The sequence below is a fragment of the Yinghuangia seranimata genome (assembly GCF_029953285.1).
Taxonomy (GTDB): domain Bacteria; phylum Actinomycetota; class Actinomycetes; order Streptomycetales; family Streptomycetaceae; genus Yinghuangia; species Yinghuangia seranimata.
Genome location: NZ_JASAOI010000035.1, coordinates 1 through 56909, shown reverse-complemented (window position 1 = coordinate 56909; position 56909 = coordinate 1). Strand labels below are relative to the sequence as shown.

The 56909-nt window shown below is 72.2% G+C and carries 51 protein-coding genes; 18 read left to right on the top strand and 33 right to left on the bottom strand.

Annotated features, from left to right (window positions below):
• Nucleotides 1-1297 (bottom strand): hypothetical protein (locus QI554_RS22735; protein WP_281472036.1); only part of this gene is annotated, 1297 nt, incomplete at its 3' end.
• 427 nt (nt 1298-1724) lie between these two features.
• On the bottom strand, nt 1725-2546 hold the full coding sequence (locus QI554_RS22730; RefSeq protein ID WP_281472035.1) for a hypothetical protein: 822 nt from the start codon (nt 2544-2546) through the stop codon (nt 1725-1727).
• A 503-nt stretch (nt 2547-3049) separates the two neighbouring features.
• Here QI554_RS22730 and QI554_RS22725 point away from each other — a divergent pair.
• The 3 genes from QI554_RS22725 (at nt 3050) to QI554_RS22715 (ending at nt 8390) form a co-directional block, all read left to right on the top strand.
• The gene (locus QI554_RS22725; RefSeq protein ID WP_281472034.1) at nt 3050-4264 is read left to right on the top strand and encodes a hypothetical protein; all 1215 of its coding nucleotides are present in this window, start codon (nt 3050-3052) and stop codon (nt 4262-4264) included.
• A gap of 318 nt (nt 4265-4582) precedes the next feature.
• Entirely contained in the window at nt 4583-6892 is a 2310-nt protein-coding gene (locus tag QI554_RS22720; RefSeq protein ID WP_281472033.1) for a WxL domain-containing protein, read from the top strand.
• 355 nt (nt 6893-7247) lie between these two features.
• Entirely contained in the window at nt 7248-8390 is a 1143-nt protein-coding gene (locus QI554_RS22715) for a hypothetical protein (protein ID WP_281472032.1), read from the top strand.
• A gap of 78 nt (nt 8391-8468) precedes the next feature.
• Here the strand turns inward: QI554_RS22715 and QI554_RS22710 are convergent, their stop codons facing one another.
• On the bottom strand, nt 8469-8981 hold the full coding sequence (locus QI554_RS22710) for an ATP-binding protein (protein ID WP_281472031.1): 513 nt from the start codon (nt 8979-8981) through the stop codon (nt 8469-8471).
• 379 nt (nt 8982-9360) lie between these two features.
• On the opposite strand from QI554_RS22710, the gene QI554_RS22705 reads away from it, so the two are divergent.
• On the top strand, nt 9361-9780 hold the full coding sequence (locus tag QI554_RS22705) for an ATP-binding protein (RefSeq protein WP_281472030.1): 420 nt from the start codon (nt 9361-9363) through the stop codon (nt 9778-9780).
• Nucleotides 9781-9846: 66 nt separating this feature from the next.
• On the opposite strand, the gene QI554_RS22700 is transcribed toward QI554_RS22705, so the two are convergent.
• Entirely contained in the window at nt 9847-10815 is a 969-nt protein-coding gene (locus QI554_RS22700; protein ID WP_281472029.1) for an HpcH/HpaI aldolase/citrate lyase family protein, read from the bottom strand.
• A gap of 106 nt (nt 10816-10921) precedes the next feature.
• Here QI554_RS22700 and QI554_RS22695 point away from each other — a divergent pair, with 106 nt between their 5' ends.
• A complete protein-coding gene (locus QI554_RS22695) occupies nt 10922-11482 on the top strand; it encodes a hypothetical protein (RefSeq protein ID WP_281472028.1) in 561 nt (186 codons plus the stop codon).
• Between the two features lie 11 nt (nt 11483-11493).
• On the opposite strand, the gene QI554_RS22690 is transcribed toward QI554_RS22695, so the two are convergent.
• Together QI554_RS22690 and QI554_RS22685 are read right to left on the bottom strand one after the other, a co-directional pair.
• Nucleotides 11494-12420, bottom strand: coding sequence for a hypothetical protein (locus QI554_RS22690; RefSeq protein WP_281472027.1), 927 nt, complete (start codon nt 12418-12420; stop codon nt 11494-11496).
• 88 nt (nt 12421-12508) lie between these two features.
• The gene (locus QI554_RS22685) at nt 12509-13357 is read right to left on the bottom strand and encodes a hypothetical protein (RefSeq protein ID WP_281472026.1); all 849 of its coding nucleotides are present in this window, start codon (nt 13355-13357) and stop codon (nt 12509-12511) included.
• Nucleotides 13358-13536: 179 nt separating this feature from the next.
• On the opposite strand from QI554_RS22685, the gene QI554_RS22680 reads away from it, so the two are divergent.
• From QI554_RS22680 to QI554_RS22670, 3 genes are read left to right on the top strand one after another with little or no spacing between them, the layout of a single operon-like run.
• Nucleotides 13537-14841, top strand: coding sequence for a magnesium transporter MgtE N-terminal domain-containing protein (locus tag QI554_RS22680; protein WP_281472025.1), 1305 nt, complete (start codon nt 13537-13539; stop codon nt 14839-14841).
• Complete coding sequence (locus QI554_RS22675) at nt 14831-15421, top strand: DUF1003 domain-containing protein (protein WP_281472024.1); 591 nt, start codon at nt 14831-14833, stop codon at nt 15419-15421. The genes QI554_RS22680 and QI554_RS22675 overlap by 11 nt, the downstream gene beginning before the upstream one ends.
• Nucleotides 15422-15452: 31 nt before the next feature.
• The gene (locus QI554_RS22670) at nt 15453-16622 is read left to right on the top strand and encodes an Mrp/NBP35 family ATP-binding protein (protein ID WP_281472023.1); all 1170 of its coding nucleotides are present in this window, start codon (nt 15453-15455) and stop codon (nt 16620-16622) included.
• A 122-nt stretch (nt 16623-16744) separates the two neighbouring features.
• Here the strand turns inward: QI554_RS22670 and QI554_RS22665 are convergent, their stop codons facing one another.
• The 5 genes from QI554_RS22665 to sigE all read right to left on the bottom strand — a co-directional run bounded on the left by QI554_RS22665 (nt 16745) and on the right by sigE (nt 21337).
• Complete coding sequence (locus tag QI554_RS22665; RefSeq protein ID WP_281472022.1) at nt 16745-17398, bottom strand: hypothetical protein; 654 nt, start codon at nt 17396-17398, stop codon at nt 16745-16747.
• 158 nt (nt 17399-17556) lie between these two features.
• On the bottom strand, nt 17557-17943 hold the full coding sequence (locus QI554_RS22660) for a sec-independent translocase (protein ID WP_425528033.1): 387 nt from the start codon (nt 17941-17943) through the stop codon (nt 17557-17559).
• Nucleotides 17944-18183: 240 nt separating this feature from the next.
• Nucleotides 18184-19323: a S1C family serine protease gene (locus tag QI554_RS22655; protein ID WP_281472020.1), complete on the bottom strand. Its 1140-nt coding sequence runs from the start codon at nt 19321-19323 to the stop codon at nt 18184-18186.
• A 658-nt stretch (nt 19324-19981) separates the two neighbouring features.
• Nucleotides 19982-20635 (bottom strand): anti-sigma factor family protein, encoded by a 654-nt coding sequence (locus QI554_RS22650; protein WP_281472019.1) that lies wholly within the window; start codon nt 20633-20635, stop codon nt 19982-19984.
• A 72-nt stretch (nt 20636-20707) separates the two neighbouring features.
• Complete coding sequence (sigE, locus tag QI554_RS22645) at nt 20708-21337, bottom strand: RNA polymerase sigma factor SigE (RefSeq protein WP_425528032.1); 630 nt, start codon at nt 21335-21337, stop codon at nt 20708-20710.
• Between the two features lie 412 nt (nt 21338-21749).
• Here sigE and QI554_RS22640 point away from each other — a divergent pair, with 412 nt between their 5' ends.
• The gene (locus QI554_RS22640) at nt 21750-22430 is read left to right on the top strand and encodes an O-methyltransferase (protein ID WP_281472041.1); all 681 of its coding nucleotides are present in this window, start codon (nt 21750-21752) and stop codon (nt 22428-22430) included.
• A 195-nt stretch (nt 22431-22625) separates the two neighbouring features.
• Here QI554_RS22640 and QI554_RS22635 read toward each other — a convergent pair whose 3' ends face one another.
• Nucleotides 22626-22802 carry a DUF3117 domain-containing protein gene (locus QI554_RS22635; RefSeq protein WP_235057699.1) on the bottom strand — a complete coding sequence of 59 codons (177 nt, stop codon included), beginning with the start codon at nt 22800-22802 and terminating at the stop codon, nt 22626-22628.
• Between the two features lie 329 nt (nt 22803-23131).
• Here QI554_RS22635 and QI554_RS22630 point away from each other — a divergent pair, with 329 nt between their 5' ends.
• The gene (locus tag QI554_RS22630; RefSeq protein ID WP_281472017.1) at nt 23132-23920 is read left to right on the top strand and encodes an enoyl-CoA hydratase-related protein; all 789 of its coding nucleotides are present in this window, start codon (nt 23132-23134) and stop codon (nt 23918-23920) included.
• 224 nt (nt 23921-24144) lie between these two features.
• On the opposite strand, the gene QI554_RS22625 is transcribed toward QI554_RS22630, so the two are convergent.
• Nucleotides 24145-24759 carry a DNA-3-methyladenine glycosylase I gene (locus QI554_RS22625; RefSeq protein ID WP_425528031.1) on the bottom strand — a complete coding sequence of 205 codons (615 nt, stop codon included), beginning with the start codon at nt 24757-24759 and terminating at the stop codon, nt 24145-24147.
• The gene (locus QI554_RS22620; protein WP_281472016.1) at nt 24756-25211 is read right to left on the bottom strand and encodes a DivIVA domain-containing protein; all 456 of its coding nucleotides are present in this window, start codon (nt 25209-25211) and stop codon (nt 24756-24758) included. Before QI554_RS22620 ends, QI554_RS22625 begins: the two co-directional genes overlap by 4 nt.
• 174 nt (nt 25212-25385) lie before the next feature.
• Between QI554_RS22620 and folP the strand changes: the two genes are divergently transcribed.
• Complete coding sequence (folP, locus tag QI554_RS22615) at nt 25386-26246, top strand: dihydropteroate synthase (RefSeq protein ID WP_281472039.1); 861 nt, start codon at nt 25386-25388, stop codon at nt 26244-26246.
• Nucleotides 26247-26483: 237 nt separating this feature from the next.
• Here folP and QI554_RS22610 read toward each other — a convergent pair whose 3' ends face one another.
• The 3 genes from QI554_RS22610 to dapE form a co-directional block, all read right to left on the bottom strand.
• Nucleotides 26484-27935: an alkaline phosphatase PhoX gene (locus QI554_RS22610; RefSeq protein WP_281472015.1), complete on the bottom strand. Its 1452-nt coding sequence runs from the start codon at nt 27933-27935 to the stop codon at nt 26484-26486.
• A gap of 209 nt (nt 27936-28144) precedes the next feature.
• Entirely contained in the window at nt 28145-28915 is a 771-nt protein-coding gene (locus tag QI554_RS22605) for an LOG family protein (RefSeq protein WP_281472014.1), read from the bottom strand.
• A gap of 119 nt (nt 28916-29034) precedes the next feature.
• Entirely contained in the window at nt 29035-30111 is a 1077-nt protein-coding gene (dapE, locus tag QI554_RS22600) for a succinyl-diaminopimelate desuccinylase (protein WP_281472013.1), read from the bottom strand.
• Nucleotides 30112-30135: 24 nt separating this feature from the next.
• Here dapE and QI554_RS22595 point away from each other — a divergent pair, with 24 nt between their 5' ends.
• Both QI554_RS22595 and QI554_RS22590 read left to right on the top strand, forming a co-directional pair.
• Nucleotides 30136-31062 (top strand): VldE C-terminal domain-containing protein, encoded by a 927-nt coding sequence (locus QI554_RS22595; RefSeq protein ID WP_281472012.1) that lies wholly within the window; start codon nt 30136-30138, stop codon nt 31060-31062.
• Between the two features lie 197 nt (nt 31063-31259).
• Nucleotides 31260-31649: an ATP-binding protein gene (locus QI554_RS22590; protein WP_281472011.1), complete on the top strand. Its 390-nt coding sequence runs from the start codon at nt 31260-31262 to the stop codon at nt 31647-31649.
• A 128-nt stretch (nt 31650-31777) separates the two neighbouring features.
• Here QI554_RS22590 and dapC read toward each other — a convergent pair whose 3' ends face one another.
• Together dapC and fdxA are read right to left on the bottom strand one after the other, a co-directional pair.
• The gene (gene dapC / locus QI554_RS22585) at nt 31778-32857 is read right to left on the bottom strand and encodes a succinyldiaminopimelate transaminase (protein ID WP_281472038.1); all 1080 of its coding nucleotides are present in this window, start codon (nt 32855-32857) and stop codon (nt 31778-31780) included.
• An 80-nt stretch (nt 32858-32937) separates the two neighbouring features.
• On the bottom strand, nt 32938-33264 hold the full coding sequence (gene fdxA / locus QI554_RS22580) for a ferredoxin (protein ID WP_281472010.1): 327 nt from the start codon (nt 33262-33264) through the stop codon (nt 32938-32940).
• Between the two features lie 168 nt (nt 33265-33432).
• Between fdxA and QI554_RS22575 the strand changes: the two genes are divergently transcribed.
• Together QI554_RS22575 and QI554_RS22570 are read left to right on the top strand one after the other, a co-directional pair.
• Nucleotides 33433-34416 carry a GNAT family N-acetyltransferase gene (locus tag QI554_RS22575; protein ID WP_425528030.1) on the top strand — a complete coding sequence of 328 codons (984 nt, stop codon included), beginning with the start codon at nt 33433-33435 and terminating at the stop codon, nt 34414-34416.
• A gap of 754 nt (nt 34417-35170) precedes the next feature.
• Nucleotides 35171-36034, top strand: coding sequence for a transglutaminase-like domain-containing protein (locus tag QI554_RS22570; RefSeq protein WP_281472009.1), 864 nt, complete (start codon nt 35171-35173; stop codon nt 36032-36034).
• 28 nt (nt 36035-36062) lie between these two features.
• Here the strand turns inward: QI554_RS22570 and QI554_RS22565 are convergent, their stop codons facing one another.
• Entirely contained in the window at nt 36063-37712 is a 1650-nt protein-coding gene (locus QI554_RS22565) for a glycoside hydrolase family 18 protein (RefSeq protein ID WP_281472008.1), read from the bottom strand.
• Nucleotides 37713-37956: 244 nt separating this feature from the next.
• Between QI554_RS22565 and QI554_RS22560 the strand changes: the two genes are divergently transcribed.
• Both QI554_RS22560 and QI554_RS22555 read left to right on the top strand, forming a co-directional pair.
• Nucleotides 37957-38721, top strand: coding sequence for a class I SAM-dependent methyltransferase (locus QI554_RS22560; RefSeq protein ID WP_281472007.1), 765 nt, complete (start codon nt 37957-37959; stop codon nt 38719-38721).
• A 27-nt stretch (nt 38722-38748) separates the two neighbouring features.
• Complete coding sequence (locus QI554_RS22555) at nt 38749-39444, top strand: hypothetical protein (protein WP_281472006.1); 696 nt, start codon at nt 38749-38751, stop codon at nt 39442-39444.
• On the opposite strand, the gene QI554_RS22550 is transcribed toward QI554_RS22555, so the two are convergent.
• The 5 genes from QI554_RS22550 to QI554_RS22530 all read right to left on the bottom strand — a co-directional run bounded on the left by QI554_RS22550 (nt 39441) and on the right by QI554_RS22530 (nt 44729).
• Nucleotides 39441-42089 (bottom strand): VanW family protein, encoded by a 2649-nt coding sequence (locus QI554_RS22550; RefSeq protein ID WP_281472005.1) that lies wholly within the window; start codon nt 42087-42089, stop codon nt 39441-39443. The genes QI554_RS22555 and QI554_RS22550 overlap by 4 nt on opposite strands.
• Before the next feature lie 285 nt (nt 42090-42374).
• A complete protein-coding gene (locus QI554_RS22545; protein ID WP_281472004.1) occupies nt 42375-42770 on the bottom strand; it encodes a DUF6113 family protein in 396 nt (131 codons plus the stop codon).
• Nucleotides 42771-42799: 29 nt separating this feature from the next.
• Nucleotides 42800-43690, bottom strand: a complete 891-nt coding sequence (mshB, locus tag QI554_RS22540) for an N-acetyl-1-D-myo-inositol-2-amino-2-deoxy-alpha-D-glucopyranoside deacetylase (RefSeq protein WP_281472003.1) — start codon at nt 43688-43690, stop codon at nt 42800-42802.
• 88 nt (nt 43691-43778) lie between these two features.
• Nucleotides 43779-44405 (bottom strand): class I SAM-dependent methyltransferase, encoded by a 627-nt coding sequence (locus QI554_RS22535; protein ID WP_281472002.1) that lies wholly within the window; start codon nt 44403-44405, stop codon nt 43779-43781.
• A 129-nt stretch (nt 44406-44534) separates the two neighbouring features.
• Nucleotides 44535-44729, bottom strand: coding sequence for a DUF2304 domain-containing protein (locus QI554_RS22530; protein ID WP_281472001.1), 195 nt, complete (start codon nt 44727-44729; stop codon nt 44535-44537).
• A 200-nt stretch (nt 44730-44929) separates the two neighbouring features.
• On the opposite strand from QI554_RS22530, the gene QI554_RS22525 reads away from it, so the two are divergent.
• Nucleotides 44930-47065: a S9 family peptidase gene (locus QI554_RS22525; protein WP_281472000.1), complete on the top strand. Its 2136-nt coding sequence runs from the start codon at nt 44930-44932 to the stop codon at nt 47063-47065.
• Between the two features lie 144 nt (nt 47066-47209).
• Here QI554_RS22525 and QI554_RS22520 read toward each other — a convergent pair whose 3' ends face one another.
• From QI554_RS22520 to QI554_RS22485, 8 genes are all read right to left on the bottom strand, one after another.
• Complete coding sequence (locus QI554_RS22520) at nt 47210-48238, bottom strand: ABC transporter ATP-binding protein (RefSeq protein WP_281471999.1); 1029 nt, start codon at nt 48236-48238, stop codon at nt 47210-47212.
• The gene (locus QI554_RS22515; RefSeq protein ID WP_281471998.1) at nt 48222-49259 is read right to left on the bottom strand and encodes an ABC transporter ATP-binding protein; all 1038 of its coding nucleotides are present in this window, start codon (nt 49257-49259) and stop codon (nt 48222-48224) included. Before QI554_RS22515 ends, QI554_RS22520 begins: the two co-directional genes overlap by 17 nt.
• 19 nt (nt 49260-49278) lie before the next feature.
• A complete protein-coding gene (locus tag QI554_RS22510) occupies nt 49279-50280 on the bottom strand; it encodes an ABC transporter permease (protein WP_281471997.1) in 1002 nt (333 codons plus the stop codon).
• Complete coding sequence (locus QI554_RS22505; protein ID WP_281471996.1) at nt 50273-51202, bottom strand: ABC transporter permease; 930 nt, start codon at nt 51200-51202, stop codon at nt 50273-50275. Before QI554_RS22505 ends, QI554_RS22510 begins: the two co-directional genes overlap by 8 nt.
• Nucleotides 51203-51339: 137 nt before the next feature.
• Nucleotides 51340-53004 carry a peptide ABC transporter substrate-binding protein gene (locus tag QI554_RS22500; RefSeq protein WP_281471995.1) on the bottom strand — a complete coding sequence of 555 codons (1665 nt, stop codon included), beginning with the start codon at nt 53002-53004 and terminating at the stop codon, nt 51340-51342.
• A 477-nt stretch (nt 53005-53481) separates the two neighbouring features.
• Nucleotides 53482-54537 (bottom strand): ABC transporter ATP-binding protein, encoded by a 1056-nt coding sequence (locus tag QI554_RS22495; RefSeq protein WP_281471994.1) that lies wholly within the window; start codon nt 54535-54537, stop codon nt 53482-53484.
• Between the two features lie 162 nt (nt 54538-54699).
• The gene (locus QI554_RS22490; RefSeq protein ID WP_281471993.1) at nt 54700-55800 is read right to left on the bottom strand and encodes an ABC transporter ATP-binding protein; all 1101 of its coding nucleotides are present in this window, start codon (nt 55798-55800) and stop codon (nt 54700-54702) included.
• A 12-nt stretch (nt 55801-55812) separates the two neighbouring features.
• A complete protein-coding gene (locus QI554_RS22485; RefSeq protein WP_281471992.1) occupies nt 55813-56796 on the bottom strand; it encodes an ABC transporter permease in 984 nt (327 codons plus the stop codon).
• Nucleotides 56797-56909: the final 113 nt, after the last annotated feature.

The following is a 56909-nucleotide window of genomic DNA, read 5'->3' as shown; positions in this document are numbered from 1 at the left end:
AACCCAGGGTGCTGCCGCGGAAGTCGACGACGGCAACCTGGTTCAGCTTGCCGTTCATCGTCTGCGCGGTGCCGTTCAGGGTGATCTCGGAGAGGGTGATCCCCGGGGTCGTCTGGGTCATGTTCAGGACACCGGGCTTGATGTCACCGCTGGCGTTCTGGTTCAGCGTGACCTCGTTGTCCTTGATGAACAGGAAGGACTTGAGGACGACCTTGGTCTGGTCGGCGACCTCGGCCATCGCGATCCCGGTGGTGTTCGGGTCGTTGACCGTGATGGTGCCGCTGAACGAGCCGTTCGCGTCCGTCTGGACGATGGTCGGCGCGTCCGTCGACTGGCCGGCGCCCGCGACACCCGCGATCGCGACCGACGCGTTCGGGGCGAAGTTGGAGCCGGTGGCGGTCACCACGGTGCCGGCCTTGCCGCTGGCCGGCGAGATGTTGCCGGTCCGCGGCGGGATGCCCGCGACGGTGTACGCCGCAGAGGCCGACTGGCCGCTGTTCGACACCTTGACCTGGTGGGCGCCCGGCGTGGCCGAGGCCGCGAGGGTCGCCGTGCCGGTCAGCACACCGGAGCCGTCCGCCGCGACGGTGTTGGCCGAGAAGCCCGCCACGTCACAGGCGTTGCCGCCCGCGTCGCAGAGCTCGACCTTGTACGGGCCGGGCTCGGTCCACTTGGTGCCGTTCAGGTCGATCGCCTGGCCCGGCTGCTTGCCGGGAGGCGTCGCCGTGAGGGTCGGCTGCGGGACGGGGGCCTTGACCGTGAACGACGCCACGACGCCGCCACCCGCGTACGTGCACTCGGCGACCTGCTTGCCGAAGCCCGGGATATCGGTGCTGTTGGTCGATCCGGTGGGCGTGAAGTTGATGGCGCCCAGGCTCGCGCCCGCCGGAATCGTGAAGGTCGTGGTGAACGGCGCCGGGTCGATCGGCACGTCCTTCGGGATCGGCAACGTCACCTCGGGACCGGCCAGGTCCACGGTGCCGGTGGCCGCACCCGACATGGCAAGGTGCAGAGTGCTCTGCGCCTTGGCCGAGTCGAAGGCGAACGGGCTGGTGATCGGCGGCGGGCCGAGGTCCACGTTCGCGGTCACGACCGTGCCGGTCGGACCGGTGACCGGGGTCAGGTCGACCTTGATGTCCTGCGGTCCCACCTTGGTGCCGACGACCGGCACGACGCAGGTGGCGGTCGGCGTGACCGTCCCCGCGCTCGCAGCCGGCGCCACGGCCACCAGGCCCGCGGTGCCCGCGACCACCACGGCGCCAAGGCCCGCGGCGATCTTCTTACGGGATACGAACATTTGAGGTGCTACTCCCTTCCAGGGGCTGCTGCCGCCGCCGGGGGGCGGGGCAGTCGAACACCACACCGGAGTTGAGCCGGAGAGCGCACTACCATGGCCTTAGGCGCTCCGGTGCCGTCCTGGGACGGTCGCCTCGTATTTCCGTCGCACACGGCCGAGGCGGCCGTCTCGCGGTCTTCACGCCCCCGGGTTGGTAGAGGTGCGCGAGACCGACGTGCGGGTGGAACCTGTTTCAAAAACCAGGCGTGCCATTGATGCCTTTACGCGCCTCAGATGTCAAGGCTTTAGCTGCCTCGCGTTAACAGTTGCGTAATACACCATCTGGCCCGACAAGTCCGATCTTGGAATACCGGTTCCGACAAGCGCGCACGGTGCCGCCGAGCCCGCCCCTCGGGGGCTCGGCGGCACTGATATGCGCGTTTGAAAATCAGGCGGTGTTACGGGAGTTGCGCACCCTGCGGGTCGCGACGAGGACGGCGCCGATACCGAGCAGGCCGACGGTGCCGCCGACCAGGCCCATGGAGAGCGCGTCGTCGAGCGGGCCGGTCTTGGGCAGGCTGCCGGACGTGGTGCCCGACGTGCTGGTGCCGGACGTCGTCGTGCCGGACGTCGTCGTGCCGCTCGTCGTGCCGGACGTCGTCGTGCCGCTCGTCGTGCCGGACGTCGTGCCGGACGTCGTCGTGCCGCTCGTGGTGCCGGACGTCGTCGTGCCGGAGGTTCCGCCACCGGTGACCGTGATGCTCGCGACCACGCCGTTGCCGGCCGTGATGACGCACGGGGTGTCGCCGTACGAGGTCTTGGTGACCATCTTGTCGATCGTCAGGTCGATCTTGCCGGAGGCGCCTGCCGGAATGGTGAGGTCGCCCTCCCACGGCGCGAGCTTCTGCGGCGTGTCCTTCTTGACCTCGATCTCCTGCTCGGGACCGGTCACCGTGGCGGTGCCGCCCGTCGACAGCTTGAAGGTCGCCGAAGGCGTCACCTTGGTCTTGCCGACGTCCAGCGGCGACTTGATAGGCGCCTCGCCGGTGGTCATCTTCACCTTGACCTTGGCGCCCGCGGCGGCGCTGGCCGGGTTGACGTCCACCTGGATGGACTGCGGGCCGTGCTGCTCGCCGACGACCGGGACCGTGCAGCTGACGGTCGGGTTGATCGTGCCTGCGGACGCCTGCGGCGCAAAGGCCAGCACCGCGCCGGTCGCGAGCGCCGCGGCGCCTATACCGCCGGAAAGGGACTTGAGAGCCCTGGCCATGGAGTGGTTCTCCCTTCGGGGACTTGCCTGTCGTATCGACGGCCGAGAACGGACTCGACGGCCCGTACGAACGCACAGGCCCTGGGCACGCTGACCTGGGCTTCAGTCGCTCGAAGACCCCGTCTGCACCGCACCCCGAGAGACATCAAGACTGTGCCAGTCATTGATGGCATGTCAGATCCTGGGGTGACGGTACGACAAGAGGCATCAGCGAACAACAGTCATCGACAGAAAAAACGCCGGTGTCGGGAAACGGTTCGGCATCGCCCGCAAGCAGGGAAATCGCCGTATCGACAAGACGCTTGACATGGAATCGGCCAACTGGAGCGGATCGACACGTGTCACCAAATCCGCGCCCGCCGCGGCCACCGCCGGTTGTGGCGCGACACCTTGACACGCCGTCAGTCAAGCCGGGTGAATTGCTGTTCAACCGGCGGTCAGTAGTGCGGCCGGTCGGGGGGCAAGGCGAACGGCACGGCACCGCGGAAAGGAAGCGCTGCACCATGGAACGACGGCGCACCGGGCTCCTCACGGCCCTCGGAATCCTCGCGGCCGTCGCGGGGGCCGGGATCGCGGCACCGGAGCCGGCCCGCGCCGCGGCCGTCACCGACACGGTCCGCTGCGTCACGTGGCCCGCGCACGGCGGCGACTTCGACTGGCAGCCGCAGATCGAGCTGAGCGTCGCGCCGCAGAAGGCGGCGTACGCGATCGGTGACGAGGTCACCGTGACGTGGCACTGGAAGACCCCGCCGCGCAACCCCTCTTCATGGCTCGTGGTCGCCGCGGACACCGCGACGCCGAGCGGCGTGGTAAAGACGACCGGCGCGCAGACCGGCGACATCGCGATGACCGGTCCGCGCAAGAACCCGACGTCGTGGGGCGGTCAGCCGCTGGCGGCGTCCGACATGACCGGGAAGTTCAAGGTGACCGCGGCCGGTCGCATCGACCTCTCCCCCGGCGTCTACGCCTTCACCACATGGCAGGCCGTCGGTCCGTCGACGTGCACGCCCACGGGAACACCCGCCGTGGCCACCAGCATCCAGTCCGGCACCACGCCGACCCCCGGCGGCGGCGGTACGCCCACGCCCGGCGGCACCGGCAGCCCGACCCCCGGAGGCACCGCGTCCCCCGGCGGCACGCCCGCGCCGGGCACGCCCGGGGCCACCGCAACGCCGGGCGCGACGCCGTCGGGCGCCGCCCCGAGCACGTCGGTCTCCCCGGGCGGCACGGGACCGGGCGCGGGTGCGGGCGCCGGCGTTCCCGGCGGCGACGCGGCACCCGCCGCGCAGCAAGGCCCGCCGCCCGGTTCGCTGTTCATCCAGCCCCGCACGTCGGCCGACACCTCGGCGCCGGCGGACGGCACGGGCCCGCTGACCGGCAGCCTCGCCCCGTTCTCCGTGGTCGACCAGCGCGGCAGCACGCTCGGCTGGTCGCTCACCGGCCAGGTCGGCACCGTCACCGGCCCGAACGGCAGCGCGCTGCCCGGCGACCGCATCACACTGATGCCACGCTGCGGCGCGACCGCGAAGTCGCCGAGTGCCGTGCAGAGCGGCAGCGTCGGCCCTGCCGCGCTCGACCCGGGCCTGCTGTGCCAGCAGGGCGCGAGCACCGGCGCGGTGACCGGCGGCGAGTTCCAGGTGGACGTGGGCCTGGTGCTCGACGCGCCGCGCCAGGGCGTCGAACCGTACGCCGTGACCGTCACGTTGAGCCTGACCTGAGCCGGACCTGAGCCAAGCCTGAGCGGGGTCCGGAGGGTAAAGGACGGTTGGAACGTCCGTGCCGCCCTTGACTTCCGGGCCCCGGCACCGCTGAATTAGCGGAGCTCATTTCTGTAACACGTTTCACTGCGGGTGCGGATCCGGTGTGTGGGGCACCGGACCACTCGGCCGCGGCCTTCCCCTGACACCGCGTCGCCCGTGCCGCCCGCAGCCTTCTTCCGCACACCCCGGGACGGGCCGTCTTCCTGTCCCGAGGAGGGAACTCTCTCGATGCGCAAACCCGCGAGGACCCTGGCATCGGTCCTGGGGACCGCTGTCATGACCGTCGGGGCCGTCGTCGCGCTGGGGTCACCTGCCGCGCATGCCGCGACCGTCGCGTACAACGTGCACTGCACGCCGCCGAGCGTCGGCGGCGGCCCGTTCGACTTCAACGCCCAGGTCGACCTGAGCGTCAGCCCGGTCAAGCCGAAGTACGCGGTCGGCGACCAGGTCACCGTCACCTGGACGTGGAAGGCCGCCGCGAACAACCCGTCCGGTGTGACCGTCAACGCCGACTCCGTCCAGCCGTTCGGCACCGTCAACGTCTCCGGCGCGCAGGGCGGCACGGTCGCGGTGTCCGGACCGCAGAAGAACGCGTCGACGCCGAGCGGCCAGCCGCTGTGGCTGTCGAACATGACCGGCACGTTCACCGTCAGCAAGCCCGGCACCATCAGCCTGTCGCCGGGCAGCTACAAGAACGTCGCGCACCAGGTGGGTACGTGGGAGACCCCCTGCAACGCGACCGGCACCCCCGGGGTGTCCACCACGCTCGACGTCGACGGCTCCATCCAGCCCGCGACGCTCGGCGTGAGCCGCTCCGCGATCCGCCCGGGCAGCGCGCCCGTGCTGCTCACCGGGGCGAACTGGCCTGCCGGCGGCGCCGCGCCGCTCGTCGAGCTGTGCGCGGCGGACGGCACCGCGTGCGGCACCTCGAAGGTGGCCGCGAGCGGTGTGGCGGTCGACGCCAACGGCAACCTGACCGGCCGTGCCGGGGTGCTCAACACCACCGGTGAGGGCGACTACAAGCTGCGCGTCACCTCCGGCGCGACGTCGGTGTCCGTCCCGCTGAAGGTGCGCAACGACGCACCCGCGTGGGCCGAGCCGGTCGCGTACTCGGTCAACTGCAAGCAGGTGACGAACAACGCGAACTACGGCTGGACGCCGAAGGTCGTGCTGGAGCTGAGCCCGGAGAAGCCGTACTACAGCATCGGCGACCAGGTCACCGTCACGTGGCGGTGGAAGGACTACCCGCGCAATCCGCAGATGCCGGGCGTCATCCTGCTCGCCGACACCGTCACGCCGTCCGGCGTGGTGACCCTGACCGGCGCGCAGACCGGCACGGTCGTCGTCAACGGTCCGAAGAAGAACCCGGGCGCGGGCGCGCCGCCGGCCGTCGTCCAGGCGTCCGACATGACCGGCACCTTCCCGGTCACCGCGAACGGCCCGATCAGCGTGAGCCCGGGCGACTACTCGCTCAAGCTCATCGCACAGACCTCGACGTGCACCGCGTCCGGCACGCCGGGCGTCTCGTCGACCGCGCAGGTCGGCATCCCGGCGCCGCCCGCGCCGACGCTGACCGCCACCCCGGCGGCCGTGAAGGCGGGCGACGCGGTGACCGCCGGCGGCATCAACTGGCCCGTGGGCGCGGACACTCCGCGTCCCGCGCTGTGCGCCGCCGACGGTTCGGCGTGCGACGAGGCGGCGTTCTCCGCCAACACCCTGACGGTGGCCGCGGACGGCAAGCTGTCGGGCACCGCGACGCTCAAGCCCACGGCGCCGCAGGGCGCACGGCTGTTCAAGGTGTCCGTCGGCACGGCGTCGGCGACCGCGCCGCTCGAGGTACAGCCGCCCGCCGCGAACAACCGCGCGGTGACGCTGACCCCGAACCACGGGCCGCTGGGCACCGTGGTGACGGTGAAGGGCACCGGCTACGCGCCGAACGTCGACATCTCGGTGGCGGGCGTCGACAAGGACCTCAACCCGACCTTCGACCTGGCGTTCCTCAAGTCGGGGCCGGACGGCACCTTCACCGCCCAGCTCACCGTGACCAAGGCGCAGACCGACCAGATCGCGGCGGCAGAGGGCACCGACATGAACAAGGCGGCGGCCGCCAAGTTCACCGTCGAGACCGGCGGCGACACCGGCGGCCCGGTCAACCCGGGTCCGCTGGCCATGACGCAGGCCAGCCCGGGCATCACGCTGTCGCCGATCACGCTCAACGGCACCGCCCAGACCATGACCGGCAAGCTCAACACCGTGACGGTGCAGGACTTCCGGGGCAGCCAGCTGGGCTGGTCGCTGACCGCCAAGGTCACGCCGTTCACGTCGCCGACCAACGGCGCGATCCCGAGCACCGGGCTGCGCTGGACGCCGAAGTGCACGGTGACCGACCCGGATTCGCCGAGCGCGGTGAGCACCGGCTCGGCCGGCCCGGTGAACGGCGCGCTGCTGTGCAGCACGTCGGCGGTGAGCGGACCGGGGCAGGTGACCGGCGGCAAGTTCGCGGCGGACGCCGACCTGGCGCTGTCGGTGCCGAAGTACCAGATGGCGGGTCAGTACACCGCGACGGTGACGCTGACGCTGGTGTGATCCCGGCCTGACCCGGCCCGTGCCGGGAGGCCTCACGAGGGTGCGGAGCCCGTCCTTTGCGGACGGGATCCGCACCCTCCGTGTTTTTGCAAATGCCCCGCGGAATTGGTCCGGCGCGCCGAGCCGCCTTAAGTCGACACGTGTCACCGCAGGTCAGCGCCTTGCACACCCCCCGATCCGCGTGTTACCCGCAGTAATTCGACTCTTGACTTCCCTGGAAATACACGGCTCAATGTCCCAGCCCCACTTCTGTAACACGTTTCAGTCGTGCGGCCGGACGGCTCCCGAACAGGGGTCGGGAGCCCCCGGCCGTACCCCCGGATTTCCTGCTCCTCCAGAAGGGAGCTCCACCCCCATGACCTCACTCGGCAGGCGGCTCGCAGCCGGCCTGGGCGCCGGGGCGATCGTGGCGAGCGGCCTGCTGGCCGTCGCACCCGCGGCGTCCGCGGGCACGGTCACGCCGACCGTCGACTGCTTCGTCGAAGCGCTCAACAAACACTTCGTCGGACCGCAGTCCATCGACGTGACGATGTCGCCGAAGCCGGCCGATCCCGGCGGCTCGGTCACCGCGTCGGTGACGCTCGGCGCGAGCCCCGCGACCAGCCCGGTCGCGCTCAGCGGCGTGCAGGTGACGCCGACCATCGAGTTCACGCTCGGCGGCGGCGCGTCCGGCACGGTCTCCGTGACCGGCGCGACCACCACGATGGACGTCGCGCAGAACGCGCCCATCACGCCTCCGCCGTACACCGGCTCCGTGACGATCCCCGCGACCGCCTCGGGCGACGTGACCTTCACGCCGACCAAGCTGGTCACCAAGGTCTTCATCCCGGCGTACAACCTCACGCAGATCACGCCGTGCGACATCACGTCCGGCGGCGGCGCGGTCGAGACCGTCCCGGTCAAGACCCCGCAGCCCGAGGTCCCGACGCTCAGCGCCGACCCCGGCACCGTCGAGCCCGGCACCGCGACCACCCTCGCGGGCCTCAACTGGACGCCGAACGCCCCGGCCACCGCCGCGCTCTGCGACGCGGCCGGCGCGAACTGCAACGCGGCCGGCATCTCCGCCAACACCCTGGCGGTCGGCGCCGACGGCAAGCTGGGCGGGACGGCCACCGTCGCGGCCGGCACCGCGGACGGCTCCTACACCGTGCAGGTGAGCCAGGGCGCGAAGACCGCCACGGCGCCGATCGCGGTGAAGAAGAAGGAAATCCCGGTCCCGCAGCGGAAGATCACGCTGAGCAAGACCGACATCCGGCCGTGGACCTTCGTCAAGGTCACCGGTGAGAACTTCACCCCGAACACGCTGATCGCCATCATCGGCGTCAACGGCACCACCCCGGTCGCGAACTTCTCGGCGGCGTGGGCGGGTTCGGACGGCAAGTTCACCACCTGGATCCTGGTCACCAGCACCAAGGTGAACACGATCACCGCCGCGGAGATCGACTGGACCTTCAAGTTCGACAAGGTCGCTCTCGCGCCGATCGCCGTCCACTGGTGATCGTCCCGGCGAACACCCCTGCCGCAGCGCTGAACTGACGCCCCGCCAAGGGAGCGCCGGAACACACCGCGGCGACCGCTACACCCCGGAGCCCGGCCGCCCGTCGTCCTCGACGGCGCGGTCGGGCTCCGCCAGTTCCGCCCACACCGTCTTGCCGTGCCGCCCGTGCCCGTGCGGCCGCACGCCCCACTCGCGCGCCAGGCGGCGCACGATGTGCAGGCCGTGCCCGCCGGCCCGCGGACCGTCGAACGGACTGCGCGGCTCGGGCCGCGCGTCGCTGCGGTCGTCGACCTCGATGCGCACCGTGCCGTCCTCGCGCACCATGCGCAGTTCGACCGGGCCGCCGCCGTGCAGGCAGGCGTTGGTGACCAGTTCGACGGCCACCAGCAGGATGTCGTCCGCCGCGGGTGCACTCGTGCGGCCGTCCGACGGCAGCCACCCGTACGCCCGCATCGACGTACGCAGGAAGGTCCGCGACCGGGCCACCGCGCCGGACGCCGACGTGAACGGAAGCCGCCGCACCTGCCGTCCCATCGGCCCGGGGTCGCGCGCGTCGCCGCTCCCCGTGGCACGCGACCGCATGGCGCTCATTGACCGCTTCCACCTCGCTCGGGCTGGTTCGCAGAGTGGATAGTGCCCGTTCCGCGGCGTCGGACACCCCCGGACCCGGTCGGATCTACCCGCGCAGAACGGCACCGGGCCAGACACCGCAGGTCAGCGCGGGAACCGGAGCCCGGGAACGCATTGCGGCGTGATCTCCGCGCGCGCCATGCTAGGGGCTTGTCCGGTGGATGGTGGGCCACTTCGGACCGATGCGTGGTGCGCGGACGGGCTTTTCCCTCGCCCGCTCCGCCGCGCGGCGCACGGCACCGAGCCGCTGTGCGCCTCGGCCGTCGCCGCCGGATGTCCGCGCGGTGCCGTCCGGTGCCGCACGGGCAGCCCGCCCGTCCGCACGTCGCGCGAGGACCCTATGACAACTGTCGACCAGCGGGCCCGCCACCGAACCGCCCACCTCAACGCGGCCCCGGCCTCGATCCCCCACGCCCGCCGGCTGCTCGCCGAAGCGCTCGCCGACTGGGGCGTGCCGCCCGGCACGGACCTCGCGTACGACCTGCGGCTGATCGTCTCCGAACTGGCCGCGAACTCGGTACGCAACGCCGACCGGCTCTCCCCTTCCTTCACCCTCACGATGGTGCTCGGCGACGGCCACATCGGCGTCGGCGTGCACGACGCCGACCCGCGCCCGCCCGCCACCGCACGCGACGCGCTCGGCGCACTGGGCGTGGTCACCGAGGTGGTCCACGACGCGGACGGCATCACCGACGTGCAGTCCACCGAGGACGGCGGCAAGACCATGTGGGTCGTGCTGCCGCTCGGCGACCGGCGCTGACCCGGAACGGACGCGGCCCCGCACTCCCGGCACGGATGCGGGGCCGCCTCGTCGTGCGACCGGGGCTCAGCCCTGCGGCGGCTCGAACTTGGTCGTGCGCTCCATGCCCGCGGCGCGGCCCTTGGCGGAGATGACCAGCGCCATCTTGCGGGACGCCTCGTCGATCATCTCGTCGCCGAGCATCGCGGCGCCCTTCTTGCCGCCGGCCTCCGACGTGCACCAGTCGTAGGCGTCGAGGATCATCTCGGCGTGGTCGTAGTCGGACTGCGACGGCGCGTACACCTCGTTCGCGGCGTCGATCTGGCCCGGGTGCAGGACCCACTTGCCGTCGTAGCCGAGCGCGGCCGAGCGGCCGGCCACGCGGCGGAACCCGTCGGTGTCCTTGATCTGCAGGTACGGGCCGTCGATCGCCTGCAGGTCGTGCATGCGCGCGGCCATGAGGATCCGCATGAGGATGTAGTGGTAGGCGTCGCCCGTGTCGTAGCCGGGCGGCTGCTCGCCGACGACCAGCGACTTCATGTTGATCGACGCCATGAAGTCCGCCGGGCCGAAGATGATCGTCTCGATGCGGTCCGACGCGGCCGCGATCTCGTCGACGTTGACCAGGCCGCGGGCGTTCTCGATCTGCGCCTCGATGCCGATCCGCCCGACCTCCAGGCCGACCGTCTTCTCGATCTGTGTGAGCAGCAGGTCGAGCGCCTTGATCTGCGACGCGTCCTGCACCTTGGGCAGCATGATGCAGTCCAGGTTGGCGCCCGCGCCCTCGACGACCGTGACCACGTCGCGGTACGTCCAGTGGGTCGTCCAGTCGTTGACCCGCACGGTGCGGATCCGGTTGCCCCAGTCCCCGTTGTTCAGCGCGTCGACGATGGTGTGCCGCGCGCCCTCCTTCGCCAGCGGCGCACAGGCGTCCTCGAGGTCGAGGAAGACCTGGTCGACGGGAAGGCCCTGGGCCTTCTCGATGAAGCGCGGGTTGCTGCCCGGAACTGCCATACACGAACGGCGGGAACGCAGGCTTCGCGATGTGGCGGCCATAAGAAGGTCCTCCCATTGCATGCGGATCGTGCGGTCAGGTTACTGGCAGGTCACCAGCGGGGCTATGTGGGGTACACCGCGTCCGGTACGTGAGACCCTGGCGTCCATGAGCGAGCTGCCCGGGGGTCCCGCGCCCACCGCCGACGCGCTGTTCGACGCCGCGCTGGCCGAAGAGGCCGCGAAGAAGTCCGGCCTGCTGTGGGTCACGCCGCAGGGCGCGGCCGCGGTGCCGAGGCCGGTGTGGCACGTGTGGCACGACGGTGCCGTGCACATCCTGGTGGCGACCGCCGCGGGCGGCCTGGAGCAGTACGTGCCGGGGCTGGTCGAGGCGTCGCGCGCCGAGGTGACGGTCCGCAGCAAGGACAAGGGCGGCCGGCTGGTCGTGTGGGCCGCCGCCGTGGTCGTGCTGGCCGCCGACGCGCCCGGGTGGCCGGACGCCGCCGCCGCGCTGCACGGCGAGCGCCTCAACGCGCACGACGGGGAGCACGCGCCCGAGCGTTGGGCCCGCGACTGCGTCATCGTGCGCCTCGGTCCCCCCGAGGCCATAACGCACGGCCCGAACCTCCCCGACGGCGGCCACGCGGCAACGCCGCCGCCCACTCCGGCGACGACGCGCGGGCCGCTGCCGAGGAACTTCTCGCTCGGGCGCCGGCTGCGCGGGCGCTGACGCCCGCCTCGTCAGCCGGAGGTCGGAAGGCCCGTGGCGCCGCTGCTGGTGCCGCGCGTCGTGCTCGGGGCCGTGGTGCGGGACGAGCCGCTCCCGCTCGACGTGGGCGTCTTGCCGCCCGTGCCGCCGCCGCTCGTGGGCTTCTTCGTCGACGTCGCCGTGCGGGGCGGGCCGGACGAGAGGTCCTTGTCGACGACCTGGTCGGGGTCCGGCGCGCTGATCACGCTGCGCTCGTTGTAGCCGAGGAAGTCGATCGCGCCGCGCGTCTTCGCGTTCTGCGCCGACTCGAGGCGCATCAGGTACGGCGCGCCCTCGGTCGCGACCCAGATGGTGCCGCCGCCCGTGTGGTCCACCAGCGCGATCGCCGGGCGCCCGTTGACCTCGCGGGTGTCGCCCTTCTCCAGGGCGCCGGGCTTGCCGAGCAGCTTGGCGACGAGGCGCTCGACGTACGTGTTCTCCACCAGGCCGGTGAACCGCTTGTCGCCGACCGGGACCTGCACGTACTTGCCGCGGTTCGCCTCCTCGGCCTGCGCGCTGCCGACCTGCGTCCAGAACCGGTCGTCGCCCTTGAGCCACACCTGGTTCTGCACGCGCGTGACCTGCGCGGTCACCTTGTCCTGGACGATCGTGCCGTCGCTGCCGGCGTTGGTGAACCGCATGTCGACGCTGAACGGCGTGCCCGCGCCGTGGTCCGCGATCTGCCCCTTGACGTGCACGAACGCGGCCGCCGCCGTGGCCGCCTGGGCGCGCTGCAGGATCGCCGCCGGGTCGAGGCCGCCGACCTGGTTGCCGAGCGGGAGACCGACCGACGGCTCGTCGCTGGGGTCGGTGAAGGACCGGTGCGCGGGCTTGCCCACGCTGCAGCCGGCCGCCAGTGCCACGGCCAGCAGCGCCGCCGTCACGAGTCCGGTACGCCGCCGGGCGCTTCCTCGAATCACCGCCGGGTGTGTCCTTACCGTGTGAGGTTCTGTGAAGCCGGGAGCCACCGTATCCCGCTGCGACCGGGCGATACAGCGCGGTGACCGGTCAGCGCGGTGTGCCGGTCGACTTGCCCGTCGGCTTCGCGGTCGGCGAGGCGGACGGCTTGGCGGTGCCGGTCGGCGCGCCGGACGTGCCGGGCTGCGGGTTGTCCGCGCCCGCGTCGGTGCCCGGGGCCTGCGTCGGGTTGCCGTTGAGCGACCCGTAGTCGATCACCCGGTCGCCGGTCGGGACCTCGACGGGGAAGTCCGCGTTGTACTCGTAAAGGTCGAGCCGCCCGGCGTTGGGTCCCGGGCTGTAGCGCATCGGGAAGGGCTGCTGGCCGAGCGACACGTAGACCTCGCCGCCGCGTCCCGAGTTGGCGACCAGGACCAGCGTCTCGCTGCCGCGGACGTTCTTGCGGCCGTCCTTCTTGACCTTGCCGGTCAGCTGGAAGAGGTCGTCCAGCAGCGGGTGCAGCTGCGTGAACCCGGACAGCCGGGCGAACGACGGGTCGTCCGGCGGCACCTTGACGAACTTGTCGCGCAGGACCTGCGCGGCGGCCCCCGCGTCCGGGTCGACCCGGCCGTCGCGGGGCTGGTAGAGCGCCTCGTCGCCGCGCACGAACAGGTCGGGGCCGACGCGCAGCAGCTCGATGGTCGTTCCGGACGTCTTGATGGTGCCGACCGCGCCGTCCGTCTTGACCCGTATGTCGATCTGGTACTCGACGCGCTGCGTTATCCAGGTGCCGGTCACGTGCACCGAGGTGGCGGCCTTGGCGGCATCGCGGGACTTGGTCAGGATCGAGTCGGTCGGCTCGGCCGACAGCCCGGTGGGGTCGTCGCCCGACGAGCAGCCGGCCACGAAGGCCCACACCAGCAGGAGCGCGACGAGCGGGGCGCGCAGACGACGACGCAACGGATCCCCTCGGGTTCGGGAAGGGGCGAGCGCGGGGCGCTCTCGAATACGGGCGGTGGGGGGCGACACGTGGGTGGGCGGGCGGGTCACGGGCAGCGTACAAGGCCGTCCCTCACCCGATCATGGACGGCGCCCGGCCGGTACTGTGCTGTCGAGTCGACGCGTCGAGAGGAGCGGACATGAACGGCACGCCGGGCCGCGTGTTCATCTCGCATCTGTCCGGCGCCGCGGTGTTCGACCCGGGCGGCGACCAGGTGGGGCGGCTGCGCGACGTCGTGGTGGCGCTGCGCTCGGCCGGCCAGCCGCCGCGCGTGCTCGGCCTCGTCGTCGAGGTCGCGACGCGGCGCCGCATCTTCGTGCCGATGACCCGCGTGACGAGTGTCGAGACCGGCGAGGTCATCACGACCGGCCTGGTGAACATGCGCCGCTTCGAGCAGCGGCCGACCGAGACGCTGGTGCTCGCCGAGATGCTCGACCGGCGCGTCTCGCTCGGCGAGACCGGCGACCAGGTCACCGTGCTCGACGTCGCGATGAGCGCGGGGCGCGGGCGGGACTGGAACGTCAGCAAGCTGTTCGTGCAGAAGTCCGGCGGCGGCTCCGCGCTGCGCCGGCGCCGCGGCGAGACGCTGACCGTCGACTGGAACGCGGTCACCGGGTTCGAGCGCCCCGAGGACCAGCAGGGCGCCGCGAACCTGCTCGCGACGTTCGAGCAGCTGCGCGCCGCCGACCTCGCGAACGTGCTGCACAACCTGTCGTCCAAGCGCCGCGTCGAGGTGGCCGCCGCACTCGACGACGACCGGCTCGCGGACGTCCTCGAGGAGCTGCCCGAGGACGACCAGGTCGAGATCCTCGGCCAGTTGCGCGAGGAGCGCGCCGCCGACGTCCTGGAGGCGATGGACCCGGACGACGCCGCCGACCTCATCAACGAGCTGCCCGAGGCCACCGCGGAGCGGCTGCTCGACCTCATGGAGCCCGACGAGGCCGAGGACGTCCGCCGCCTGCTCACCTACTCGGACGACACCGCCGGCGGCATGATGACCACCGAGCCGATCGTCCTCGAGCCCGACGCGACCATCGCCGAGGCGCTCGCGCTGGTCCGCAACCCCGACCTGTCGCCCGCGCTCGCCAGCCAGGTGTACGTGTGCCGGCCGCCGACCGAGACGCCGACCGGCAAGTACCTGGGCACCGTGCACTTCCAGCGGCTGCTCCGCGACCCGCCGTTCACGCTCGTCGGCGCCGTCGTCGACACCGACCTGCGGCCGCTGCGCCCGGACACCCCGCTGGCCGAGGTGACGAGCTTCCTCGCCGCGTACAACATGGTCGCCGCGCCCGTCGTGGACGAGGACGACCACCTGCTCGGCGCGGTGACCGTCGACGACGTCCTCGACCACCTGCTGCCGACCGACTGGCGCGAGGGCGCCGCGCACGGCGAGCCGTACCGCGTGGACACCGCTCAGGTGAGGAGCCGCCTGCATGGCGCGTGAGGAGCGGGGCACCGCCACCGACGAGCGGCGCCGTCGGCCGCGGCTCGACCAGCCGAGGCTGCCGAGGCGGCGGTTCAGCCCGTTCGCGAACTACGACCCGGAGTCGTTCGGCCGGTTCTCCGAGCGGATCGCGCGGTTCCTCGGCACCGGCCGGTTCCTGGTCTACATGACCGGCACCATCATCCTGTGGGTGCTGTGGAACATCGTGGCGCCCGGCGACTGGAAGTTCGACGAGTACCCGTTCATCTTCCTGACCCTCGCGCTGTCGCTGCAGGCCTCCTACGCGGCGCCGCTGATCCTGCTGGCGCAGAACCGGCAGGACGACCGCGACCGCGTCAACCTCGAGCAGGACCGGGCGCGCAACGAGCGGAACATCGCCGACACCGAGTACCTGACCCGCGAGATCGCCGCGCTCCGCATCGCGCTCGGCGAGGTCGCGACGCGCGACTTCGTGCGCTCCGAGCTGCAGTCGATGATCAAGGAGCTGGACGAGCGGCGCGAGGCCGACGCGTGGCTCGCGTCACAGAGCGACCTCCCCGGCCCCGACGGGGGCCCGGGGATCGAGGCGCCCCGGCGCTGAGGCCCTTCCGCGGGGACGTAAGCTCACTGGTATGGCAACCCTCGAATCCGACGGTCCGCGGACCGCGGTCTCGGAAGACGCCGTGCGGGACGCCCTCGCGACCGTCGACGACCCCGAGATCAACAAGCCGATCACCGAGCTCGGCATGGTCAAGTCCGTCGACATCGCCCCCGACGGGCGGGTCAAGGTCGCGGTCTACCTGACCGTCGCGGGCTGCCCCATGCGCGACACCATCACCACCCGGGTGTCCTCCGCGGTCGCCGGCGTCGCCGGCGTGACCGCGGTCGACGTCGAACTCGACGTGATGAGCGACACGCAGCGCAAGGAGCTGGCGAGCCACCTGCGCGGCGGCCAGGCCGAGCGCGAGGTGCCGTTCGCCCAGCCCGGGTCGCTGACCCGCGTGTACGCCGTGGCCTCCGGCAAGGGCGGCGTCGGCAAGTCGTCGGTGACCGTGAACCTGGCGGCGGCGCTCGCCGCCCAGGGCCTCAAGGTCGGCGTCGTGGACGCGGACATCTACGGCCACTCGGTGCCGCGCATGCTCGGCGTCGACGGGCGGCCCACCCAGGTCGAGAACATGATCATGCCGCCCTCCGCGCAGGGCGTGAAGGTCATCTCCATCGGCATGTTCACGCCCGGCAACGCGCCCGTCGTGTGGCGCGGGCCGATGCTGCACCGCGCGCTCCAGCAGTTCCTCGCCGACGTGTTCTGGGGCGACCTCGACGTCCTGCTGATGGACCTGCCGCCGGGCACCGGCGACATCGCCATCTCCGTCGCGCAGCTGGTGCCGAACGCCGAGATCCTCGTCGTCACGACGCCGCAGCAGGCCGCGGCCGAGGTCGCCGAGCGCGCGGGCACCATCGCGGTCGAGACCCGGCAGACCATCGCGGGCGTCATCGAGAACATGTCCGGGCTCCCGTGCCCGCACTGCGACGACCACATCCTCGACGTCTTCGGCAGCGGCGGCGGCCAGCGGGTCGCCGACGGCCTGTCGCAGGCCACCGGCACCAAGGTGCCGCTGCTCGGCCAGATCCCGATCGACACCCGGCTGCGCGAAGGCGGCGACACCGGAACCCCGGTCGTCCTCGACGCGCCGGACTCGGCGGCGGCGGTCGCGCTGCGCGGCATCGCGGCGAAGCTGGGGAACCGGTCGCGCGGGCTCAGCGGCATGCAGCTGGGGCTGACGCCCAAGCGCAAGTTCTGACCGGGGGCGTCCCGGCTCTCTGTCGGGACGCGAGCCGGAACGTGCGAGGCCCGGTACGCGCCGCTGAGCGGCGCTACCGGGCCTCGTCCGTTGTCCTGGCGGCCTCGCGGAGCGCGGGGCCCCTACGGGGTGTCGTACGCCTTGAGCCCCGGCATCAGGGACAGCCCCAGGCCGTACGCGCTCACACCGACGCCGTACACACCGAGATACACGCCCGCGGCCTGGCCGGCCAGCACCCAGCCGTACTCCGACTCGCGGTAGCGGAACCGGCTCGGCACGCCGTTCACCGGCAGCGCGAGGCCCGTCCAGCCGTCGCCGTCGAGGTGGTCGGCCAACTCCCAGGCCAGGTGCGTCTGCTGGTCCATCCACTCCTGGCGCAGCTCGCGGTCCAGCTCCCACGGCCAGCTGTCGGCCAGCAGCGCGACACCGGCCACCGAGGCGGCGCTCGCCATCGACGTGGCTTCCAGCAGCCCCGCGCCGTCGCCGCTCGGGCGGCGGTCGCGCTGCGGCACCGTCACCACCGAGACGAACCTGCGCGGCGTCGGGTCGCTCGGACGGCGGCTCGGCGCGTCGCCGTGGCCCAGCGTGCCGTACTCCAGGCCCTCACGCCCCTGGCACACCGAGGCCAGCCAGCGGCGGCCGTCCCAGCCCTCGTCGAGGCCGTACCACGGGAAATCGGCCGCGAGGTACTGGTCCAACAGCGACGGGACCGCCCCCTCCGCGACCGTGTCCTCCACCACCTCGTCCGGAACGCCTGCGTGGCTGATCGTGTCCATGCTTCGCCTTGTCTGCTCGCGCGACGCACCAGCGCGTCACCGGGTGCCGCTCTCGCACGGTACGGCCTTGGGCCCGGTGCGTGTGCGGCAATCGCCCACGACCCGCCGTTTCGGGGGTCGCACGGGGGACGAGACTACGGCTGTTCCGCCGACACGCGTCAGGTGGCGTCGGCGTCGTACGGGGGGCGCTCGCCCGGCTGCACGCGCGTGCCGTTCTTCTCCATCGGGTGCGCCGCCGGCTTCGCGGAACCGTTCACGTCGTCCTCGAAGCGCAGCTGCTTGGTCAGGTCCTGGCGGATGTCGCCGAACTCCTTGAGACCGAGCGCGTCGTCGTCGCCCATGAGGTTCTTGCGGACGAACGTCTTCGGGTTGAGGTCCTCGAACTTGATGTTCTCGAACTCCGGGCCGAGCTCCTTCTGCAGGTCGGAGCGCGCGTTGCTGGAGAACTCCCGGAACTTGCGTATCGTGCGGGCGGCCTCGCCGACCATCTTCGGCAGCTTGTCGGGGCCGAAGATGACGATCGCGAGGACGATGAGCGCCACCATCTCCAGCGGACCGACGTCGAACACCTGGACTCCACGAGATGCGCGGCGAGAGCCGGTCGGCCGACCGGATCCCAACAACAGTAACGGCGGATGCCGGAGACCGGCACCGGCCTCTTCGGCGAAATGTCTGGTTTGTCGGGTTAGCCCGAAGATGTGATCAGACAGTCATGCCCCCGTCATGACCAGGCCATGGCGCGCGCTTGAGCTTGCCGCCCTCGCGCGCGCCGTACGCCTGGGCGTTCAGCGCTTGCCGCCCTCGCCCTCCAACGTCATGTCCAACGCCAGCTCCTGGCCGCTACGCTGCACCGTCAGCTTCACGTGATCGCCCGGCGCCTTGCTGCGGACCGCGACGATCAGGCCGTTCGCGTCCGTGACCTTCTTGCCGTCGATCGCCGTGATGACGTCGCCCGGCTTGACCCCCGCCCGGTCCGCGGGACCGCCCGAACGCACCGGCGGCTGGTCCTTCGCGGCGCTCTCCGCGACCCGCGCGCCCTCACCGGTGTAACCGACGTCCAATGTGACACCGATCACGGGGTGCACGGCCGAACCCTTGTCGATCAACTGCTGCGCGACGCGCTTCGCCTGGTTGATCGGAATGGCGAAGCCGAGGCCGATGCTGCCGGCCGCGTGCTCGCCGCCGAACGGGTCCTCGCCGCCGCCGGCGGAACGGATCGCCGAGTTGACGCCGATCACCCGGCCGGCGGCGTCGATCAACGGGCCGCCCGAGTTGCCGGGGTTGATCGGCGCGTCCGTCTGCAACGCGCTGATGTACGAGACCGCGTCACCCCCGCCGCCGGCGCTGACCGGGCGGTCCTTCGCGGAGATGATGCCGGTGGTGACCGTGCCCTCCAGGTCGTACGGGGCGCCGATCGCGATGACCGGGTCGCCGACCTGCACCGCGTCCGAGTTGCCGAGCGTCAACGGGGTCAGGCCCTTGACGTGGTCGACGCGGATCACGGCGAGGTCGTAGCCCGTGTCCCGGCCGACGACCCCCGCGACGGCGACCTCGCCGCCGTTGAACACGACCCGGATCGTCCCCCCGTCGACGGCGTCCGCCACGACGTGGTTGTTGGTGAGGATGTCGCCGTTGCCGTCCAGCACGAACCCGGTGCCGGTGGCCTCCTTGCCGTCCTTCACGGCATGGATATAAACGACCCCGGGCAACGTGTTGGCCGCCAGCCCGGCGACCGTCCCCTTCGGCCGCTCAGGCCCCGACGCCACCGGCTGATGCAACGTCACACTCGACTCGCCCCGGTTCACCCACCAGGCGCCGACCCCACCCCCGACGGCCCCGGCCGCCAACGCCACACACGCCAACCCCGCCGCCACCCGCCACGTCCACTTGACCGGCTCCCGGGGCTCCTTGACAGGCGCCGCCATCGCATACGCCTGCGGCCACCCGTACGGAGTCCCGTAATAGGGCGGAACAGTCGCCTGCCCCGCCGGATGCGGAAACCCCCACCCAGGCACGCCCCCACCCTGCCCAGCCCCCCAACCAGCCCCACCCTGCTGGCCCCCATAAGCCGAATACGCCCCCGCAGCGGACGCCTGCCCCACATCGCCCGCCGCCGACATGCCCCCGGCGGTCGGAGCGCCCGGCACGGCGTCGTGGCCGTGGCCCTGACCCGGCGTCAAACCCGCGCTCCCAGCCGCGGGCGGCGTGACGCCGTCGCGTGCACCCGCGTCGCTCGCGGCCTGCACGGCTGTCCGGTCGCCCGCGCCCGTGCCGCTCGCGTGCGGCTCGGCATGCGCACCAGGTCCCGTTGGAGCATCCGCGTCGCCCACCGGCCACGTGCCCCCGGCGGTCGGAGCGTCCGGCACGGCGTCGTGGCCGTGGTCGTGGCTCGGGGTCGGGCTCTCGCCCTCCGGTGCGGGCGGGGTGGGCCCGTCGTGTGCACCTGCGGCCGCGGGTTGGTCGTCGGTCATGCGGGGTTCCTCCGTGTTGCGGCCGCGCCACTCTTTCGTCGAATGGTCCCGCACAAGTGTCCCCGCCCGGTCCGGATTCCGAACAGGGCGGGGCGTGTCGTCGACGGACGGGTCAGCGGCGGCGGGCGCCGGTCGGGACCTCGGTCGGGGAGCGGTCGGCCAGCGGGCGGGTCTGGCCCGTCAGGGCGGCCGGCTGCAGGGTCTCCGGGGCCTGGGTCGCGGCGGCGCCGAAGGTGCCGGCCTGTTCGACCAGGTTGCGCTCGACGACGGGGGCCGCGGGGCGGCCCGCCGATCCGCCGGCCGGGCCGTTGGTGAGGACGGCGCTGCTGAGCGCCATGGCCATCACCGAGAACGCGCCCGCCGCGGCGAACGTGAGGCGGCGCCGGGTGACCGGCGGTCGGACCCGTGCGGGGGCGTTGTTGGGCCGGCCCTGGCGCGGGCCGGTGGCTCCGCGCGGGCGCGGCGGAGCAACGGGGACACGGCCGGTCAGGGGCGCGACGGCCCCTGGGACGCGAGGAGGGGCGGCCTCCTCGCCCTCGCCGCCGGGGCCACCGTCGCCGGCGCCCAGCGCGAGCAGTCTCGCCATCAGGTCCGTCGAGGGCGCGGGCGTCCGGCTCTGCGCGAGCAGCGCTTTGACGCGCCGCTGCTCCTCGGCCTCGGCGCGGCATTCGGCGCACTGCGCCAGGTGGGCCAGGACCTTCTCCCTGGCCTCGTGCCCAAGCTCGCCGTCCACGTAGGCGGCGAGCTTGTCCTCGGGGTGGTTCACTGGCCTGCTCCCAAAGCCGCAGAACTAGCAGTACAGACTGCCACCCCGGCTGGTGAACCGGTCACGGTGCCCTCATCTCTGCACCGACGCGCACCCCGGGTGGTCCTCGCGGTCGGCGGAGGTCCGGGGGGCACGGTGCCGCAGCGCCGCCCGGAGCTGGGACCTGCCGCGGTGGATGCGGCTTCGAACGGTCCCCAGTTTCACACCGAGCGTGGTGGCGATCTCCTCGTACGACAGGCCCTCGATGTCGCAAAGCACGACGGCGGCGCGGAACTCCGGGGCGAGCGCGTCGAGCGCCTGCTGGATGTCCGCGTCGAAGTGCGCGTCGTCGTACGCCTGGGCCGGGGAGAGCTCGCGCCCGGGCAGCCGTTCGGCCGCGTCGTCGGCGAGACCCTCGAACCGGATGCGCTGGCGACGCCGCACCATGTCGAGGAACAGGTTCGTGGTGATCCGGTGCAACCAGCCTTCGAACGTGCCGGGCGTGTAGCTCGACAGCGATCGGAAGACCCGGACGAACACCTCTTGCGTGATGTCGTCCGCGTCGTGCGGGTTGCCGCTCAGTCGGTAGGCAAGTCGGTACACCCGTGCCGAGTGGGTGCGGACGATGTCCTCCCACGACGGCGGGGTCCACGCGTCGGCGCCGGGGCGGGCGGTCGTGCCCTCCACGGGTGCCTTCGGCGCGAAGTCCCCGGACGGCGCCATGGTGTCGGCGACGACGGGGGCGGGCATGCGATCGGTGGTTGCGTTTGCGGCTTCGGCCACGTGATTTGGCATAGGCGCGACGGCGCGAGGAGCGGTCTGATCCCCGCGGTGGTCGTCCACTGCCACACCTCCTCTTTCGAGTAGCGCAACCACCATAGACAACCTGCCTGTTAAGCCCGGATAAGTGCCTCCCGGCACCGGACCGGCAGCACGAACCTGCTGTTTTCCTGTTCCGAAGTGGCCAACGAGCCACCCGCCCGCCAGGTTCCCGACACGGCGTCCCGACCTCGCCACGTTTTCCGGCCGTGCTCCCCCGCCGCCCGTCGGGGGGACCCGTACCACCGCCCCGACCTGCCACGACGCGAGCCCGGACCCCCGGTGACCCGGGGCGGGCTCCATTACTCTTGCGGAAATCGGCCGCCCTGGTCCCCGGGCGCCCCGACGCGAGGAGGAAGCCATCTCCAGCAACCGCCAGGCCGGCTGGGATTTCGCGGAGGCGTACGCCGGCGAGGACGCGGTCCTCGTGCAGGCCCGCCACCGCGCCCGGGAGGTCGGCGTCACGCCGATCAGCCCCGGAGGGGGCGCGGCGCTGTGCTTCCTCGCCGCCGCGACCGGCGCCCGCGCGGTCGCGGAGATCGGCACCGGCACCGGCGTGTCCGGTGTGCACCTGCTGCGCGGCATGCGCGCCGACGGCGTCCTGACGACTGTCGACCTGGAGCCCGACCACCAGCGGATCGCGAAGGAGACGTACGCCGAGGCGGGATTCTCCGGCGGCCGGGCCCGCTTCATCCCCGGCCCCGCGCTGGAGGTGCTGCCGAGGCTCGCCGACGGCGGCTACGACCTGGTGTTCTGCGACGGCGACAAGAGCGAGTACGGCGAGTACCTGGCCGAGGCCCTGCGCCTGCTGCGCCCGGGCGGCCTGGTGTGCTTCGACGACGCTCTGTGGCACGACCGGGTCGCCGATCCGGCGCACCGGGACGCGGAGTCGACCGCGGTGCGCGACGTGCTGCGCTCGGTCCGGGAGAACGACGCCCTCGTGCCGGCGCTGCTGCCGGTGGGCGACGGGCTGCTCTGCGCGGTCAAGAAGGCCTGACCGCTACCGCCCCGCGCCGGGCGTGGCGGAGGTACGACGACGACCGTGTGCGGGCATGCGACGGCCCCAGCCGGTACGTTCTCACGGATTCGTCCCGTTCTCCGTGGATCTTGCGATCCGCGTTGGAACTCCCTGAACACATACCGGCCGGGGCCGCTGCTCACCGCGACACGGTCGAGGGTGGCACCGGGAAGGTCAGGCCTTGGCGCCCGTGGCGTTGGCCAGCGCTTCGCTGAGCGCACCCGCCTCGTCGGGGGTCAGCTCGACAACGAGCCGCCCTCCACCCTCAAGCGGAACGCGCATGACGATGCCCCGCCCTTCCTTGGTCACCTCGAGCGGGCCGTCGCCCGTCCGCGGCTTCATGGCCGCCATGCTCGTTCCCCTTCCTGCATATCGACACACCGGTGCTCATCCGGCCACCGGTCTTCGAGCGCATTGATCAGGCCCCATTATCCCGCATACGGCGGTGGGGTGAGCAACATCGGTCATGGACGACCGACTCGTGGGCCTTCCCGGCCCGGTTTTCCGGGGTTTCCGCGCATCCCCGCCGACCTGCCGGAGACGGTGGCGCGGCACGGCGGGACCACGGGTGGGACGACGGCGGTACGGGGGCCGAGGCGGCCGCCGGAGCGGCGTCCGGCATGCTGACCTGGCGGACCTGTCCGTAATCGCCGGATGACCCTCACGTACAGGAGACCCTCGTGGCCGACAACGTGCTCTACGACCTCGCCGACGGCGTCGCGACCATCACCCTCAACCGTGCCGACGCCATGAACGCGCTCGACACGGACACCAAGGTCGCGCTGCGCGACGCGGTCCTGCGGGCGGCTGAGGACGACCAGGTGCGCGCGGTCGTGCTCACCGGCACCGGCCGGGCGTTCTGCGTGGGCCAGGACCTCAAGCAGCACATCGAGCTGCTGCAGAAGAGCCCCGAGGCGACGTTCGCGACGGTGTCGGAGCACTACAACCCGCTGGTCACCGCGCTCGCGACGATGCGCAAGCCGGTCGTCGCGGCGGTCAACGGCGTGGCGGCCGGCGCGGGCGCGGCGATCGCGTTCGCGTGCGACTTCCGGGTCGTGGCGGACACGGCGGGCTTCAACCTGGCGTTCGCGGGCGTCGCGCTGACCGCCGACTCGGGCGCGTCGTGGACGCTGCCGCGGCTGGTCGGGCACGCCCGCGCCACGGAGCTGCTGATGCTGCCGGAGACCATCCCGGCCGCGAAGGCGCTCGAGCTGGGCCTGGCGACGCGGGTCGTCCCGGCCGACCAGGTCGCCGCCGCGGCGGGCGAGCTGGCCGCGAAGCTGGCGTCCGGCCCGACGGTCGCCTACGGCGCGATCAAGGAGTCGCTGGCGTACGCCGCCGACCACTCGATCGTCGACGCGCTCGCGAAGGAGGACGAACTCCAGCTGCGCGCGGGCAGGTCCGACGACCACCGCATCGCGGTCGACGCGTTCCTGACGAAGCAGAAGCCGGAGTTCACCGGCAAGTAAGGCGGCGTCGCGCATCGCCTCCCGTCCCGCCCGCGCCCTCGCGCCCGCGCCCCGCGCACGCGGGGCGGGGGCGGGGCGGGCGGAAGGCTCGCGCGTGGACGGGAGGGTATGCGGGCGGGCGCTAGCGATCGCGGGAGGGGTCGCCCGCTTCGCGGCCGCGCGGAGCGCGTGCCGTTCGGCCACCGGGCCGTGCTGCCAAGCGTGTTGGCCTCGTCGGGCCCGGGTCAGACCGTACGACGGGCGTGGCAGTCGGCCAGGTGGTCGTCGACCAGGCCGCACGCCTGCATCATCGCGTACGCCGTCGTCGGTCCCACGAACTTGAAGCCCTGCTTGCGCAGGTCCTTCGACAGCGCCACGGACTCCGGCGTGGTCGCGGGGACGTCGGAGACGGTCCGGGGCGCGGTGCGCCCCTTCGGGGTCGGCGCGTGCGCCCAGATGAGCGCGTCGAGGCCGCCGGACAGGTTCTGGGCGACCTTCGCGTTCGCGATGCACGCCTCGATCTTGGAGCGGTTGCGGATGATCCCCGGGTCCGCGAGGAGCCGCGTCACGTCCTTGTCGTCGAACACCGCGACCTTGTCGATCACGAAGCCGTCGAACGCCGCGCGGAAGCCCTCGCGGCGGCGCAGGATCGTGATCCACGACAGGCCGGACTGGAACGCCTCCAGGCACAGCCGCTCGAACAGCGCGTCGTCGCCGTGCACCGGGACGCCCCACTCGGTGTCGTGGTACTCGACGTAGTCCGGCGTGCTGAGCCCCCAGGGGCAGCGTGCGAGGCCGTCCTCGCCGACGACGACCGCGCCCGGCTCTGCGGCCTCCACGGCCTTCTGCTCGTCGCTCACGCCTGTCCGCCTTCCGTACGGTCCTGCCCGCCCGAGGGGCCCGCGGAACGGTCGCCGGTACCGGGCGTGTCGCCCTGGGCGGGGGTCGTGTCGGGAGCGGCCTGGGTGCCCGGCGGCGGCATCTGGACGGTCATCGGCGTGTAGGGCGCCGCGACGCCCGCCGGCAGCACGCCCGCGAGCCGGTACTCGAGGTCCATGATCCGCGCGTCGCGCGCGGACAGCTCGGCGCTGAGCCGGTCGAGCGTGTAGTCGACCTCGCTCATCCGGTAGCCGCGCAGCACGACGGGGAACCGCACACGGTCGACGTCCTCGACGGTCAGCGGCCGGTCGGTGGTCCAGGACAGGTCGGGGCGGTCCGGGTACGCGTCGGGCAGCGTGCCGCCCGCGCCGAGGACCACCGCCGCGACCACGAAGACCACGCCGGTCACGACGACTAGCTGGATCCAGAACACCGGACACTCCCCTGACCTGATCGGCAGCCCTGATCGGCAGCAGGCACGGCCCCCTGTCGGCCGTGCACGGGACGATCGTGCCACGATCTGGGGTGGGGATGTCCGCCTGCCGCGGGAACGCCGCGACGGCGTGCGCACGGCACGGGAACGCATGAACTGGAGGCACGGGTGGCGATGCTGAGGCTGGGGCCGCGCGAGTTCGCCGACGACGAACACGTGATCATGGCGATCGTCAACCGCACGCCGGACTCGTTCTTCGACAAGGGCGCGACGTTCGACGACCGCCCCGCGCTGGAGGCCGTGGAGCGCGCGGTGGCCGAGGGCGCCGGGATCGTCGACATCGGCGGGGTCAAGGCCGGCCCGGGCGCGGAGGTGGACGCCGCCGAGGAGATGCGCCGCACGGTGTCGTTCGTCGCCGAGGTGCGCCGCCGCCACCCGGACGTCGTGATCAGCGTCGACACCTGGCGGCACGAGGTCGGCGAGGCGGTCTGCGAGGCCGGCGCCGACCTGCTGAACGACGCGTGGGGCGGCGTCGACCCGAAGCTCGCGGAGGTGGCCGCGCGGTACGGCGTCGGCATCGTGTGCACGCACGCGGGGCGCGCGCGTCCGCGCACCCGCCCGCACCGGGTCGGCTACGACGACGTCATGGCCGACATCCTCGACGTGACGGTCGGCCTGGCCGAGCGCGCGCTCGGACTCGGGGTGCGCCGCGACGCGATCATCATCGACCCGGGCCACGACTTCGGGAAGAACACCCGGCACTCGCTGGAGGCGACCCGGCGGCTGGGCGAGATGGCCGAGACCGGGTGGCCGGTGCTGGTGTCGCTGTCCAACAAGGACTTCGTCGGCGAGACGCTCGACGCGCCGGTCAACGAACGGCTGTTGGGCACGCTCGCCACGACGGCCGTGTCGGCGTGGCTGGGCGCGCGGCTGTACCGCGTGCACCAGGTCCGCGAGACGCGCCAGGTGCTCGACATGGTGGCGACGATCCAGGGCACGCGGGCGCCCGCGGTGGCGCGCCGCGCGCTGGCCTGACCGCGCGTACGACGAACGCCGACGGGACGACAGGGCCCCGCGCACCGGATCGATCCTTCCGGTACGCGGGGCCCTTCCCCCGTATTTCCCTGCTCGACGAACCGCCGCCCTCAACCGAGGCGGTCGTCAACCGCCCGACGTCGCCGCCGTCCTTGCGCCGCCGGTGATCCCCTGCCGCGGCGTGCCGGTCAGAGGTCGTTCAGTGGTCCGGCGGTACGCCGGAGGCCGGAGCCCGGGTCAGAGCTCCGCGTGGTGCCGCCACGGGCCGGTGATCGCGAACATGGTGCCGGGCTCCTGGACGTTCGCGAACAGGATCTTCTCGTCGGACGAGAACGTCGGGCCGGTGAACTCGCTGTACTCCGGCTTCTCCGGGGTGCCCATGTTCACGTCGTTGCGCGCGAGCGGGTAGGAGCGGCCGTTGCTCGCGGCGCCGACCAGGTGCTGGATGCCCTCGCCGTCCTCGGCGAGGATGACGCCGCCGTGGGGCGACACGGTGATGTTGTCCGGGCTGTCGAACGCGCCGTCCACGGCCGGGTTCGGGTTGACGCCGTAGCGCAGCTTGAGCGTGATGCGCTGGCGGGCCGGGTCGTAGTACCAGACCTGGCCGTCGTGCGCGACGGGGCTCTCGGCGCGGGCGAACGACGTGACGACGTACACGCCGGTCTCGTTCCACGCGATGCCCTCGAGCTTGCGGCCGCGGGTGACGTCGCTGTTGGTGAACTGCTTGCGGACCGCCGTCTTGCGCGCGTCGCGCTCCGGAACCGGGACCCACTTGACCTGGTAGGTGGTGCCGATCTCGGTGGCGCGCGACAGGTCGTCGACGTGGTTGCCGGCGGCGTCGAGGCAGTGCATCGCGGCGAGCGTGCCCGCGTCGTCGGCGAGGCCCTTGAGGCGGCCGCGGCCGTGGCGGAAGCCGCGCGGCGGCTCCCAGCGGTAGAGCAGGCCGTTCGGGTTGCCGGCGTCCTCGGTCAGGTAGAGGTGGCCGCGGCGCGGGTCGACCGCGACGGCCTCGTGGGCGTACCGGCCCAGCGCCTTGATCGGCTTGGGGTCGCGGTTGGCGTGCTTGTCGTACGGCTCGACCTCGAACACGTAGCCGTGGTCCTTGGTGGCGCCGTTCTGGCCCGCCAGGTCCTCGGTCTCCTCGCAGGTCAGCCAGGTCTCCCACGGCGTGCGTCCGCCGGCGCAGTTCGTCGAGGTGCCGGCCACGCCGACGTACTCGCGGATGCGGCGGCCGTGGCGGTCCGCCTCGACGACGGTGCAGCCGCCGGCCACGCCCGGGTCGTAGACGTAGCCCTCGATGTGCGGGACCGGGAGCGGCCAGTCGGCCAGCTTGCCGCGCAGCTCGTGGTTGTTGACGAGCACGCTGCCGCCGCCCGCGCGGTCGAACGCGCCGGTGCCGTCGTGGTTGCTCGGCGTGAAGTGGCCCGACTCCAGCTTGGTGACGCCGGCCTGGCTGACGATCTGGTACGAGAAGCCCGCGGGCAGCGCGAGGCGGCCGGCCGGGTCCGGGACCAGCGGGCCGTAGCCGAACGACGGGCGGCCGCGGCGCTCGTCGTCCTGGTCGTCCTGGTTGTCGCGGGGCGCCGCGAAGGCTCCGGGGGCGAGCAGCACCTCGGTGCTGCCGACGAACGCGATACCGGCTCCGGCCACGGCGGAGCGGCCCAGGAAGCCTCTACGGGACAGCGACATCGGATCTCCTGCTCAAGTGGACGGACCCGCGTGATCAACGCGCGTCACCGGCGCCGGGAGGCGTACCGGGCGCAGCCACGCTCCCGCGTGGCGGTGTCGTCCCGGTGAACACCGCCGGTCGGCGGGATGCCGGTCAGTCGACCGTTCGTCCCTTTGGCGCAGTCGGCCCGCACGCCCCTGGCGTCACGTCAGCCGAGGCCCACCGCGGGTCAGCCGCAGGCGCGGCGCTCGGCCTCCTCCTTGGCGCGCCGCGCGGCGGCCTCGGCCTCCTCGAGCAGCAGGTCGGCGTTCACGATGATGCGCACGGCTTCCTCGACGTCGTCCGTGATGTGGATGAGGTCGAGGTCCTTGGGGGACGCCTTGCCGGTCGCGACGACCTGGTCGCGCAGCCAGTCCACCAGGCCGGTCCAGTAGTCGCGGCCGATGAGCACCAGCGGGAAGTGCGTGACCTTGCGGGTCTGGACGAGGGTGAGCGCCTCGAACAGTTCGTCGAGCGTGCCGATGCCGCCGGGCAGCACGACGAAGCCCTGCGCGTACTTCACGAACATCGTCTTGCGGACGAAGAAGTAGCGGAAGTTCAGCTCGATGTCGCAGTACGGGTTGAGGCCCTGCTCGAAGGGCAGCTCGATGCCGAGGCCCACCGACGTGCCGCCGTTCTCCTGCGCGCCCTTGTTGGCCGCCTCCATCGCGCCCGGCCCGCCGCCTGTGATGACGGCGTACCCGGCCTCGACCAGGGCCTTGCCGACCTGCTCGCCGAGCATGTACTCGGGGGTCCCGACCGGGGTGCGCGCGGATCCGAAGACCGCCACCGCCCGGCCGAGTTCGGCGAGCGCCCCGAAGCCCTCCACGAACTCGGACTGGATGCGCAGCACCCGCCACGCCTCGGCGCCCAGGTGCCGGACGGTCGTCGGGTGTGCGGCGGCGAGCTCGGCGGGGGTCGCGAACTCAGGGGGTTCCTCGGGCGTGTAGCGCGTGTCCATGCCGACAACACTGGCACGGCGGGCGATCAGACGGAGGTATTTGCCCGACTGTCGCGATCACATCATCCGATCGGTACGCGCAGGCACCGGGCGGTCACGCCCGAGGCACGTGCGGTTCATCAGCCCAGCCAGGCGAGCATCCGCTCCTCGGCCCGCAGCACCTGCGCGACCTCGACGTACTCGTCGCGGGTGTGGGCCTTCGCCGGGTCGCCGGGGCCGTAGTTGACCGCGGGCACGCCGAGCGCGGAGAACCGCGCGACGTCCGTCCACGCGACCTTGGCGCGCGGCTCGCCGCCGACCACCTCGACGAACGCCGCCGCGGCCGGCTGCCCGAGCCCGGGCAGCGCGCCCGGGGCCGAGTCGGTCAGCTCCACCGTCGCGCCCCGCGCCACCGCGGACGCGAACACCTCGCGCACGTGCGCCTCCGCGTCGGCCTCGGAACGGTCCGGCGCGAAGCGGAAGTTGACCAGCACCGAGCAGGCGTCCGGGATGACGTTGCCGGCCACACCGCCCTCGATGCCCACCGCGTTGAGGCCCTCGCGGTACTCCAGCCCGTCGATCACCGCGACGCGCGGCTCGTAGGCCTCCAGCGCGGCGAGGATCGGCGCGGCCTTGTGGATCGCGTTGTCGCCGAGCCACGAGCGCGCCGAGTGCGCGCGACGCCCCTCGGTGGTCACCCGCACCCGCAGCGTGCCCTGGCAGCCGCCCTCGACGACGCCGTCGGTCGGCTCCAGCAGCACCGCGAAGTCGCCCGCGAGCCACTCGGGGCGGTTGCGGGCGAGCCGGCCGAGGCCGTTGCGGTGCGCCTCGACCTCCTCGTTGTCGTAGAAGACGTAGGTGATGTCCCGGCTGGGCGCGGTCAGCAGCGCGGCGAGCCGCAGCTGCACCGCGACGCCGGACTTCATGTCCGAGGTGCCGCACCCGTACAGCAGCGGCCCGTCGAGGCGCGACGGCACGTTGTCGGCGATCGGCACGGTGTCCAGGTGGCCGGCGAGCACGACCCGCTCGGCGCGGCCCAGCGAGGTGCGGGCGACCACCGCGTCGCCGTCGCGGTCGACGGTCAGGTGCGGCAGCCCGCGCAGCACCTCCTCGACGACGTCCGCGAGCGCCTTCTCCTCGCCGCTCACCGACGGGACGTCGACCAGCTGGGCGGTCACATGGGCGGCGTCACGCGTGAGGTCCAGGGCACCAGGCATGCGTATCACCATAGTCTTTGCCGTGTGGGCCAGAGAAAACGCACTTCAGAGCACGACGAGCAGGCGGACGGGCGCGGCGGCATAGTCGGCTGGGCGATCGCGCTGGCCGTCGTGCTCGGGTTGTTCGCGGCGGTCGGCGTCGCCGTGGTCAAGATCCTGAACCCCGGCGGCGGCGCCTCCGACGAGTGCACCGCGAAGGGCGCCGACGGCACCGAGGTCCGCCTCGACCCCGAGCAGGCGGCCAACGCCTCGACCATCGCCGCGGTTGCGAACGCACGCGCCCTGCCGCAGGGCGAGCGCGCCATGACGATCGCGATCGCGACGTCGCTGCAGGAGTCGAAGCTGTTCAACATCACCTACGGCGACCGCGACTCGCTGGGGCTCTTCCAGCAGCGGCCGTCGCAGGGCTGGGGCACCGCCGAGCAGATCACCGACCCGTCGTACGCGGCCGGCAAGTTCTACGAGGCCCTGGTGAAGGTCAAGGACTGGCCCACGCTGCCGCTGACCGAGGCCGCGCAGAAGGTGCAGCGCAGCGCGTTCCCCGAGGCGTACGCCCGCCACGAGCCGCGCGCCGCCGCGTTCGCCGGGGCGCTGTCCGGGCGCGTCCCCGCCGGCATGACCTGCACGCTCACGGGCAAGCCCGGCGTGGCCACCGCGGCGCCGATCCGCGACGCGCTGACCGACGACTTCAAGGGCGCGCTCACCACGCAGTCGATCGGCGAGGACACCCCCGGCACGGTGACCGTCCGCCCCGGCGCGACGGACCGCGGCTGGGTCGTCGCCGAGTGGGCGCTGGCGCACGCCAAGACGCTCGGCATCCGCGAGATCGCGTACGACGGCAAGGTGTGGTCGCGCTCCGACGGCGGCGACGGCTGGACGACCGCTCAGTCCAAGGGCGGCAAGAGCGCCGCGCCCGACCCGGGCACCGTGCGGATTCGTTACGCCGACTGAGCCGACAGGGTCGACGGCACCGGCCGGGCCGCGGCGTTCGCACAGGCGAGCCGAACACCGCGCAAATTCATCCCCTCACATGGCGCAGTGCCCGGAACCTTCCGGGTGCTCCGGCAGATATACCCGGCGTCCGAGCCCCCAACGGCACGGGCGCCGGGTCCTGTCTCCGGCCAACCGATGTGTTCTTGAGGAGCGCGATGTCGAGCACCCTCCCGCGCCGTGTGGCCCAGGCCGCGCTGCTGGTCGCCGCCGGCGCGGCCCCCGTCCTGGCGGCCGCCCCCGCACAGGCCGCCGACCTGCCGCTGCCCGCGGTCGGCGGGATCAGCCAGCCCGACCTCGCGGTCCCGACGACGGCCGCCGACATGGCGAGCCGGCAGCTCGAGGAGTCCGTCCTGGGCCCGGCGATGTGGGGCCTCAACCCGGCGCTGCCGATCGCCGGCTACTACACCGACAAGTCGCTCAACTCCGCGCTGCCCTACGCCGACGCCGCGCTCGCGACCGGCACGCAGAACTACCTGGTCACCAACGCGGCCGAGACCGTCGGCGGCGTCAGCACGCCGCTCCGCGAGGTTCCGCAGTCCCTCTGATCACAGCCGGTCTGCACCGACCGAGAACGATCAGCCGGATCCCGCCGGGATCCGTCGTGCGGAACCCCCGGATGTGCGGGGCGGGACCGAGCCCCGCCCCGCACATCACACGTCTCGGCCGCCGGCCCTCAGGCCGACTTCAGCCGCTCCACGGCGGCCTCGACCCGCTCGTCGGTCGCGGTGAACGCGACCCGTACGTGCCGCTCGCCCGCGACCCCGTAGAAGTCGCCCGGCGCAACCAGGACACCACGCTCGGCGAGCCACGCCACCGTGTCCCAGCACGGCTCGTCGCGGGTCGCCCACAGGTACAGGCTGGCCTCGGAGTGGTCGATCCGGAAGCCGGCCGACTCCAGGGCGCCGCGCAGCTGCGCGCGCCGCGCCCCGTACCGCGCCTTCTGCTCGGCCACGTGCTCGTCGTCGCCGAACGCCACCCGCATGGCCTCCTGCACGGGGCCCGGGACGATCATGCCCGCGTGCTTGCGCACCGCCAGCAGCTCCTTGACCACCGCCGGGTCGCCGGTGACGAACCCCGCCCGGTAGCCGGCCAGGTTCGAGCGCTTCGACAGCGAGTGCAGCGCGAGCAGCCCCTCGTGGGAGCCGCCGCACACGTCCGGGTGCAGCACCGACACCGGCTCGGCGTCCCAGCCCAGCTCGATGTAGCACTCGTCCGACACCACCAGCGCGCCGATGCCGCGCGCCCACGCCACGACCTCGCGCAGCTCCTCGACGGTGCTCACCGCTCCGTGCGGGTTGCCCGGCGAGTTGAGCCACACCAGGCGGACGCCCTCGGGGTCGGGGGTCTCGCCGGCAGCGACGGGGACCGGCTCGGCACCCGCGAGCCGCGCGCCGACGTCGTACGTCGGATACGCCAGCGCGGGATGCAGCACCTTGTCGCCCGGCCCGAGGCCGAGCAGCGCGGGCAGCCCGGCGACCAGCTCCTTGGTGCCGATCAGCGGCAGCACGGCGGCCGGGTCCGCGCCGGTCACACCGAGTCGGCGGCGCAGCCAGTCGGCCACCGCCTCACGCAGCGCCGGCGTGCCGTACGTCAGCGGGTAGCCCGGCGAGTCGGCGGCGGCGACGAGCGCGTCCTGGACCAGCCTCGGCGTCGGGTCGACGGGGGTGCCGACCGACAGGTCGACGATGCCGTCCGGATGCTCCGCCGCAGTCGCCTTGAACACCTCGAGGCGGTCCCACGGGAACTCCGGCAGGCGGGCGGAGACGCGCCGCGCCGCCCACCCCTGGGCAGGGGCGGACGGCGCGGTGCTGTCGTGCGTCGCGGTCACGAGGCTCAGTCGTCCTCGCTCTGCGGCGGCAGCGCGGCGATGATCGGGTGGTCCTTCTCGATCAGGCCGAGCTTGGAGGCGCCGCCGGGCGAGCCGAGGTCCTCGAAGAACTCGACGTTCGCCTTGTAGTAGTCCTTCCACTGCTCCGGGACATCGTCCTCGTAGAAGATGGCCTCGACGGGGCAGACCGGCTCACACGCGCCACAGTCCACACACTCGTCAGGGTGGATGTAGAGGGCGCGCTCACCCTCGTAGATGCAGTCGACGGGGCACTCCTCGATGCAAGCCTTGTCCTTCACGTCGACGCAGGGCTGCGCGATGACGTACGTCACGTGGGATTCCTCCTCTAGGCGGGCTACGCCTGGGTCGTTACAGATGCGCGGGAGCGCGGCAACGTCGATGCCCGTCACTAGTATCGCGGTGGTCCCGGGCTATCTCCTAGCGGGCCCATACCAACAGAGATCACGGTCTCAGGTCAGCAAAGTCAGGCGGGGGTTCAGGTGAACCGGATCACACCCGGGGACGTCGGGCGCAGGGTGTCGGTTCGGCGCCTTCTGGGGCCGCCCGGAGAGGCCCCTGTGTACGGCGACGTCGTGGGCGAACTCAGCGACTGGACCGACGGAGTTCTGACCATCACCCGGAAGGACGGGACCGTCACCCGGGTGGCGGAACACACACTCGTCGCGGGCAAAGTCGTGCCCGCTGTTCCGACGCGCGGACCCTCGGCCCTCGCGCCCGCCGTCCTGCAGGCCGCCCTCGACCGGGCGTGGCCGGCCGTCGAACACGAGGCGCTCGGCGGGTGGCACCTGCGCGCGGCGGCGGGGTTCACCCGGCGCGCCAACTCGGTCCTGCCGCTCGACGAGCCCGGCGTGCCCCTCGACGAGGCCCTGGCCCACACGGAACGCTGGTACACCGACCGCGGCCTACCGACCCGCCTCCAGGTCGTCGTCGGCTCCCCCTTGGACCTCCAGCTGGCCGAACGGGGCTGGGGTACGGAGGCCTCCGCGATCGTCCGCACGGCCCGCCTCGCCGCCGTCCACGACCGCCTGACCGGGGTCACCGTCCCCGACGGCCTGACCGTCACGGTCACCGACGAGCTCGACGCCGACTGGATGAGCGTCTACCACAAGACCGCCCCGTCAGGCCCCGCCGCGGACGCCGCCCGCCACGTCCTCACGGGCAGCCGAGGCACGTTCTTCGCCGAGGCCACCACCGCCGACACCCCCGTCGCCATCGGCCGCTGCACCGTCGACCTCAGCACCGGCCTACGCCTCGCCAACTTCACCGCCATAGAGGTCGCCCCACCCCACCGCCGCCAAGGCCTGGCCCGCGCCGTCATGGCCGCCCTGACCACACGAGCCCTCTCAGAAGGCGCCGTCCTGGCCTATCTCTCGGTCGAACCAGAAAACACCCCGGCACGGACCCTGTACGACACCCTGGGCTTCACCGACCACCACCACTACCACTACCGAACAAGGGCCTGACCCCCGACGAGCCCCGCCCCGTACCCCGCCGTCGCTCGCGCGGGCCCGTCCTGCGCAGTGGCGGAGGCATCGCGGCAGCGACCGTCAGCAGGCAGGCGACTCCCACCCGTGCGCGGCGGCCTCGTGGGTCGTCGGGTGCTCGGGCCAGGCGGTCCCTCAATGCGCGGCTTCGTCCCCTGAGGAGAGCGCCTCACTCGACCTCCTCGTGGCGCCACGATGCCCGCGCGTCCCGGGGCGCGTCCCGACGACCGCCCGCCGTCTTCTACCCCGCCGTTGCTCGCGCGGGCCCGTCCAGCGCAGCGGCGGGGCCTCGCGGCAGCGACCTTCGGCAGGCAGGCGGCCGTCGACGGGCGACTTCGTGCCCAGCACAGACCGCGTCACCCCGATCTCACGGCGTCAGGACACCCGCCTGTCCCGGGTCGCCCCGACGGCCGCGTGCCCCTGCCCGCGTCCTCGGCGCGCGGCGTCCCCGTGAGTGGTGTGGCAGGCCGTCGGGTTGATCGTCTGCGCGTCGTCGGCCAGTGGGGGCTCGTGCCTGTGCTTTGTGGCCTCGTCGGGGGCGGGGGCCGTTGGTGGGAGGGTTCGTGGGGGCGACGCGTTGGGGGGTAGGGGGGTCGGGTCGGTGCGGTGGGGGCTGGGGGCGGGCAGACTAGGGCCTGTCCAGGGGAACGCCCGGGGGTGGGCCCTGGTGTGTCGGCTCGGGTCGCGGGTGTGTTCGGCCTGTGCGTCCCCACTACCGCAGGGAGTCGCGAGGGTGACCGACCCGAACGCCGCCGACCGGGATGCCCGGCGGGCGCGCTTCGCCGAGCTGGTTCGCGGGGAGCCGGTCGGGCTCGCGGAGGCCTGTCTGGTCATGGGCGGGGAGGCCGATCCCGGGGTGGAACCCGGGGTGTGGCTCGCCGAGTTGGACCGGCTCGCGGAGGCGGTGCGGGGCAAGCTCGGAGGGCCCGCCGAGGAGCTGGAGCCCGCGCAGGCCGCGGCGGTGCTGGCGTTGGTGCTGGGGGTGCGGGCCGGGTTCGGCGGGGCCGAAGCCGACTACACCGACCTGCGTTCGTCGCTGCTGCACGAGGTGCTGCGCCGGCGCCGCGGGCTGCCGATCCTGTTGTCGGTGGTCTGGATCGAGGTCGGCCGCCGGGCCGGGCTCCCGGTGTACGGGGTCGCGCTGCCGGGGCACTTCGTGGTCGGGGTGGGTGATCCGGACGGCGTGTTCGTGCTCGCCGACCCGTTCCACGGCGGCAGGCTGCTGACCGTGGACGACGCGCGCGGCCTGGCGCTCGGCGCGGGCGGCTCGCCGGACGACCCGCACCTGTTCGCGCCCGCGCAGCCGATCGCCGTGCTGCTGCGCATCCTGAACAACATCCGCGTCTGGGCGCAGAACCCGGCGCAGGCCCCGGAGCGCGCGTGGACGCGGCTGTGGGCGGTGGAGCTGTCGCTGCTGCTCCCCCGTCATCCGGCCGCGCTGCGCAGGGAGCGCGGTTCGCTGCTCGTGCTGACCGGTGACTTCCTGGGCGGCGCCGCGGAGTTGGAGGACTTCGGGAACCTCGTCGGCGCGATCGACAAGGAGCTGGCCGAAGTGGTCAGGACCGAGGCCCGTGCCGCGCGGGCCCGGTTGAACTGACCTCCGTGCGGCGGCCGATGACTTCCCGTCAGTCGCCCGCGGGCGGCGGGCTGGTGAACGCCCCCAGGTAGGACTCCGGCGACTGCGCGACCCCGCTGCACGCCGGGTCGGCCATGACCAGCCCCGCCCCCGTGCCGCACGGCCGGTCGCGGCCCGCGGACCACCACGACAGCCGCCCGACGTGCTGTTCGGCGGCGAACCGGGCGAGCTGCCGGGCGTCCTCGAGCGTGAAGACCTCGCCGGGCACGTCGTCGGTGCCGATCATCGGGGTGACGGAGATCCGCTGCCAGACCTGTTCGTCGGCGAGTGCCGGCCACAGCGAGCGCAGCTGCTCGTGGACGGTGCGCGCGGCGTCCATCGCGTAGCGGCCCATGCGCCCTGCGGGGTCGGGCGCTATCGCCGAGCCGTAGTCCATCGCGAGCAGGTTCACGTACGCGACGGGGATGCCCCGGGTGCCGGCGTCGCGCAGCAGCGCGAGGGCGTCGTCGCCGAAGCCGGTCGGGGTGACCGGCAGCGAGTAGGTGATGTTGAGGGTGCCGCCCTTGCGGTGGACGGCGTCGACGACGATCGCGAGGGCCTGGTTGCGGCGCTCGACGATGTCGCGGCGGCCGAGCGAACGACCGTCCACGTAGAGGTCGACGCGCGTGAGCTGGTAGGAGTCGACGACCTTCAGGTAGGCCGCGGCCAGGGCCTCCGGCGTGGTGCACGAGGCGGCCAGGTCGGTGACGGCCGAGCCGCCGAAGGAGATGCCGATGTCGCCGCCGAGCGTGCGCAGTTCGTTGACGCGTTGGACGACCGCGGGGTCGTTGAGCCGCATGCCGCCGCCCCACGAGGGGGTGCAGTCGCCGCTGTCGACGACGAACGCCAGGGTCCAGTCGCGCACTCCGGTGGTGCGCAGCGCCCCCGCGAGGTCGTACGGGCCGGGCGCGGACACGTCGATGTACGGGCTGACCCGCACCGCCGTGCTCCCGCCGGGCCGCGGGGTGGGCACCGTGCCGGGCGGCGGCGTGGCCGGGGCGGGCGGCACGAGGGGCCCCTGCGAGGTCGTGTCGGTGGTGGGCTTCCCCGAGCCGCGGCGCTCGGACTCGGTGGGCACGCCCGGGGTGGACTGCTGCGACGGCATCGGCGCACGGGCGCCGTTGGCGGCTCCGGCCGTCCCGGCGACGGCGCACGGCCGGTTGTCGATGGTGCAGTCGGTCGGGATCTCGGGGGGCGCGTGCGTGTCGCCGCGCCGTACCTCGATGGTGACGTCGACGCTCTTGCCGGGGCCGAGCTCGCCGTCGCCGCGGACGGTGTACAGGCCGCCCTCCCCGTCGAGCCGGCCGTTCCACACGCGGCTGATCTCGCTGCCGGGCGCGAGGCGGAAGCGGAGCGTCCAGCCGTGCGCGGGTTCGTCGCCGGTGTTGCGCAGGATGTAGAGCGACTTGAACCCGGTGTCCCAGTTCTCGACGGGCACGTATTCGGCGGTGACGCGGGTGTGCGCGTTGTCGTCCGACAGCGCGACGACGAACACGGCGGGCAGCGCGGCGAGTACGGCCATCACGAGCGCCCAGCGCAGGCGTCCGCGTCGGCGTCCGCGAAACAGTGCGGCGAGACCGGCGCGGCGCGGGCCGCGGCCGCGGTCTCCGGGGCCGGGCACGGCGGCGCCGTTCGGCGCGTTCGCGCGGCTCGGCCCCATCCCTGCCTCCGAAGTCCTGCACGTGTCCGGGGGATTCGCCAGGTGCCCCGGCCGGGTGCAGCCGTCGGGCGAATCGACTGGCCTACGGGTTTTGTCGGTGGCGCAAGGACTCTACTCGCTTCCAACGCACCGGGAACGGGATCGTTCCGCGGGGCGGGCCCCGGGTACGTCACATCGCCGACCGCTGTCTCAACATTCAAGAAACCCGTATCACATTCCGACCACACCCCTTATGTTTCAAGGCATGAGCTGGAACGCGAAGCAGTACGACAGCAACTTCTCCTTTGTGTCTCAGTACGGTCGCGGTGTGGTGGAGCTGCTCGCTCCGCGCGCCGACGAGCGGATCCTCGACCTCGGGTGCGGCACCGGCGACCTGGCCGTCGAGATCGCCGCGACCGGCGCCGTGGTGCACGGCGTCGACGGGGACCCGGAGATGATCCGCACCGCCCGGGAGAAGCACGGATCGGCCCCGGGGGCACCGTCGTTCGAGGTCGTCGACGTCTACGAGCTGAGCGTGGCCGAGCCGTTCGACGCGGTGTTCTCCAACGCCGTGCTGCACTGGCTGACCCGGCCCGACGACGCGATCGCCCGGGTCCGGGACGCGCTGCTGCCCGGCGGCCGGTTCGTCGCCGAGTTCGGCGCGGGGCGCAACGTCGCGACGCTGATCGACGGGCTGCGGCAGGCCGTCGCCGAGGTCGTGCCCGAGGCGGAGGTCGCGCTGCCCTGGTACTTCCCGTCCACCGCCGAGCACGCCACGCGCCTGGAGAACGCCGGGTTCGAGGTCGTCTACACGCACTACTTCGACCGCCCCACGCCACTCGCCGAGGGCGACACGGCGGCCGACTGGTGGCGCATGTTCGGCCCGCGCACGCTGGCCGCCTTCCCCGTCGAGCGGCACGACGCGCTGCTCGCCCGCGTCGACGAACTGCTGCGCGACCGGCTCACGGACTCCTCCGGGCGATGGTCCGCCGACTACACACGCCTGCGCTTCGTCGCGGTCCGCCGCTGAGCGCTCCCCCGCCGGTACGGTGCCCTCATGCTGCACCTCACCGACCCGCAGACCGGCCGCCCGCAGCCCGTCGCCCCACCCGGCGTACGGCGGCTGCGGGTGGCCTACTGCCCGGCGTCGCTGCGCGCGGCGGTCACCGCGGACCTCGTCCGCCGCGCCGCCGAACGCGCGCGCCTGGTGACCGCCGTCGCGGCGCACACCTGCCCGGAGGCCCCCGTACCGGACCTGATGGCCTTCAACGTGCACCCGCCGAACGCGGAGTGGGACGCCGCCTCCCCGCCCGACGTGGACGTCGTCCCGACCGGCCACCCCGCCTCCCCGGCCCGAGCCCGGTTCACCATCGCGGTGGGCCCCGACCCGGAGTCGGGCGCGGCCGACGCCGACCCGCTCGCGGTACGCCTCGCCCTGCTCGGCCGTGCCCCCGGCGACCCCGCGCCGGGCGCGGACGAGTTCGCCGCGGCCGCCGTCCGGCTCCGCGAACTGCGGGCCGATGTGGCCCGCTTCGCCGAGTCGCCGTCCGCCGCGCCGCCCGCCGACCGGATCGCCGCCTGGCACACAGCGGTCGACGACGGCCTCGACACGCCCGGCGCCCTCACCCTGCTGAACGCCCTCGCCGGCGACACGGCGCTGCCGGAAGGCGCCCGGTTCGAGGCCCTCGTCCACCTCGACCGCACCCTCGGCCTGGACCTGGCGAGCGACGTCGGGCGCGTCCCCCTGGGCTAGTCGTTGGCCCCCGCGGGCGGCGGCGGGCTCGCGCCCGCGCCGCTCGCCGGGGGTGTCCCCGGCCCGCAGACGATGTTGTCGGCGGCGTCGTACCGGGTGTGGAACTGCTCGCGCCGCACCTCGCGGCCGTCCTGGACGAACACCCGCGTCACGTCGATCTTGAAGCCCGCGGACGGCCCCTGCGCGACGCACCCGGGGCTGGTGTCGTTGACCGTCTTCGGCTGCACCGGGTCGTACTTGGCCGAACTCACCGACTTGATCTGGTCGTACTTCTTGGTGCCCAGCAGCGTGACGGTCACCGTCGAGTCCGTGTACGAGGTGTCGATGAAGACCGGCTTGCCCGAGTCGTTCAGCCACTTCAGGTCGAGCGACGGCCACGCGACGGTCGCCTCGCGGCCCGCCGGGTAGCGGTCGATCCAGAAGCTGTGCGGCTTGTGCTGCACGTCCTTGAGCCCCGCGAAGAACACCGCGTTGAACATCGTCGTGGCGACCTGCGAGACGCCGCCGCCGTAGTCGGTCTGGAAGCGGCCGTTGTTGATGATCGTGCCCTTGGCGAAGCCGTTCTCCGCGGTCCGCTCGCCGACGGTCTCGTTGAGCGACCACGTCTCGCCGGGCATCACCACGCCGTTGTCGATCAGGTCCGCGGCACGGTGGATGTTGGTCAGCCGGTAGGCCGCGTACGGGTAGTTCGTCGTGTACGTCGAGATCACGTCGGTGATCCCGAGCGCCTCCGCCTTGGCCGTCGTGAGCGCGGGCTCCACCGGCCCGAGCGTCACCGCCGCGGTCCGCGCCGACGACTTGGTCAGCACCCCGAGCAGTGCCTGCGCCGCGGTCTCCCCCGACACGCCCTGGCCGGGCTTCGACGGCACCACGGCGACCTTGCCGTTGTCGACCTTGAACGTCGCGTTGACCGGCTTCTGGCCGACCGCCGAGAAGGTGTTGCCGAGCGCGTCCTGCAGCCCGACCGTGTCGATCTTGGGGACCAGCTTCCCGTTCGCGTCCGGCACCATCGACAGGTACTTCGCGAGCGTCGCGGGCTCCAGCTTGAGGCTGACCTTGCCGGCCGTCAGCGTCACCGGCCCGGACATCGCCGGGACCGCGAACTCGCGCATCGCCCGGTCCACTTCCTCCTGCGTGACCTTCGGCGTCGCCTGCTTGGTCGGCAGCACCACCGGGCCCTTGGTGTTGAGGTACGCGTCGCGCACCACCGCGACCGCGGCCTGCGTGTCCAGCACCCTGCCGACCTGCGGCGGGATCGCGGTGGCCCGGCCGCCCTCGAACGACACACCGCCCTCGCGCTGGTGCTCGCCCGCGTCGGAGGCCAGCTGGTCGAGCGCGGCGGCCAGCTTCGCCGGGTCCTCGACGGTGCGCGGCTTGACGTCGCGGGAGCCGCCGAACATCGCCGGGATCGACGTGAACGGGTTGAGGCTGCGCTGCGCGGCGCGGTCCACGGTGCCGCGCGCGTCCAGGATCAGACCGGCGTTGGGCGGATCGAGCGCCAGGTCCTTGTCGCCGATGCGCACCGCGAACGGGCCGGCCGCGCGGTCGCCGAGCCGGCTCTCCAGCGTGCGCACCGCCTCGGACCTGGACTGGCCGCCGATGTCGACGCCCAGCACCGAGGTGCCGCGCGGGACGCCGCCGCCCGCGTACGCCAGCGACGCGCCGTACAGCCCGCCGACCAGCGCGACCGCGGCCGCGGCCGCGATGAGCGGGGTCCGGCGGCGGCGCCTGCCGGTGCCCGCGGTGCCCGTGCCGCGCCGGGCCGCGGCGGCCACGGGCGCGTTGCCCCGCGCGGGGGTGTCGACGCCGAACTCGTGGTCGTCGATGTCGTCCCAGCCGCGGATGCCGGCCGCGTCGACGCCGGGGCCGGCGACCCCGTCGTAGCCGTCCTCGTCGAGGCCCAGCGGCGCCTGCCCGCGCAGCACGACCGGAGGGATCGGGCGCGAGCCGGGGATCTTGATGCTGACCCGGGTGGTCATGGTCTGGTCGACGCCGTCGCCGTCGGACGAGCCCCGTGTGAAGCCCTCCGACTGCATCGGGGTCCGCAGGTCGGCGGGCGGGCCGAACGCGCCGATCAGGCTGCGCCGGCCGGCCTTGGCGGGCAGCCCGGTCGCGCCGCGGTCCGCGTCGGAGGACGCGGAAGAGGACGTTGACGAGGCGACCCCGGCCGGCGCCGCGAGCGGTTCGAGCGGCTCGCGTGCGTCCAGGGGGTCGACGGAGTCGAGGGAGTCGAACGGCGTCAGCGGGTCGAGCGGCGCGGCGTCGCCGGACGGCGCCGGGTCGAACCCGCCGCCCGCCCCGAACCCGCGGTCGTCCCCGAAGGCCCGGTCGTCCCCGAAACCGCCGCCGTCCCCCGAGCCGCCGTCGTCCTCACGGTCAGGCTCCGGCGTCTCGTACCCGTACTCGTACTCCGGGACGCTGGGCGTCGGCGGCACGACGTCGACCGGCGGCATGGGCCGCACCGGCTCGTCGTCGAACCACGCGTCGAACTCGGCGGGGTCACGGGGCGGCAGCAGGTCCGACAGGTCCGGCGGGTCCGCGTCGCGCCCCGGCTCGGTCCGCCGCCGGGGCGGCGGATCGAAGTAGGGGTGCGGCTCCTCGGATTCGGGCAGGCCGGACGGCGTGGTGGGGTGGTCGTTGCTCACGACGAACGAACTCTCCGTTGCGATCCTCGACCGCCCCGCGAGGCGGCCACCGACGGCTCGGTTGCGTCCTCGGCACCCGCCACCGACCGGTCAGGATCGTGTGCGGCGCGCCGTAACCGGGACGGAACCGCGTGCCTCTCCGGCACACGTGGGGCCATGACTGGACTTGGCCGCTACATGCGGAGCAACGAATGCGGCGCGCCGGAAGTTACGTTCACGACGCGGCACGCGCTGCGCCGAGGCGCCGCACCGTCCCACGTCAACGAGGATGGGCCGGGCGCCGGGTCACTTCCCGCGACCCGGCAGCCTTTCACCCGAAAGAAGTACGGGGCCGCTGCCGCCGCCCCACGGCTGCATAGCGATCATCACGCCGAGGATCGAGCCGCCGAACAGGTACAGGTACGACGTCGCGCCGCTGCTGAACAGGAAGTCGCCCTCCGCGCGCGGCGCCGCGGCGATGTAGAACACCGTGATGAGCCAGGCCGCGGCGGGCACCACCGCGCCCGCCTTGGAGCGCATCACGGTGCCGCCCGCGACGAACAGGCCGCCGGCCCCCGCGAGCGCGGCGATCAGGCCGCCGGGCAGGTAGGCGGCCTGCACGAAGGCGCCGACGACGCCGACCGCGCAGCCGAGCGCGAAGAGGGCGAGGTAGGCGGCACCCAGGCCGACTTTGGCGATCACAAAGGAACTCTAACGCCGGTCCGCGCGGGTCAGCCGCGCAGCCCTGCGAACAGGTCGGTCTCGTGGCCCTTGCCGTTGCGCTCGCCGAGCTCGCCCTTGACCAGCCGGTAGTGCTCGATCGTCATGATCGACTGGCCGACGTTGTTGGACAGCGCGAAGAACGTGTCGTCGGTGGCGATCTGCGTGGGGTACGCCTTCAGCGCCGCCACCTTGGCGTCGAGGTACTCGCCGGCCTCGATGCCGGTGGTGATCAGGGCGTCGTCCACGACGAACGGCAGCTCGTCGACGTCCACGATGTCGAACGGCAGCTCCTTGCCCTGGGCGGTGAGCGCGTCGAAGCTCTCCTTGATGACCGAGCGCGGGACCGCGTTCCAGTAGATCTTGCTGATCCCCCACGGCTCGCCCTCGCCGTACGCGGGGTCGGCGGCCAGCTCGGCGGCGCGCATCGCGACGCGGTGCGCCTGGATGTGGTCGGGGTGCCCGTACCCGCCGATCTCGTCGTAGGCGACCAGCACCTGCGGGCGCAACTCGCGCACGATCTCGACCAGGTGCGAGGCGGCCTCGTCGACGTCGGCCTGCCAGAAGGAGTCGGGGCGCTCGTTGGGCGCGGTGCCCATCATCCCGGAGTCGCGGTAGCGGCCGGGGCCGCCGAGCCAGCGCTGGTCGTCGACGCCGAGCGCCTTCATGGAGTCGGCGATCTCCGTCATCCGGTGCGGCCCGAGGGCGTCCTCCCGATCGGCGGCGAGGTGCGCCAGCTCGGGCACGAGGACCTCGCCCTCCTCACCGAGTGTGCAGGTCACCAGCGTGACGTGGACGCCTTCGGCGGCGTAGCGCGCCATGCTCGCACCGTTGTTGATGACCTCGTCGTCGGGGTGGGCGTGGACCAGGAGCAGCCGGAGCGGCGATGCGGGCGCAGTCATGACGGCCAGCCTACGTCGCGTCCGCGCCGACCGCCGGGCGCCCCGCTGCCGGATCCGGCGGCCCGGAACCGCCGACGGCCGACGGGGCTCAGCGCCGCCGGTGGACGAACACGCCGTACTCGCCCGCCGGGTCCCACTCCTCGCGGTCCCAGCCCGCGAACCGGTCGACGGGCTCCAGGCCGGCCGCGGCGCACGCGGCGTCGTAGGCGTCGGGTGTGACCAGCAGGCCGTCGTTGCCGCCGTCCAGGGCGAAGCCCGCGACGACGAGCCCCGCGGCGGGGGTGACGCAGGCCGCGAGGGTGCCGAGCACGGCCGCGAGGGTGCCGGGCGTCAGGTAGACCATGACGTTGCCGGCCGCGACGGCGAGGTCGAACGCGTCGGGTCCGCCGACCTCCCGTGGGTCGAGCTCGGCGAGGTCGCCGACCAGCCACGTGAGCTCGGGGGCTTCCGCGCGCGCCTCGCCGACCATCGACGCGTCGATGTCGACGCCGACGACGACGTGCCCGCGCCGGGCCAGTTCGGTGCCGAGCCGCCCCGTGCCGCACCCGGCGTCGAGGACGCGGGCGCCGCGCGGCAGCAGCGCGTCGCAGAACCGGGCCTCGCCGTGCATGTCGCGGCCCTCGGCGGCGAGCCGCCGGAAGCGCTCCGCGTACGCGGGACCCCGGGTGCCGCCGGTGACTTCGAGCCAGCGGTTGCGAGGGGCTTCGGTCGTCATGACCGCAACCCTACGTCGACCGCCGGAACGGATTACCGGCCGTGCCGGAAGCGCCGCGCGAGCGAGCGGAACCGGATGCGCGGATGTACGCGGGCCCGGAACCGGACGCGGATCGGGAAGCGCACCGGGTCAGAAATGGATGCCGTTGACGAGGCCGGCGAAGCTCGTGCCGGCGTCGCGGATCGACGGGGCCAGCGAGGTACCGGCCAGGTAGAAGCCGAGCAGTGCGCACACGACGGCGTGCAGCGGGCGAAGCGCGGCTTTGCGGATCAGGAAGACGGCCATGATGCCCAGAAGCAGCACGGCGGAGATCGAGACCGCCATGGGTCACGCACCTCCCGGGACGAAGTTGCTGAAAAGCCCGTTACAACGAATCAAGCTCAGACACGATGAGTTACGCAACAGTCACGGCCGGAAATCACCCGTTCAGCTCCGCGACAGGTCCGGTCGGCCGACAGCGAACGCCGGCCGGTCGGGTTGTCGGACATCCACACCGCGGGCCCTGCCCCCGTAGGCTGAGCGGCATGAGCTCGGAGATCACCTTTCCCCGGCAACACGCCCGCACCCAGCGCTTCACGCTGGGGGTGCCGCGCGCCTTCACCATCACCGCAGGCGCGTCCGGCGCGGGTCCCACCGTCCTGTTCCTCCGGTCCAAGTCCGGCGAGGACCGCGCCACGTGCCTGTGGGCCTACCGGCCGGGCGACGGCGAACGGCTCGTCGCCGACCCCGCCGCGCTGCTCGGCGGCGCCGCCGAGGAGTTGTCCGCGGAGGAGCGCGCGCGCCGCGAACGCAGCCGCGAAGGCTCGGCCGGCATCGTCGGCTACGCCGTCGACAACTCGGGCGCGCTGGCCGCGTTCACGCTCTCAGGGCGCCTGTACGCCGCCGACCTGGCGACCGGCGCCATCACCGAACTGGACACCCCGGGACCGGTGATCGACCCGCGTCCCGCCCCGACCGGCGGCCTGATCGCCTACACCGCGGGCGGCGAACTGCGCGTCGTCAACGCCGACGGCACCGGCGACCGCGCCCTCGCCACCCCCGACAACGACGACGTGACATGGGGCGTCGCGGAGTTCATCGCCGCCGAGGAGATGCAGCGCAGCCGCGGCTACTGGTGGGCGCCGGACGGCGCGTCGCTGATCGCGGCGCGCGTCGACAACGCGCCCGTGGACCGCTGGTGGATCGCCGACCCGGCCAACCCCGCCTCCCCCGCGCACGAGGTCGCCTACCCCGCGGCCGGCACCGCGAACGCCGACGTCACGCTGTTCGCATTCGACGCCGCGACCGGCGCGCGCACGGAACTCACCTGGGACCGCAAGGAGTTCCCGTACCTCGCGAACGTCGTGTGGAGCTCGGCCGGCGCCCCGCTGCTGGTCGTGCAGACCCGCGACCAGCGCGCGCAGCGCGTGCTCGCCGCCGACCCGGCTACCGGCGAGACCACCGAACTGCGCACCCAGACCGACCCGGTGTGGATCGACGTCATCCCCGGCGCGCCCGCGTGGACGCCCGACGGCCGCCTCGTGCTCGTCGACGACGCCGACGGGGCACGCCGCCTCCTGGTCGGCGACAAGGCGCTCACCGACGCGACGCTGCACGTGCGTTCGGTGCTCGACACCGGTGCCGAGGACATCCTGGTCACCGCCTCCGCGGGCGCCGAGGCCGAGGAGCGCGAGACCGGCGAGATCCACGTCTACGCGGTCGGCGCCGACGGTGCGACGCGCGTGACCACCACCCCCGGCGTGCACGCCGCGGTGCGGTCCGGCGCCACCACGGTGCTGGTGTCGTCGTCGCTCGACCGCTTCGGCCCGCAGGTGACGGTCCTTCAGAACGGCGTCGCCGTAGGCGAGATCGCGTCGTTCGCGGAGACCCCCGTGCTCACCGCCGAGGTCGAGCTGACCACCGCGGGCGCGGACGCCATCCCGTGCGCCATCCTGCTGCCGAGCGGCTTCGACCCGACGTCGGGCGTCTCGCTGCCGGTGCTGCTCGACCCGTACGGCGGCCCGCACGGCCAGCGCGTCGTCGCCGCGCGCAACCCGCACCTGACCTCGCAGTGGTTCGCCGACCAGGGGTTCGCCGTCATCGTCGCGGACGGCCGCGGCACGCCGCACTACTCGCCGGCCTGGGAGAAGGCGGTCCGCGACGACTTCGCGGGCGCGACGCTGGACGACCAGATCGCCGCACTCCAGGCGCTCGCCGTCGACCGCCCGTACCTGGACCTGACCCGGGTCGGCATCCGCGGCTGGTCGTACGGCGGTTACCTGTCCGCGCTCGCCGTGCTGCGCCGTCCCGACGTGTTCCACGCGGGCGTCGCGGGGGCGCCGGTCACCGACTGGCAGCTGTACGACACCCACTACACCGAGCGCTACCTCGGCCACCCGGCCGAGCAGCCCGCGGTGTACGCGGCGAACTCGCTGGTGGACGGCGGGGATCTGGGCGAGGTCGCGGACCCGGCCCGGCCGCTGATGATCATCCACGGGCTCGCCGACGACAACGTGGTGGCGGCGCACACCCTGCGCCTGTCGTCCGCGCTGCTCGCGGCCGGGCGTCCGCACGAGGTGCTGCCGCTGTCCGGCGTCACGCACATGACGCCGCAGGAGCAGGTGGCCGAGAACCTGCTGCTCCTGCAGGTCGACTTCCTCAAGCGCGCGCTCGGCGACTGAGGCCGGCCCACCGAAGGACAAAGGACAAGAGGCATAAAGACAAAGGAGCCCCGCACCAACGGTGCGGGGCTCCTTTGCTGTTCGCTGTTCGCTGTTCGCTGTTCGCTGTTCGCTGTTCGCTGTTCCTGCGCCTCGGGCGGGACGTCAGTGCGCGTGCACGATGTCCTTCTCCTCGGCGAAGTGGCACGCGCTGGCGTGCAGCGCCGGCCCGTGCATGCCCGTGCGCAGCTGGAGCAGCGGCTCCTCCTGCGCGCAGACCTCCTGCGCCTTCCAGCAGCGGGTGCGGAAGCGGCAGCCCGACGGCGGGTTGGCGGGCGACGGGACGTCGCCGGACAGGATGATCCGGTCGCGGTTGTCGCGCCCGGTCGGGTCCGGCACCGGCACCGCGGACAGCAGCGCCTGCGTGTACGGGTGCGTCGGGTGGTCGTAGATCTCGGTCTCGGTGCCGATCTCCACGATCTTGCCCAGGTACATCACCGCGACGCGGTCGGAGATGTGCCGGACGATCGACAGGTCGTGCGCGATGAACACGTACGACAGGCCGAACTCGCCCTGCAGCTTCTCCATCAGGTTGATGACCTGCGCCTGCACCGACACGTCGAGCGCGGAGACCGGCTCGTCGCAGATGATGATCTCCGGGTTGAGCGCCAGGCCGCGGGCGATCCCGATGCGCTGCCGCTGACCGCCGGAGAACTGGTGCGGGTACCGGTTGATGTGCTCCGGGTTGAGGCCGACCAGCTCGAGGAGCTCCTGGACGCGCTTCTTGGCGCCCTGCTTCGGCTTCGCCTCCGGGTGGATCGCGTACGGCTCGGCGATGATGTCCGCGACCGTCATGCGCGGGTTCAGCGACGTGTACGGGTCCTGGAACACCATCTGGATGTTGCGCCGCACCGCCTTGAGGGCGCCGCCGCTCAGCTTCGAGATGTCCTGGCCCTTGTACATGACCTGGCCCTTGGTCGCCCGCTCCAGGTTCATCAGGAGCTTGGCGACCGTCGACTTGCCGCAGCCGGACTCGCCGACCAGGCCGAGCGTCTCGCCCTTGTGGAGCTCGAACGAGACGCCGTCGACCGCCTTGACGGCGCCGATCTGCTTCTGGAAGAGGATGCCCTGGGTCAGCGGGAAGTGCTTGACCAGCCCGTTGACCTGGAGAATCGGCTCAGCCGCGGTTGCCATCGAGCACCTCCTTGGCGAAGTGGCACGCGCTGCCGCGGCCGGGGGCCACCTCGTGCAGCGGCGGGACGTCGGTACGGCACACGTCCTGCGCGTACGGGCAGCGCGGGTTGAACGCGCATCCGGTCGGGATGCGCATGAGGTTCGGCGGCAGGCCCTTGATCGCGTACAGGTCCTGGCCCTTGAGGTCGAGGCGCGGGATCGACGCGAGCAGGCCCTCGGTGTACGGGTGCGCGGGGCGCTGGTACAGGTCGTGCACCGAGGCTTCCTCGACGATGCGGCCCGCGTACATGACCGCGATCTTGTCCGCGACGTCGGCGACCACGCCGAGGTCGTGGGTGATCAGGATCAGGCCCATGTTGCGTTCCCGCTGCAGGTCCGCGAGCAGGTCCATGACCTGCGCCTGGACCGTCACGTCGAGCGCCGTGGTGGGCTCGTCCGCGATGATCAGCTCGGGGTCGAGCGCCATCGCCATGGCGATCATGATGCGCTGCCGCATACCGCCGGAGAACTGGTGCGGGTAGTCGCTCACCCGCTGCTTCGCCGCCGGGATCTTCACCAGGTCCATCAGCTCGATGGCCTTGGCCTTGGCGTCCTTGCGCGACATGCCCTTGTGCACCCGGAACATCTCGCCGAGCTGGAAGCCCACCGAGTACACCGGGTTCAGCGCGGACAGCGCGTCCTGGAAGATCATCGCGATCTTGTTGCCGCGGATCTTGCGGCGCTCCTCGCCGGACATCTTGAGCATGTCGCGGCCCTGGAAGCGGATTTCGCCCTTGGTGATGACACCGGGCGGCATGTCGAGGATGCCCATGATCGTCTGGGCGGTCACCGACTTGCCGGAGCCCGACTCGCCGAGCACCGCGAGGGTCTCGCCGGCGGCCACCGAGTAGGACACGCCGTTGATGGCCTTGGCCACCCCGTCGCGGGTCCGGAACTCCACGTGCAGGTTGTCGACCTCGAGCAGCGGCGCGCCGGGCACGGTGCCCTTCGCGTCGGTCTTGGTCAGCTGGTTCGTCGTCACTGGTATGTCCCCTCCCCCGTCAGCGGAGCTTCGGGTCGAGGGCGTCGCGGACCGCGTCGCCGAGCAGGATGAAGCTGAGCACCGTCACGGAGAGGAACAGCGACGGGAAGAACAGCTGGTACGGCTGGTCCCGGATCACCGTGGTGGCGCTGGAGATGTCCGCGCCCCACGAGACCTCGGTCGGCGGGAGGCCGATGCCGAGGAAGGACAGCGTCGCCTCGGTGGCGATGAAGGTGCCGAGGGAGATCGTCGCCACGACGATGACCGGCGCGATGGCGTTCGGCAGCACGTGGCGCATCAGTATGCGCGGCGTGCCGGCACCGAGCGCGCGGGCCGCGACCACGTAGTCGGACTGCTTCACGGTGACCACGGAGCCGCGCATGATGCGGGCGATCTGCATCCAGCCGAACACGCCGAGCGCGCCGACCACGAGCCAGATGGTGCGGTCCTCGGGGAACGCGCTCATGAAGACCAGCGCGCCGAGCAGCAGCGGGATGCCGAAGAACACGTCGGTGACGCGCGCGAGGATCGCGTCGATCCAGCCGCCGAAGTAGCCGGCGAACGCGCCGATGACACCGCCGAGCAGCACGACGAGCGCGGTGGTCACCACGCCGACGGTGATCGACGCGCGGGCGCCGTACACCGTGCGGGCGTAGATGTCACAGCCCTGCGTGTTGGTGCCGAACCAGTGGTCGGCGTTCGGCTTGATGTCGGTGTCGACGATCGGGCAGTTGTTGGGGTCGGCGCTGCTGAACACGCCCGGCCACAACGCCATGAAGACGAGCAGCAGGAGCAGCGCGGCCGACACGTAGAAGCGCGGGCTGCGGCGCAGTTCGCGCCACGCCTCGCCCCACGCGCCGCGCGGCTTGCCCGGCGCCGGCTCGGCGTACACATCGGTCTTCTCGACCGTCATGCCTTCGGTGTCGGCGAGCGCGACCGTACGGAACTCCTGGTCGCCGAAACCCGGCTGCTCCTGGCTCCCGGTCGGCAGGTGCTCGTGATCCTTCTCGTACTCAGGCATACCGAATCCTCGGGTCCAGAACGGCGTAGAGCAGGTCGACGATCAGGTTCATGACCAGGTAGATCATGACCAGCGCGGCGACCGCGCCGACGACCGTCGAGCTCTCGTGCCGGGTCACCGACAGGTAGATCAGCCGGCCGACTCCGTCGACGTTGAAGATGCCCTCGGTCACGATGGCGCCGGCCATCAGCGAGCCGAGGTCCGCCCCCAGGAAGGTGACCACCGGAATGAGCGAGTTGCGCAGCAGGTGGACGGTGACGACGCGGCGCCGGGGCAGGCCCTTGGCGGTCGCCGTGCGCACGTAGTCCGCGCGGATGTTCTCGACGATGCTCGTCCTGGTGAGGCGGGCGACGAACGCCAGCGACAGGGAGCCGAGCACGATGCCGGGGAGGATCAGGTCCTCCCAGGTCGGGTCGCCGGGGGTGGCGGTGGCCGGGAACCAGCCCCACTGGAGGCCCATGAAGTACTGCAGCACGTAGCCGAGCACGAAGACCGGGATGGAGATGACGACCAGCGTCACGACCAGCACGACCGAGTCGGCGAACTTGCCGCGCTTCAGGCCCGCGATGAGGCCGGCGGTGACGCCGATGACGACCTCGATGGCGAAGGCGACGAGCGCCAGCCGGATCGAGATCGGGAAGGCCCGCTTGAGTTCGTCGGCGACCGGGATGCCGTTCAGCGTGGTCCCGAAGTCCCCTTGCAAGAGGCCCTTGAGGTAGTACCAGTACTGCACGATGAGCGAGTCGTCGAGGTGTAGCTCGGCCCGCTTCTGTGCGACGAACACGGGGTCCGCGCCGCGGTCCCCGAACATGGCGGAGATGGGATCGCCACCCAGCTGGTACACCATGTAATAGATCAAGAACGTGGTCCCGATGAACACCGGGATCATCATCAGCAGCCGCCTGATGACGTACCGCCCCATGCCAGCCTCCTGCTTAGGGTGACACGGCCTGCAGCCGACGCCCGTCTTGTGGACGGCGTCGGCTGCGCCCGCATTACGCTCCGAGGGGCCCGGCCTGGTCCGCTGAGGATCAGGCCGGGCCCGTCAGACGTCGCTCACTACTTGACGGTGACCTCGGTGAAGACCGGGTTGCCGAAGACGTCGAACTGGACGTTGCTGACGTTGGTCGAGTAGCCGGCCTTCGTCGTGTAGTACCAGAGCGGGATGGACGGAAGGTCCTTCACCATCTGGGCCTCGGCCTGCTTCCACAGGTCCAGCGACTGGTTCTTGTCCGCCGTGGCCATGGCCTGCTTGGCCAGGTTGTCGAACACCGGGCTGCTGTAGCCCGCGTCGTTCGACGCCGCACCGGTGCGGTAGACGTCGTTCAGGAAGTTGTCCGGGAACGGGTAGTCGGCCTTCCAGCCGGTGCGGTACGCACCCTGCATCTTGTGGCCGCTGATGTCCTTACGGGCAACCGAGAACTCCGGGTACAGCTTCGGCTCGCAGGAGCCGGCGCCGATGACCTGGTTGATGCTGTTGCAGACCGCGGTGACCCACTCACGGTGCGGGCCGTCGGCGTTGGTCGCGATGGTCAGCTTGCCGTGCGGGATGCCGCCACCCTCGGCGACGAGCTGCTTCGCCTTCTCCGGGTTGAACTTGCAGGTGTCGCCGCAGACGTCGGCGTGGCCGGGGATGCCCGGGGCGAGGAAGTCGTTCGCCGGGACCTCGAGGCCCTTGTAGATCGCCTTGGTGATCGCCGCACGGTCGATGGCCATGCTCAGGCCCTGGCGGACCTTCTCGGCACCCGGCTTCGACCACTCGGGGTCGTACAGCGGGAAGCCGATCTTCTGGATCGACAGCTGCGGCTGGACGATCGCGCGGTCGCCGAGGTCCTTCTGGAAGGAGGCGATCGCCGAGGTCGGCATCTGGTCGATGACGTCCAGCTTGTTGTCACGGAGCGCGGTGTAGGCGGCGTCGTAGGTCGTGTAGAAGACCAGCTTGACGCCGGCCGCCTTCGCCTTGTCGTTGCCCTTGTAGTTGTCGTACCGCTTGACCGTGATCTGCTTCTTCCGCTCCCAGCCGCCCGCGGCGGTGTCGAGCTGGAAGGGGCCGTTGCCGATCGGGGCCTCGCCGTACTTGGCCGGGTCCTTGTAGAACTCGGTCGGCAGCGGCATGAACGGCGTGTAGCCCATCTGCGCCTTGAAGGACGAGATCGGCGAGGTCAGCTTGATCGTGAAGGTGTTGTCGTCGACGACCTTCAGGCCCGACATCGTCTGGGCGGTGGGCTCACCCTGCTCGGGGTGGAGCTGGTCGTAGCCCTCGATCGGCTGGTACCACGTCGCGTTGATCTGCTTGTTCGTGGAGAGCGCGCCCCAGTTCCAGGCGTCGACGAACGACTTCGCGGTGACCGGCTCGCCGTTGTGGAACGTCCACCCGGACTTGAGCTTCACGGTCCAGTTCACGGAGTCCGTGGTGTCCATCGACTCGGCCATGGCCGGGACGGTGTCACCGGTCTTGGGGTCGTAGGTGTACAGACCGCGGAACATCATGCTCAGCGGGTAGAAGCCGCCGGTCTCGTTCGCGTTGGCGGGCTGCAGGAGGTTCTGCGGCTCGGTGCTGCTGGCCGTGTAGTAGCCGCCCGACGAGCTGCCACCGCTGGCGCTGTTGCCGGCGCCGGAGCCGGTGTCGCTCTTCTTGTTGTCGCTGCTGCTGCCACAGGCCGTGGCGGCGAGGGCGAGGATCCCGACCCCCGCCAGCCACTTAGCGCGCGTCGTTCCGCGCATGGGTTGCCTCCTCAAACATCACTTCGGAAGTGAAAACGACGGGCAACCCTGGGGTGTCCTCGCCGCGGCTGCCCGTCCAGTCGCGCCCCCGAGCGCATTGACCGTGTTCCGAGCACAAGCGCCTCTACTATCCGTCACCACTTCCGCGCCTCCAACCCTTCGGAGCATTGCGGTTTGATCACGCGACCCTCCGGAGCGTCTCAGCCACAGAGTGAGATTTTCACGAACAACACGCGACCAATCGGTAACGGGGTACCGCTGTCCGGAGCATACAGTCCGATGAACGAACAACCACACCGCGTCCCTACCTCGGGGTGTGCGGCAAAAAACGCTACGCAGAGTGGCGGCACCCAGGTGGACCATCGGCGCCGAGGCCGGGTCGGTGACGCGCGTAGCGCGGTGGCACAAACAAACAGGATGCCATCTCCGACGGAGACGGCATCCTGCGGGGTCCCGCTGGGCGGACGCGCGGTCCGGTCAGCGGTGCGTCAACGTGTCCTCGGCGGGCCCCGGGAAGTGGCACGCGACCCTGTGCCCGTCGGCCAGTTCGGCCAGTTGCGCGAGCGGCGGCTCCTGCTCGGCGCACAGCGGCTGGGCCTTCGGGCAGCGGGTGCGGAAGCGGCATCCCGACGGCGGCGCGAGCGGGCTCGGCGGGTCCCCGATCGGCAGCGCGCGCCGACCGCGCGCCTTGTCCGGATCCGGTTCGCACACCGCCGACAGCAGAGTGTGTGTGTACGGGTGGTGCGGGTTCCCGTACACCGAGTCACGGTCCGCGACCTCGACGATCTTGCCGAGGTACATGACCGCGACGCGCTCCGAGAAGTGCCGCACGACCGCCAGGTCGTGCGCGATGAACAGGAACGCGATGTCCAGCTCGCGCTGCAGCGACTGCAGCAGGTTGACCACCTGGGCCTGGATCGACACGTCCAGCGCGGACACCGGCTCGTCCGCGACGATCAGTTTCGGCCGCAGCGCGAGCGCGCGGGCGATCCCGACGCGCTGCCGCTGCCCGCCGGAGAACTCGTGCGGGAAGCGGTTGTAGTGCTCCGGGTTGAGCCCGACCCGCTCGAGCAGCTCCTTGACCTTGGCCTTGCGGCCGCCGGGCGGGTCGATGCGGTTGATCTCCATCGGCGCCGCGACGATCGCACCCACCGTCTGGCGCGGGTTCAGCGACGAGTACGGGTCCTGGAAGATCATCTGGATCTCGGAGCGGATCGGCGCCAGCTCGCGCCGCGTCGCGTGGCCGATTTCCCTCCCCTGGTACCGGATCGACCCGTCGGTCGGCTCCAGCAGCCGGGTGATCAGCCGCCCGGTCGTCGACTTGCCGCACCCCGACTCGCCGACCAGTCCGAGGCTCTCCCCCACGCCCACCGCCAGGTCGAGTCCGTCGACCGCGCGCACCTTCCCGACCTGGCGCCGGCCCAGACCGCCGGTGCGTACCGGGAAGTGTTTGACCAGCCCCGCGACCTCGAGGAGCGGGGCCGTGCCCGGCTCGGCGGAGGGCCGGTCCTGGACGCCGGTCTTCTGGTCCATGCGTGCTCCCTGCGGGTCGACGGTGCGGTGGTGGGGGCGACGGGAAGGAGGGGGCAGGCGCGCAGCGCCTTCGAATATGGGTGGCGGGGGGCGGCGGGAAGGAGGGGGCAGGCGCGCAGCGCCTTCGAATATGGGTGGCGGGGGGCGACGGGTGGGCGGTTTTCAGCCGAGCAGCGGCCGCACCTCGTCGGCGAAGATCCGCGTCTTGTCGGCCGTCGCGAGGTGGCACGCGGAGCCCCGCCCGGCCACCAGCTCCAGCGGCGGGCGGTCGAGCGAGCAGGCGTGCTCCGGCACCCGGGCCACGTAGTCGCAGCGCGGGTGGAAGGGGCAGCCGGGCGGCGGGTTGAGCAGGCTCGGCGGCGTGCCGCGCACCGGCCGGAGCGGCAGGTCGACGCTGCCGGACAGCTCGGGCACCGACGAGAGCAGTCCCCATGTATAGGGGTGTCGCGGATCCTTGAGGACCTCGCGCACGGTGCCCCGCTCGACGCACCGCCCCGCGTACATGACCAGCACGTCGTGCACGGTCGAGGCGATCACCCCGAGGTCGTGGGTGATGAAGATGATCGCGGTGCCGGTCTCCGCCTGGAGGTCGGCGATCAGGTCGAGGATCTGCGCCTGGACGGTGACGTCGAGCGCGGTGGTCGGCTCGTCGGCGATGAGCAGGTCGGGGTCGCACACCAGGGCCATCGCGATCATCGCGCGCTGGCGCATGCCGCCGGAGAAGTGGTGCGGGTAGTCGTCGGCCCGGCGGTTCGGATTGGGGATGCCGACCCGGCCGAGCATCTCGACGGCGCGGGCCTTCGCCTCCTTGCGGGAGGCACCCATGTGCTCGCGGTAGGTCTCGGCGATCTGCTCGCCGACGGTATAGAAGGGGGACAGCGCGGCCAGCGCGTCCTGGAAGATCATCGAGATGCGGCGGCCGCGCAGCCGGTTGAGCGTGCGGCGCGGCGCGCCGATCAGCTCCGTGCCGTCGAAGCGGATGGTGCCCCCCAGCTCGGTGCGCTCGGGGTTGTGCAGGCCGAGCACGGAGAGCGCGGTGACCGATTTGCCGGATCCCGACTCGCCCACGATGCCGAGCGTGCTCCCTCGCGCGAGGTCGAAGGACAGGCCGTCGACCGCCTTCACGACGCCGTCCTCGGTGCGGAACCGGACGGTGAGGTCGCGGACGGACAGGATCGCGGCGTCCGGGGCGGGGACGGAGGCGGAGTCGGGCGCCACCTGCTTCGGCAGGAGCACGCCGGCGCCGTCGGGGGTGTCGGGCATGAGGGCTCCTGGTCAGTCGAGGCGGACGCGCGGGTCGATGAAGGCGTACAGCAGGTCCACGACGAGGTTGGCCATGACCGTGAAGGTGGCGGCGACCAGTACGACGCCCATCATCAGCGGCAGGTCGGAGTCGGTGACCGAGGTGACCGCGAGCATGCCGATGCCGTGCAGCGTGAAGGTCGTCTCGGTGATGATCGCGCCGCCCATCAGCACGCCGACGTCGACGCCGAGGACCGTGATGATGGGGCTGAGCGCCGCGCGGAAGGCGTGCTTGAAGTAGATCCGCCGCGAGTTGAGGCCCTTGGCGTGCAGGGTTCTGACGAAGTCCTCGTTGAGGACGTCGACCATCGTGGATCTGGTGAGGCGCGCGTACAGCGCCATGAAGATGGCCATCAGGCAGAACCACGGCAGCAGCAGCCCGGTGAACCAGCCTCCGATGTCGGAGGTGAAGGGATGGTAGGCGGGCCGGTCGAGCCAGCCGAGCTGGTTGACGAACGCCCAGATCAGGAACGGCCCGAGGACGTAGATCTGGGTCGACACCAGGACCAGCGACGTGCCCATGGCGATCTTGTCGAACACCTTGCCGCGGTAGAACGCGGCCAGCGTGCCGAGCGTGACGCCGAGGAAGATGATCATCGCGATGGCGCCGATGGTCAGCGACAGGGTCACCGGGAAGCGGTCGAGCAGGGTGTTCCACACCGGCTCGTTGTTGTTGAACGAGTAGCCGAGGCACGGCGCGGCACAGTGCTTGGCGCCGATGTCCCGCCCGGTGAAGATCCCGGAGATGTAGATCCAGAACTGCTCGGCGAGCGACTTGTCCAACCCGAGGTCGTGCCGGACGTGCGTACGCATGTCCGGCGTGCAGTTCTTGCCGCACGAGAGGCTGACCACGGACTCCGCGCCGGACGAGGCGAAGAACAGGTAGAACGTGACGCCGCAGATGACGGTCAGGATGACGACCACCCCGAGCAGGCGCCGTACAAGGAATCGGAGCATGGCCCTGGCTCTCTTCCCTAGCGGAGGGGGCGGCAGAGGGGCCGGGGCGGGGGGGGGGGGGGCCCCCCCCCCCGGGGGGGGGGGGCCCGGGGGGGGGGGGGTAGCCCCGACCC

Bases quoted from the DNA above. Each gene is read 5' to 3' on its own strand.
- QI554_RS22730 (WP_281472035.1), bottom strand. From the start codon at position 2,546: ATGGCCAGGGCTCTCAAGTCCCTTTCCGGCGGTATAGGCGCCGCGGCG.
- QI554_RS22725 (WP_281472034.1), top strand. From the start codon at position 3,050: ATGGAACGACGGCGCACCGGGCTCCTCACGGCCCTCGGAATCCTCGCG.
- QI554_RS22720 (WP_281472033.1), top strand. From the start codon at position 4,583: ATGACCGTCGGGGCCGTCGTCGCGCTGGGGTCACCTGCCGCGCATGCC.
- QI554_RS22715 (WP_281472032.1), top strand. From the start codon at position 7,248: ATGACCTCACTCGGCAGGCGGCTCGCAGCCGGCCTGGGCGCCGGGGCG.
- QI554_RS22710 (WP_281472031.1), bottom strand. From the start codon at position 8,981: ATGAGCGCCATGCGGTCGCGTGCCACGGGGAGCGGCGACGCGCGCGAC.
- QI554_RS22705 (WP_281472030.1), top strand. From the start codon at position 9,361: ATGACAACTGTCGACCAGCGGGCCCGCCACCGAACCGCCCACCTCAAC.
- QI554_RS22700 (WP_281472029.1), bottom strand. From the start codon at position 10,815: ATGGCCGCCACATCGCGAAGCCTGCGTTCCCGCCGTTCGTGTATGGCA.
- QI554_RS22695 (WP_281472028.1), top strand. From the start codon at position 10,922: ATGAGCGAGCTGCCCGGGGGTCCCGCGCCCACCGCCGACGCGCTGTTC.
- QI554_RS22680 (WP_281472025.1), top strand. From the start codon at position 13,537: ATGAACGGCACGCCGGGCCGCGTGTTCATCTCGCATCTGTCCGGCGCC.
- QI554_RS22675 (WP_281472024.1), top strand. From the start codon at position 14,831: ATGGCGCGTGAGGAGCGGGGCACCGCCACCGACGAGCGGCGCCGTCGG.
- QI554_RS22670 (WP_281472023.1), top strand. From the start codon at position 15,453: ATGGCAACCCTCGAATCCGACGGTCCGCGGACCGCGGTCTCGGAAGAC.
- QI554_RS22665 (WP_281472022.1), bottom strand. From the start codon at position 17,398: ATGGACACGATCAGCCACGCAGGCGTTCCGGACGAGGTGGTGGAGGAC.
- QI554_RS22660 (WP_425528033.1), bottom strand. From the start codon at position 17,943: ATGGTGGCGCTCATCGTCCTCGCGATCGTCATCTTCGGCCCCGACAAG.
- QI554_RS22655 (WP_281472020.1), bottom strand. From the start codon at position 19,323: ATGGCGGCGCCTGTCAAGGAGCCCCGGGAGCCGGTCAAGTGGACGTGG.
- sigE (WP_425528032.1), bottom strand. From the start codon at position 21,337: ATGGCGCCGTCCGGGGACTTCGCGCCGAAGGCACCCGTGGAGGGCACG.
- QI554_RS22635 (WP_235057699.1), bottom strand. From the start codon at position 22,802: ATGGCGGCCATGAAGCCGCGGACGGGCGACGGCCCGCTCGAGGTGACC.
- folP (WP_281472039.1), top strand. From the start codon at position 25,386: ATGCTGAGGCTGGGGCCGCGCGAGTTCGCCGACGACGAACACGTGATC.
- QI554_RS22610 (WP_281472015.1), bottom strand. From the start codon at position 27,935: ATGTCGCTGTCCCGTAGAGGCTTCCTGGGCCGCTCCGCCGTGGCCGGA.
- QI554_RS22605 (WP_281472014.1), bottom strand. From the start codon at position 28,915: ATGGACACGCGCTACACGCCCGAGGAACCCCCTGAGTTCGCGACCCCC.
- dapE (WP_281472013.1), bottom strand. From the start codon at position 30,111: ATGCCTGGTGCCCTGGACCTCACGCGTGACGCCGCCCATGTGACCGCC.
- QI554_RS22590 (WP_281472011.1), top strand. From the start codon at position 31,260: ATGTCGAGCACCCTCCCGCGCCGTGTGGCCCAGGCCGCGCTGCTGGTC.
- QI554_RS22565 (WP_281472008.1), bottom strand. From the start codon at position 37,712: ATGGGGCCGAGCCGCGCGAACGCGCCGAACGGCGCCGCCGTGCCCGGC.
- QI554_RS22560 (WP_281472007.1), top strand. From the start codon at position 37,957: ATGAGCTGGAACGCGAAGCAGTACGACAGCAACTTCTCCTTTGTGTCT.
- QI554_RS22555 (WP_281472006.1), top strand. From the start codon at position 38,749: ATGCTGCACCTCACCGACCCGCAGACCGGCCGCCCGCAGCCCGTCGCC.
- mshB (WP_281472003.1), bottom strand. From the start codon at position 43,690: ATGACTGCGCCCGCATCGCCGCTCCGGCTGCTCCTGGTCCACGCCCAC.
- QI554_RS22535 (WP_281472002.1), bottom strand. From the start codon at position 44,405: ATGACGACCGAAGCCCCTCGCAACCGCTGGCTCGAAGTCACCGGCGGC.
- QI554_RS22530 (WP_281472001.1), bottom strand. From the start codon at position 44,729: ATGGCGGTCTCGATCTCCGCCGTGCTGCTTCTGGGCATCATGGCCGTC.
- QI554_RS22525 (WP_281472000.1), top strand. From the start codon at position 44,930: ATGAGCTCGGAGATCACCTTTCCCCGGCAACACGCCCGCACCCAGCGC.
- QI554_RS22520 (WP_281471999.1), bottom strand. From the start codon at position 48,238: ATGGCAACCGCGGCTGAGCCGATTCTCCAGGTCAACGGGCTGGTCAAG.
- QI554_RS22510 (WP_281471997.1), bottom strand. From the start codon at position 50,280: ATGCCTGAGTACGAGAAGGATCACGAGCACCTGCCGACCGGGAGCCAG.
- QI554_RS22505 (WP_281471996.1), bottom strand. From the start codon at position 51,202: ATGGGGCGGTACGTCATCAGGCGGCTGCTGATGATGATCCCGGTGTTC.
- QI554_RS22500 (WP_281471995.1), bottom strand. From the start codon at position 53,004: ATGCGCGGAACGACGCGCGCTAAGTGGCTGGCGGGGGTCGGGATCCTC.
- QI554_RS22495 (WP_281471994.1), bottom strand. From the start codon at position 54,537: ATGGACCAGAAGACCGGCGTCCAGGACCGGCCCTCCGCCGAGCCGGGC.
- QI554_RS22490 (WP_281471993.1), bottom strand. From the start codon at position 55,800: ATGCCCGACACCCCCGACGGCGCCGGCGTGCTCCTGCCGAAGCAGGTG.
- QI554_RS22485 (WP_281471992.1), bottom strand. From the start codon at position 56,796: ATGCTCCGATTCCTTGTACGGCGCCTGCTCGGGGTGGTCGTCATCCTG.